40 protein-coding genes, 5 tRNA genes and 1 pseudogene (1 of these 46 running past the window's edge) are annotated in these 57671 nt (G+C 46.2%); 9 read left to right on the top strand and 37 right to left on the bottom strand.

Annotated elements, in window-relative coordinates; genetic code table 11:
• The 6 genes from guaA to GC093_RS30500 form a co-directional block, all read right to left on the bottom strand.
• On the bottom strand, positions 1–980 hold the 5' portion of the coding sequence (gene guaA / locus GC093_RS30525) for a glutamine-hydrolyzing GMP synthase (RefSeq protein ID WP_171655720.1). 559 nt of this gene lie to the left of the window's left edge; only the first 980 of its 1539 coding nucleotides appear in the window; it begins with the start codon at positions 978–980; its stop codon lies off the left edge, out of view.
• A gap of 571 nt (positions 981–1551) precedes the next feature.
• On the bottom strand, positions 1552–1956 hold the full coding sequence (locus GC093_RS30520) for a VOC family protein (protein ID WP_171655719.1): 405 nt from the start codon (positions 1954–1956) through the stop codon (positions 1552–1554).
• Between the two features lie 102 nt (positions 1957–2058).
• Entirely contained in the window at positions 2059–4743 is a 2685-nt protein-coding gene (locus GC093_RS30515) for a transglutaminase-like domain-containing protein (protein ID WP_171655718.1), read from the bottom strand.
• Complete coding sequence (locus GC093_RS30510; RefSeq protein ID WP_216624934.1) at positions 4706–5548, bottom strand: DUF58 domain-containing protein; 843 nt, start codon at positions 5546–5548, stop codon at positions 4706–4708. Before GC093_RS30510 ends, GC093_RS30515 begins: the two co-directional genes overlap by 38 nt.
• Before the next feature lie 151 nt (positions 5549–5699).
• Positions 5700–5852 carry a hypothetical protein gene (locus GC093_RS30505; protein ID WP_171655716.1) on the bottom strand — a complete coding sequence of 51 codons (153 nt, stop codon included), beginning with the start codon at positions 5850–5852 and terminating at the stop codon, positions 5700–5702.
• A gap of 100 nt (positions 5853–5952) precedes the next feature.
• The gene (locus tag GC093_RS30500; protein WP_171655715.1) at positions 5953–6930 is read right to left on the bottom strand and encodes an AAA family ATPase; all 978 of its coding nucleotides are present in this window, start codon (positions 6928–6930) and stop codon (positions 5953–5955) included.
• Between the two features lie 235 nt (positions 6931–7165).
• Between GC093_RS30500 and GC093_RS30495 the strand changes: the two genes are divergently transcribed.
• Both GC093_RS30495 and GC093_RS30490 read left to right on the top strand, forming a co-directional pair.
• Positions 7166–11323 (top strand): S-layer homology domain-containing protein, encoded by a 4158-nt coding sequence (locus tag GC093_RS30495; protein ID WP_171655714.1) that lies wholly within the window; start codon positions 7166–7168, stop codon positions 11321–11323.
• 179 nt (positions 11324–11502) lie between these two features.
• Positions 11503–12486, top strand: a complete 984-nt coding sequence (locus GC093_RS30490) for a helix-turn-helix transcriptional regulator (protein WP_171655713.1) — start codon at positions 11503–11505, stop codon at positions 12484–12486.
• Positions 12487–12513: 27 nt separating this feature from the next.
• Here GC093_RS30490 and GC093_RS30485 read toward each other — a convergent pair whose 3' ends face one another.
• The 5 genes from GC093_RS30485 to GC093_RS30465 form a co-directional block, all read right to left on the bottom strand.
• Positions 12514–13965 (bottom strand): polysaccharide deacetylase family protein, encoded by a 1452-nt coding sequence (locus GC093_RS30485; RefSeq protein WP_171655712.1) that lies wholly within the window; start codon positions 13963–13965, stop codon positions 12514–12516.
• A 184-nt stretch (positions 13966–14149) separates the two neighbouring features.
• A complete protein-coding gene (locus tag GC093_RS30480; protein ID WP_216624932.1) occupies positions 14150–14467 on the bottom strand; it encodes a hypothetical protein in 318 nt (105 codons plus the stop codon).
• Between the two features lie 164 nt (positions 14468–14631).
• Entirely contained in the window at positions 14632–15474 is an 843-nt protein-coding gene (locus GC093_RS30475) for a sugar phosphate isomerase/epimerase family protein (RefSeq protein ID WP_171655710.1), read from the bottom strand.
• A 24-nt stretch (positions 15475–15498) separates the two neighbouring features.
• Complete coding sequence (locus GC093_RS30470; protein WP_171655709.1) at positions 15499–16374, bottom strand: sugar phosphate isomerase/epimerase family protein; 876 nt, start codon at positions 16372–16374, stop codon at positions 15499–15501.
• Positions 16375–16475: 101 nt separating this feature from the next.
• On the bottom strand, positions 16476–17534 hold the full coding sequence (locus GC093_RS30465; protein WP_171655708.1) for a Gfo/Idh/MocA family protein: 1059 nt from the start codon (positions 17532–17534) through the stop codon (positions 16476–16478).
• Between the two features lie 177 nt (positions 17535–17711).
• Between GC093_RS30465 and GC093_RS30460 the strand changes: the two genes are divergently transcribed.
• Positions 17712–18575: an AraC family transcriptional regulator gene (locus GC093_RS30460; protein WP_246315708.1), complete on the top strand. Its 864-nt coding sequence runs from the start codon at positions 17712–17714 to the stop codon at positions 18573–18575.
• A gap of 68 nt (positions 18576–18643) precedes the next feature.
• Here the strand turns inward: GC093_RS30460 and bcp are convergent, their stop codons facing one another.
• The 5 genes from bcp to GC093_RS30435 form a co-directional block, all read right to left on the bottom strand.
• The gene (gene bcp / locus GC093_RS30455; RefSeq protein WP_171655707.1) at positions 18644–19111 is read right to left on the bottom strand and encodes a thioredoxin-dependent thiol peroxidase; all 468 of its coding nucleotides are present in this window, start codon (positions 19109–19111) and stop codon (positions 18644–18646) included.
• A 22-nt stretch (positions 19112–19133) separates the two neighbouring features.
• Positions 19134–20438 carry a serine hydrolase domain-containing protein gene (locus GC093_RS30450; RefSeq protein WP_171655706.1) on the bottom strand — a complete coding sequence of 435 codons (1305 nt, stop codon included), beginning with the start codon at positions 20436–20438 and terminating at the stop codon, positions 19134–19136.
• A gap of 196 nt (positions 20439–20634) precedes the next feature.
• Positions 20635–21420, bottom strand: a complete 786-nt coding sequence (locus GC093_RS30445) for an ABC transporter permease (RefSeq protein ID WP_171655705.1) — start codon at positions 21418–21420, stop codon at positions 20635–20637.
• Between the two features lie 4 nt (positions 21421–21424).
• Positions 21425–22219: an ABC transporter permease gene (locus GC093_RS30440; protein ID WP_171655704.1), complete on the bottom strand. Its 795-nt coding sequence runs from the start codon at positions 22217–22219 to the stop codon at positions 21425–21427.
• Complete coding sequence (locus tag GC093_RS30435) at positions 22212–23279, bottom strand: ABC transporter ATP-binding protein (protein WP_171655703.1); 1068 nt, start codon at positions 23277–23279, stop codon at positions 22212–22214. Before GC093_RS30435 ends, GC093_RS30440 begins: the two co-directional genes overlap by 8 nt.
• Positions 23280–23595: 316 nt before the next feature.
• On the opposite strand from GC093_RS30435, the pseudogene GC093_RS36200 reads away from it, so the two are divergent.
• From GC093_RS36200 to GC093_RS30415, 4 genes and pseudogenes are all read left to right on the top strand, one after another.
• A pseudogene (locus tag GC093_RS36200) lies at positions 23596–24702 on the top strand (LCP family protein); the annotation flags it as partial.
• Between the two features lie 610 nt (positions 24703–25312).
• Positions 25313–26110, top strand: a complete 798-nt coding sequence (locus tag GC093_RS30425) for a PhzF family protein (protein WP_171655701.1) — start codon at positions 25313–25315, stop codon at positions 26108–26110.
• Positions 26111–26142: 32 nt separating this feature from the next.
• Entirely contained in the window at positions 26143–27513 is a 1371-nt protein-coding gene (locus GC093_RS30420) for a glutamate-1-semialdehyde 2,1-aminomutase (RefSeq protein ID WP_171655700.1), read from the top strand.
• A 714-nt stretch (positions 27514–28227) separates the two neighbouring features.
• Complete coding sequence (locus GC093_RS30415) at positions 28228–32778, top strand: glutamate synthase-related protein (protein ID WP_246315706.1); 4551 nt, start codon at positions 28228–28230, stop codon at positions 32776–32778.
• 91 nt (positions 32779–32869) lie between these two features.
• On the opposite strand, the gene GC093_RS30410 is transcribed toward GC093_RS30415, so the two are convergent.
• The 10 genes from GC093_RS30410 to GC093_RS30365 all read right to left on the bottom strand — a co-directional run bounded on the left by GC093_RS30410 (position 32870) and on the right by GC093_RS30365 (position 47742).
• Complete coding sequence (locus GC093_RS30410; protein ID WP_171655699.1) at positions 32870–33937, bottom strand: DUF4850 domain-containing protein; 1068 nt, start codon at positions 33935–33937, stop codon at positions 32870–32872.
• Positions 33938–34115: 178 nt separating this feature from the next.
• Complete coding sequence (locus GC093_RS30405; RefSeq protein ID WP_171655698.1) at positions 34116–34628, bottom strand: S-layer homology domain-containing protein; 513 nt, start codon at positions 34626–34628, stop codon at positions 34116–34118.
• A gap of 198 nt (positions 34629–34826) precedes the next feature.
• Complete coding sequence (locus tag GC093_RS30400; protein WP_171655697.1) at positions 34827–35384, bottom strand: DUF4972 domain-containing protein; 558 nt, start codon at positions 35382–35384, stop codon at positions 34827–34829.
• On the bottom strand, positions 35342–37255 hold the full coding sequence (locus tag GC093_RS30395) for an Ig-like domain-containing protein (protein ID WP_171655696.1): 1914 nt from the start codon (positions 37253–37255) through the stop codon (positions 35342–35344). The genes GC093_RS30400 and GC093_RS30395 overlap by 43 nt, the downstream gene beginning before the upstream one ends.
• A gap of 89 nt (positions 37256–37344) precedes the next feature.
• Positions 37345–39150 carry an S-layer homology domain-containing protein gene (locus GC093_RS30390; RefSeq protein ID WP_171655695.1) on the bottom strand — a complete coding sequence of 602 codons (1806 nt, stop codon included), beginning with the start codon at positions 39148–39150 and terminating at the stop codon, positions 37345–37347.
• 95 nt (positions 39151–39245) lie between these two features.
• On the bottom strand, positions 39246–39443 hold the full coding sequence (locus GC093_RS30385; protein ID WP_216624931.1) for a hypothetical protein: 198 nt from the start codon (positions 39441–39443) through the stop codon (positions 39246–39248).
• Positions 39444–39470: 27 nt separating this feature from the next.
• Positions 39471–44207 (bottom strand): fibronectin type III domain-containing protein, encoded by a 4737-nt coding sequence (locus GC093_RS30380; RefSeq protein ID WP_171655693.1) that lies wholly within the window; start codon positions 44205–44207, stop codon positions 39471–39473.
• Positions 44208–44233: 26 nt separating this feature from the next.
• Complete coding sequence (locus GC093_RS30375; protein WP_171655692.1) at positions 44234–45115, bottom strand: carbohydrate ABC transporter permease; 882 nt, start codon at positions 45113–45115, stop codon at positions 44234–44236.
• 27 nt (positions 45116–45142) lie between these two features.
• Positions 45143–46096, bottom strand: coding sequence for an ABC transporter permease (locus tag GC093_RS30370; protein ID WP_171655691.1), 954 nt, complete (start codon positions 46094–46096; stop codon positions 45143–45145).
• A 104-nt stretch (positions 46097–46200) separates the two neighbouring features.
• On the bottom strand, positions 46201–47742 hold the full coding sequence (locus GC093_RS30365) for an extracellular solute-binding protein (RefSeq protein WP_171655690.1): 1542 nt from the start codon (positions 47740–47742) through the stop codon (positions 46201–46203).
• Between the two features lie 203 nt (positions 47743–47945).
• Here GC093_RS30365 and GC093_RS30360 point away from each other — a divergent pair, with 203 nt between their 5' ends.
• Positions 47946–48182 (top strand): winged helix-turn-helix domain-containing protein, encoded by a 237-nt coding sequence (locus GC093_RS30360; protein WP_171655689.1) that lies wholly within the window; start codon positions 47946–47948, stop codon positions 48180–48182.
• A 736-nt stretch (positions 48183–48918) separates the two neighbouring features.
• On the opposite strand, the gene GC093_RS30355 is transcribed toward GC093_RS30360, so the two are convergent.
• Complete coding sequence (locus GC093_RS30355) at positions 48919–50451, bottom strand: extracellular solute-binding protein (protein WP_246315704.1); 1533 nt, start codon at positions 50449–50451, stop codon at positions 48919–48921.
• A gap of 179 nt (positions 50452–50630) precedes the next feature.
• On the opposite strand from GC093_RS30355, the gene GC093_RS30350 reads away from it, so the two are divergent.
• Complete coding sequence (locus GC093_RS30350; RefSeq protein ID WP_171655688.1) at positions 50631–52937, top strand: AraC family transcriptional regulator; 2307 nt, start codon at positions 50631–50633, stop codon at positions 52935–52937.
• A gap of 275 nt (positions 52938–53212) precedes the next feature.
• Here GC093_RS30350 and GC093_RS30345 read toward each other — a convergent pair whose 3' ends face one another.
• From GC093_RS30345 to GC093_RS30300, 10 genes are all read right to left on the bottom strand, one after another.
• Positions 53213–53875 (bottom strand): bifunctional 2-keto-4-hydroxyglutarate aldolase/2-keto-3-deoxy-6-phosphogluconate aldolase, encoded by a 663-nt coding sequence (locus GC093_RS30345; protein WP_171655687.1) that lies wholly within the window; start codon positions 53873–53875, stop codon positions 53213–53215.
• A 56-nt stretch (positions 53876–53931) separates the two neighbouring features.
• Positions 53932–54909 (bottom strand): sugar kinase, encoded by a 978-nt coding sequence (locus GC093_RS30340; RefSeq protein WP_246315702.1) that lies wholly within the window; start codon positions 54907–54909, stop codon positions 53932–53934.
• Positions 54909–55664 carry a 2-dehydro-3-deoxy-D-gluconate 5-dehydrogenase KduD gene (gene kduD, locus GC093_RS30335; protein WP_171655686.1) on the bottom strand — a complete coding sequence of 252 codons (756 nt, stop codon included), beginning with the start codon at positions 55662–55664 and terminating at the stop codon, positions 54909–54911. The genes GC093_RS30340 and kduD overlap by 1 nt, the downstream gene beginning before the upstream one ends.
• 338 nt (positions 55665–56002) lie before the next feature.
• Positions 56003–56188, bottom strand: coding sequence for a hypothetical protein (locus tag GC093_RS30330; RefSeq protein ID WP_171655685.1), 186 nt, complete (start codon positions 56186–56188; stop codon positions 56003–56005).
• 257 nt (positions 56189–56445) lie between these two features.
• Entirely contained in the window at positions 56446–56715 is a 270-nt protein-coding gene (locus tag GC093_RS30325; RefSeq protein WP_171655684.1) for a hypothetical protein, read from the bottom strand.
• A 448-nt stretch (positions 56716–57163) separates the two neighbouring features.
• Positions 57164–57237, bottom strand: a tRNA-Arg gene (locus tag GC093_RS30320).
• Between the two features lie 8 nt (positions 57238–57245).
• Positions 57246–57319: transfer RNA gene (locus GC093_RS30315), tRNA-Gly, on the bottom strand.
• 23 nt (positions 57320–57342) lie between these two features.
• Positions 57343–57419, bottom strand: a tRNA-Pro gene (locus GC093_RS30310).
• An 8-nt stretch (positions 57420–57427) separates the two neighbouring features.
• Positions 57428–57510, bottom strand: a tRNA-Leu gene (locus tag GC093_RS30305).
• 9 nt (positions 57511–57519) lie between these two features.
• Positions 57520–57594, bottom strand: a tRNA-Gly gene (locus GC093_RS30300).
• Between the last annotated feature and the right edge of the window lie 77 nt (positions 57595–57671).

Here is a 57671-nt window from a genome sequence, read left to right as displayed (position 1 = left end):
AACGTTCCTTGCGCCAAAAAGGCGAAATCATCAAATTGCCCCGACTCTTCCTCAAACACGCGAATGAATTCCGTACCGATCAGCTTCCGCTTTTGCTCAGGATCGTCTACGCCAGCAAGCTTACCCATAAACCGATCGCGGGCATCAATTTTGACAACCTTCATATCAAATTTGCCAACAAAGGTTTCCATGACACCGTCCGCTTCCCCTTTGCGCAGCAAACCGTGATCAATAAACATACAAGTCAGTTGATCACCAATAGCTTTGTGAAGCAAAATTGCCACAACCGAAGAATCCACCCCGCCGCTAAGAGCGCAGAGAACCTTTTTGTCGCCAACTTGATTACGGATATCACGAATGGTGTCTTCAATGAAGCTCTCCATGCTCCATTGACCAACACAACCACATACTCTATACAGGAAATTATGAATCATGTCATTACCAAAGACGGAATGACGAACTTCCGGATGAAACTGGACACCGAATATCTGTTTATCTGGGTGGCTCATTGATGCAACCGGAGCATGCTCCGTACTAGCATCAACAACAAAGCCAGTTGGAAGCTCAACTACGTGGTCGCCATGGCTCATCCATACGGTTTGCTGTTTATCCAAGCCATGTACTAACTGGCAATGGTCTGCAAAATCCACTTCCGCTTTACCATATTCCCGTTTGGAGGCTCTTTCTACCTTACCTTGAAGCTGATGCGCTATTAGCTGCATCCCGTAGCAAATACCGAAAATAGGAATACCCAAATCATAAATAGCTGGGTCAACGATCGGGGAGTTATCCCCATACACACTTGAAGGTCCGCCTGAAAAGACGATTCCTTTGGGCTGAAGCTGCTTTAATTTGTCAGCAGTAATATTGTAAGGAAGCAGCTCACTATATACCCCTAAATCACGAATTCGACGAGCAATCAGCTGGTTGTACTGTCCGCCGAAATCTAACACGACAATAAGTTCATTCGGTTTATCCATAATTTCCTCCTAATAGTTTTCTTTAGAAAACTTTATTCATAAGCATTGACTGAGTTTTCGTTAGAAAACTGACTTCGTAAGCGTTGGCTGAGCTTTCTTTAGAAAACTGCTTCATAAGCAAATTCTAGTTTTACTCGCTAAACGCTCTGCTAAATCAATAGGTAATATTATAAGCTTCCGTACTAGAAAGGGCAATGCCTGTATGCGAAAACCTTTATACCGGCTATTTTTCTATGCCTCATCTACAAGTCATTAAAAGTGTATCATCACTCCATTTATCATTTACCATATAGATAGGTCCTACTACTACGAATAAGGTTCGGCAGCAAGTATTCATACTAATCAGAATTTTCCACAATATTATTCATTTATCCACATACTTATCAACAATTTACCCAAAGTTATGCACAGAGTTAACAAAGTTATCAACAGAAATTTAATAAACTAGCCTACGCTGTTCAGTGAACATAACGATTTAGACTGATTAAAATAAAAAAGGCAGCCACAGCTTAAGACTTAAAAATAAGTCCTTAACTGCCAGCTGCCATTTCTTCAACTAGGGTCATGCTTTTCAAGCGGAACCTAGAATCTCCAAATAGTGCGGATTGTTCATAATGCCTAGAATATTCCCATAGGGATCAACCACGGAAGCAGTGACGAACCCAGAGCCGCGGTTTATTCGTTCCTGGTACTCTTTCGCTCCCATAGACAGCAGCTTATCGAGTGTTGCTGCCACATCCTCGACATGCCAGTACATTACAGCACCGCCCGGGCCTTCCATCGAACCCTTGGGAGCATAACGGCTATCGATCAGACCCAGCTCATGCTGGTAGTCGCCAAGGCGAAACTCGGCATATCCTGGACGTTCAAAGTAGGGAGCGATGCCCAACAGCTCAGTGTACCAATTCTTTGCCGTCTCTAGATCAGCCGCCCAAAAACTAATGGTGGCGAATCCTCTTAATAAGGTGTTGTTCATTATCGATTCCCTCCTCAGGATCATTTCCCATTTACGCTTCATATTGCTATTATCAATGTCTGCCACTGACAACAGTATGTCAGTGTTCAGTCAACAAATTTCTCAAAGTGGACCTTTTGATGCTTTTTTAAGCTCGCGCCAGGCCATTTGCAGCTGACTGTATGTCATTCGTCCAGGCCCGTTATGATATCGGATAGCTTCCAACAGCCGTACAAACCCAAGCAGCGCACTGCGTTGGGCATCCGTAGCAGTCGGCCTGGTTAGAAGATACTCTCGCATCGTCTGTGCCGAGTCCGCGGCTCCCCACCGCCTCTGCAGCTTGCTCCATAAGCGCTCTGATAAATGCACAGCAGTCCAAATCCTCACGCTTCCAGATAAGCTCAAAGATTCGCGGTTATCTGATTCTTGACGGAAGACAAAATTCGGCAAGCTGCGATTCCGGTTTATCCACATGTGGATAAACCAAATTAAAATAATTACAATTAATATACACAGGATTAAAGGTGACCACAGCTTCGTCCACAAAACTACACTGTGGAGAAGTGGGACCATTTCTCTGGCATATGTGAGTAATTCAGCAGCAAACCTGCGAACCATGGGGATAATCTGCCCCAGCGACGGTATCAATTGCATGAGGGCAGCGCTTCTTGATAGAGACTGCTCGCTATTTACTGCGTCTCCAACAACGCTGTCATGAGCAGAAGCCTTGTCAGCCGCGGTATTTATTTGTGGCACACCACTTACGTTAAAGCCAGGTGTAGGATCGAATTGTATCCACCCCGCTGTCGGAAAATAAACTTCTACCCACGAATGAGCATCCTTATTACGCACCTCTACTGTGTAAATAGAACCTTGAAGTGGAGTCGATAAGCTGCTCTGTTCCTCTGTTTTAAGGTCGATATCAGCCGATGTAGACTGATGCTTAGCGCCTTCGGCTTCCTCCTCTTTTTCAGAAGCAACCGATAGAGAAGCAGACTCTTCAACGGGATTTATCTGTTCCACTGCAATAACTTCACCCGGCGCAAAGCCCTTTACCCAGCGTGACGGAATTCCTACGGACCGAAGCATGACGACCATAGCTGAAGAAAAATGATCGCAATAGCCTACTCCCTGCTCAAACAGGAACTGATCCACCAAATCTTGTCCAGCCGAAGGCGGTCTGCTCCGTTCCATGCTGTAGGAGTAATTTTCCTTCAAAAATTGCTCCATAGCTTTTACCTTTTCGAAAGGTGCGTCTTTACTCTTTGTTATTTTTTCTGCCAACTCCGCAACTCGCGACGGAAGCCTGTCTGGAAGCTGTAGATAGGTGTTTTTGAAGGCATCCGTTAACACATAATCGACATATCTATCCGTCAAAGCCGGTATTGGATTCCAAGCTAGCACTTGAACTTTATACGATGCTAGCGGATCCGCCAAAGCTGGGAGGAGAACACGGTCTGTCAGCTTGTTTTTCCATATCCACTCTGGGGAAACCTGCTCTCCCTCTCTAGACTTAAGCTGGTCGATTTTAACTAAATCGCCACCTAGAAACAGCTGGCTGTCGAGTCCTTTTTGCCAGAGGGTCACCTCCTGATGCACGAGGGTTTTAGCAGTGCCGTTAGACGCCTGACCGTAAGAATCGGCGGCTGTGAGCGCGGAGTCCAGTAGGTTCTGAACAGGTTGGGAGTACGCTTGTACCCAGCCTTGTCCTGTATATATATTTTTGGCCTCGCCCCGCCAGTAGGTTAGCTGTGTTGTACGCGCTGTAAAAGCAAAGTGGTCATCAGGCTCCAATGGAAAGCCCAGCTTGGAATCATCTGCGCCGTAGCCTGTTTTATGTCCGTCATTCGAACTGCTTGATGCACTCCAGGCTGATAAGGGAAAAACCTGCTGCCATTTGTGTACATAATCGGACCACTCCACTGCCTTACCTTGCTGCGGATGCAGTCCGGCTCCTATCCATGCTCCCAGCAAGCATAAGCCTGCAACGACAAAGCTAGCTATCACAGAAGCCGCAGTTCCTCCTACAGTGCGATGATTGGCAAGCGGCTGGAATCGATTGGATTGCATAGGCAGCTTGCTTGACTGCAATCTTGAAGGGCTTGATTTAATAGTTGTATAGGGAAACCTGCTTGATCTAAAAAGCAAGCCTCGGGCGCCAGCCTCAATACGTGCCTCATCTTCGACTGGCTCCTGTTTCCAATGAAGCCACCGTTCGGCCTGAAGCGAGCCCTGCAGCAATAGCCCCGCTCCTGAAGCACTCAGCAAGGCATGTGACATGTCAATATCGAAGATCAGCTGCAGCAGCACCAGATAGAATAAGGTCATCATTACAAACCAACCGATCTGTTGGCGCTCAGAAGCGAACGATTGTATAACCCAAATGAAGAATGACCAGCCTCCTAGGAACAGCATGGTTCGAGTCACAGGCTCCAGCTCTGAGAGTCTTCCTTGCGAGATGTTGATAATATCTCCTGAGAGATCTCTCATCCAGCCCGCCCACCAGCTTCCATCAGGTACCCAGTGACCGCTATGCAGCACCGCTGCAGCTCCAACGATTATTACCACTTTTAACGGCCATGCTGCCCCTCCTGGTACGCGCAGCACATCAAGGGTCAGAAACAATCCAAACGCGATCAGAAAAGGAGTAATGCGGTACACTTCCGTGATATCAGATAATCGTTCTAATGGAATGATCCATTCACGAAGCAGCCAGAACAGCAACAGGGCAGATACAAGACGCGCTGCTGCTGGCCTACTGGAAGCCGCGTTAAATAACGGCGGCGGCTCGATTGGCATCTGCGACATCGCCTGCACCTCCTTCGGCGGTTCGGCGGCTCAGCACGCCGACCGCCGTAAACCGGCAGCGGGCGGCCTCAGCCTGCCGCCGCCACTGCTCCACGGCATCCGGCCCATCGGCCTCGCCGTGGATGTACACCAGCTGCACGGCGCGTGAGCGCAGCCGGCACAGCAAGTGCAGCAGCTGCTCATTCGGCTGCGCCGTGATGATGGCGACCCCGGCCCCCGGGCTGAGGTGCAGCGTTTCCCGCTGCACTAGCGCCGCCAGGGGGTGGTCGCCGTTGCACGGCAGCAGCGCGAGCAGCCGTAGCAGCTCAGGGAGGCGCTCTCGCCCCTGCGCCTCCAGGGCACGGCCTTGCCGATCCGACGCGGCAAGGCGCACGCTCAAGCCAAGCTCCAGCGCGCGCTTGGCCAGCCCTGCCGCGGCCTCGATGGCCGCTTCGAACGCCGCTGCGTTCGAGGGGCCTCCGGCCGCGTCGATACATATGAGCAGCCGGTCCGTACCGGGCTGCTCCGTCTCTTTCGCACGCAGGGCGCCTGCGCGCGCGGTCGCACGCCAGTGGATCCGGTTAAGCGGATCCCCCGGTGCGTAGGGGCGCGTCCCGTAGATCAACGGGGACGCGGCCTGGCGCTGCAGCTGCTGCTGCCGACTGTGGCGCTGGAGCGCCCCTCCCGCGCCTTTCAGGCCCTGCTGCAGCAGCCTTGGCCTGGGCAGCACCAGCAGCTCGTGCTGCCCAACTGGAACTCGACGGCTGATATGCAGCAGCCCGAATGCATCGCTTATGCTAACCTTCATCGCTTCCAGTCGGTACAATCCTCGCGGCAGACCCGGTAATACTATCGTTAGCTTGGAAGTACTTGATAAGGAGGATCGGTATGTATCCTTAAGCACGATCCTCTCCTCGCTTCCTATATGCCTCCAGATCTCCTCTATGGACAGCCAAGCAGAAGGAATCGATAATCTGCTAAATTGCAGCCGCAGCTCCATTATTATAGGCTCCCCGCTCCAGCAGCGGGAATGTTCTATGGACCGTTGAACTCGAAGCCTGGATGGTAAGCTCATATAGACCATTCCAAGATAAACCAGCAGCATGGCTATTCCATACATACAAAGCCATGCAGACCGCCCTCCTTCATGAATCCCCCAATAGGCTGCGGCCGATCCACAGAGAATAAGCATCAATAGATTCAACGCGTTAGTAATCATAACGTTGTCACCTACTGTGCCGGCGCATAACGCCGGGATGGTATCGGAGCACTAGCAAGAATTCCATTTAATACAGCTTCACAGCTTGTGTACGATAGTGCAGCGTCCGCCGAGAGCAGCAGCCGATGCGCCAGAACGGGCACAGTCAGCTGTTTTACATCATCAGGTATCACATAGCTGCGTCCGGACATGAACGCGCGGGCCTGTGCCGCTCGCATTAATGCAATCGAAGCACGGGGACTCGCCCCTAGCGCCAAATGGGGGTGCTGCCGTGAAGCCGTCGTTATCTGAACAATGTAGCTTTTAATAGCATCATCCACATGTACCCGCTGAGCATCTTTCTGCATGGTCATGAATTCTTCAGGCAGCAGCAGCGGCCGAAGCTGTGTAAGCGGGTGCCAATCCGCGACTCGGTTCAGCAGCTCAATCTCCTCGCCTGGCTCGGGATACCCCAGTCGAAGCTTCATAAAAAACCTATCCAACTGAGCTTCCGGCAGCAGAAAGGTTCCTTCAAACTCAAATGGATTTTGCGTAGCGAGGATAAAGAATGGCTCCGGCAGCGCATACGCCTCCCCGTCCACCGTTATACATTTCTCCTCCATGGCCTCCAGAAGGGCAGCCTGAGTTCTGGGGGTTGTCCTATTGAGCTCATCCGCCAATATCAGATTAGCCATTAAGGGACCTGGCCTAAATTCAAATCGCCCTGTCTGCTGATTATACATACTGCTTCCTGTCAAATCCGACGGCAGCAAATCCGGCGTACACTGAATTCTTTTAAAGCTGCAATCGATTGTTCTGGCTAGGGTGCGAACGAGCATGGTTTTGCCAACTCCCGGCACGTCCTCCAACAGCACATGTCCCCCGCATAAAAGAGCGATCAACAGCTTTTCTATGACTTCTCGCTTGCCTATGATGACTTTTTCCATTTGATAGATTATTCGTTCCAATACTTCTTGCGGCTTGTCAAAATAAGATGAATGCACCTGCATAAGCGAAATACCTCCTCATAAATCACACTCTATGATTCTAGTATTTCCAGTCTTTCGTTCCTTTAGACAATAAGGTTTATGAGCGCTTTAATAGGGTATTTAAAAGATTCTATGAACCTTGTCGAAATTTCCAAATTAATTTCGACTTCTTTTTCAGCGCAGTGTAATACACTGCAGTACCCCATTAATATATGGAAAGAAATACCTATATGACCTAGGGAAAAGAGGATCCAACATGTTTTCTTACAAAAAGCTTAAAGCCATCCACACTATGCTTTCGTTTACACTGCTTTTTAGCCTTCTAATGCCTTCATTCGCGCTAGGAGCGGAATCACAACCGCAGTTATTTTCAGATGTGAATGATTCATATGCAAAAACAGAAGTACAAGCCCTTGTAAACAGCGGGATTTTATCAGGCTACGAGGATGGCAGATTTAAGCCGCGTCAGGCCATGACACGTGCCGAAATGGCGAAAATTATCGTATTATCGCTTGGGTTAAAGGAGAATCCGAAGAAAGCGGTGATATTTATGGACGTAGCTCCTGATAGCTGGTTTCGCGGATATGTGGGTGCACTTGCCGAATCTGGCATAACCCAAGGAACCTCGGATAATCATTTTTCTCCTGAAGAAACCGTAACCCGTGAGGAGCTGGTAGTCTTTTTCATACGTGCCATGGGGTTGGAGGAGAATGCCAAGAAGCTGACAGAGACTGCCAAGCTGGCCGATATAAACGAAGTTTCGAGCTGGGCCAAGGCCCACGTTTCTCTTGCCTTCCAAATCGGTTTCATAAATGGCATTGAAAATAAAGACGGCACCTTGAAATTCTCTGCCAAAGAAAAGGCTGAACGTCAAGCTCTTGCGCGTTTGTGCTATGAACTCAAATCGAATAAGGCTGCCTATATAGAGAAAGCACAAGCCATGGTTCCTCTGCTTCCTCCAACCGAAGCTAAGGATACAAACTCAACACCACCCGTTCCAGAAACTCCGGCAGTAAGCGGTGGAGGAGGCGGTTCAAGCTCAAGAAACCCGAATACTGTCGCTACGGACCCGACCCAAGCCCTGCTGAACAGCGGTACCATCCATAATGGAAATGTTATTGTAGAAAAAAGCGGGAGCTATGGTCCAGCCAATGGAACAACGACTGTTAACGGGACACTGACTTTGAATCCTGGATTGGATGGCGAGGTCACTCTGCAAAATATTACGGCTAATGACCTAGTTGTTAAGTCCGGCTCGCAGCATACCGTAAAGCTTAAAGGTATACATGTACAAGGTACGCTTCAAGTAGACACAGGTCAGCAGACTTCCAAGGTGCGGATAGAGTCACTTGAAGGTACTGCAGTAGCATCTACGAGTTTGAAGTCTCAGGCTATCCTAGAACCTACAGCTGGATCTCTGGGAGATATTAAGGTTGATCCGGCAGCAGCAGGACAAGAGATTGAGCTTCGCGGAACCATTAACAGTGGAGTTACATTATCTGCTCCAGGAGCCAAGATTAAGCTTGCGGCACGCCAAAACGGCGAAGCTACAACGATTGCTGAGATGAAGGTGTTGGCCACAGCAGAAATCAACTCCGAAGAAAAGGCTTCCCTAACTAACATACATATTGGGGATAGTGCTAGTGTTTCCTTATCGGGAGCAGGCAGTGTCGAGAACGTCAAAGTCGCTGTTGGAACTACCAATGCTTCGGTAGAAATTAATAACCCTAATATTAAACATATTAAATTAGATGATAGTGCACAATTGAAAGGCGATCCCGCGAAGATGGGTCAAGTATCTATTGAGGCCGGAGAGGGTATTGAGGTTCTGGCTACCGATAACATTAAAACGATTCTAAGGATTGCAGCAATACGTAATGCCGTTTCCGCCATAACAGCGCTGCCCGATATCCGTAATGTAACCGTATATTCGGCACAGCTAGAGAGCACTATACTTTCTGCTTTCGGAAAAGCAACTGCGGCACTAGCATTAGGAGCAAGTGAAAATGAATTGCCGAGTTGGGCTCTACTCCAAACCGCAGCTGCCCAAATCATGAGTATACACACTGAATTAGAGTTGGCCCGAGATGATTTAAGCATTAGTTTCGCAGCTGGTGACAGCGAATCATCCGTCAGACAAGCGATGACTTTACCAAGCCGCATAAATGCTGATGCCACTGTAACTTGGGAATCAGACCAAGCCAAGGTTATCGATTCCAAAGGAAACGTGAACCGTCCGGAACCGGGACAAGCATCGCAAAAGGTACAGCTGACAGCAACCCTTTCAAATAGAGGCATTTCTGTAACTAAGAAATTCGCTCTAACCGTGCAACCCAAATCCAATAATTTGGAGATATCCAACCTATCTATTGGCCAGTATCTTAACGAAACCGAGCAATCCGTGCAGTCCTCCATTGCAGATATTAAACTGCGATTGGTTGGAGTGAGGCCTAACAGTACGAGTGACAGGGACGTTTTCAGCATCGATGGAGCTGCTTATCGAGTCGCTGTAACTAACGCAGTAACCAATGAGCCGATCATCCTTGACCATATGGAGCCTTTGCTGTCCAACGGAGTTCCGGTGATGAATGGAATTAAGATAGTAGCTGGATCTAGAGGTTCTAATCCTATGGTTGAAGCGGGAGAAACATACATCTTGCAGCTGCTCCATGCCCAAACTAATGAGATTGCAGTCAAAACTACATTCCAAGTTGGCATTTTCCCTACTAAAATAACCTTGTCCGATAACGATACAACTTATGGGGGAGTTGACGGCCGTGACTTTACGATAGGCTGGAAGCCAGCTCAATGGTCAGAAGCGGTCATGCAGAAGATATTTATTTTACCGGATGATATCCCATTAGTTACCAGCAAACAAACACCGGTTGCTATATTTAACAATAACACGGTCAATAGCTGGACAGGCAGTGCCCTGACAGCCGCAGACAGTATGGGGAATCCGCTCTCCAATAGAAATTATAAAATTTATGTACAAGCTGTAGATAGTGCAGGCAATACACAAAATTCGAACAAAGATTTTCGGCCGGTATCGGAATATTCCTTAATTAAAAATACTGGCTTCAGTACATCTGAGTTTTCCGACAATACAGTCCGAATGAATTTCGCAACAGTTGATTTTAATGAAAGTATTAGTTCAGCCCAGGTATCCGAAGGGTTCGGCCAAGTCACTTTTAATAGCAGCACTTACAAGCTCGGGATCTGGACCGGCGGTACAGATAATAAATGGATTCCGATCACGCAAATAGATACATGGAGAGATACCGGGGATTCGTTGAAGCTAACCGTAAATGCGGGTAAGGTAACTAAAGGCTCTACCTATGTAGTCCGTTTATTTACCGGTGAATCGGCTCATCCCGAATTTGTTGCAAGCAGCAGCTTTATTATGGGCTATCTAGCGTCCAGCCTTACAGTAGCAGACAATGATACGTTTAATCCCGGTGTAGACGGGAGCGATTTCTCAATAACCTGGAAGCCCTCCTCTTGGGTTGAAGCAGTGAAACAAGAAATTTACATTCTACCCCGACTGGCAGGATATGTGAACCGCACCAAACATACTCCTCTAGCTGTATTTAATGATCGTACAACGAAGGAATGGAGCGATCCCACTATTACCAAGGATAGCACGGGTAATTCTTTGTTAGCTACTGACTACACCGTGTACGTAGTTTCCGTTGCCAGTGACGGCAGGTATTATGCAGCGTCCAAATTTTTTACACCGACCTCAGAGTCCGGACCTTTGCAAATCATAAGCTCTGATTCATCCCTGCCCAATCGGGTGACAGTTCAGCTGAGCAAACAAGCAGCCTCAGTCTCCGCCGTGACTTACGAGGTAATTACGGATGGGAGTTCTTATAAAGTGGGAATCAAGCAGGATACTACGGATAATTGGCTTACATTGACTGCCCTTACAGGAGCCATTGCCCCTAACCCTGAATATATTACAATAGGCTACACTCTGAAGCATCCAGGATCTTATAAAGTGATCCTATACACAGGCACTCCGGGACAAGCTGATTTCAAAGTGGCTGCTGAAGGTGCATCATTATCCCTCTTATCATCCGGCGGCGGTTCTGGGAGTGCAGGAGGTGGGGGTGGTGCAAGCAATGGACTACCCGCTACCGTGACCAGCCTTGTATACTCCACACTCGGGTCCAATAGTGTTCAAATCTATTATCAGGTTGCTAATGGTAGAGTCGATTCCATTCAAACCTCAACCGATAGCGTTCATTGGAATACGGCAGTGGTGCAAGGAATTCTGCAAAATTCTGAAGCAACTCTTACTGTCCTACAGCTGTCGCCTGCAACGCCATACCACATCCGGTTGCAGATCACCGGCAATGACTCAGTAGTCGTCTACTCCAAGCCTATCGATTTTACTACAAGGTCTCAATAGATCAGACTCGGACTTCTATCTCTAAATCAATAGCATAAACTCAAGCCTCCTTTTATCCAGGAGGTTTTTTGTCATTTATTTTATCCTTGGAATATTTTGCAGTATCAGGTAATCTATAAGCAATGTAAGAGCTAGAACAACTACATCACGTAAATTATGACTGAGCGGAGTAAATGATTATGCCTAAATCAGCGGATTCAACAGATTCAGTTAACTCATTATCCCGAATCGTTCAAATCAAGCAGCGGCTGCTCGATGGAGAAGAACTTACTCTCCAAGAGCTATGCGATGCCTACGGGAAGCATGCAGAAACGATCAAGAAGGATATCTCCATTATCCGCAATGAATTAGCCCATAAGCCCATAGAGATTGAGTATAACCGTTTAAGGAAAAGCTACCGTCTGCTCGGGTCGGAGAGTGAGAACCATTTTATTAGTGCGCTTACCGTCTTGATGGTCTTGTATGGGTGCCGGGCTCTAAGCACAGAGGAAATGCAGCGCTTGGAAAGCTACGTGACGGACTCATTCTCCCCTCAGGTGCAGCAGCGGCTCAAAAAATATACCGGCAGCTTTCGTTTTCACTACAAGCCGATTTTGAATAAGAACATACTCGGAACCATAGAGGATTTGTTCCGCTGCATCGTAGAGCAGCATCCCCTTAGCATCACTTACCTAACGATTTTAAAAGAAATTGAACATCACGAGCTGCTCCCTTATACGTTAATGTTTAACGAAGGATATTTTTACTTGGCCGCCCTTCCCGTGGGGGAACCCTTGCAAGCTTGCAAAATTTATCGTATCGATCAAATCATGAATTATAAAATACATAAAGAGCAGTTTGAGACGCCTCAGCATGGGGACCGTTTTTTTAAACCTGGAGAATACGTCAATTTTTCTTTCATGATGCATTACGGTGAAATGAACAAAGTCATCCGTTTGAAAATGCTTCCTTTTATCGAATCGTATTTTTTAGCCAAATTTCCGGTTAACCGGCTTATCGAAAGTAATGAGGAATGGATTATTTATGAATGTACGGTTGCTCATGAGGAAAGCGCGCTATTCTGGATTTTTTCAGAGCGTCAGTGGGTGGAGGTCCTGTCTCCCATTTCCTTGCGTGAAAAGATGAAGTCTACTCTAACAGAAATGATGAAAATATATGAATGACTCATGCCCCACCCGACCTACTGCCCACTAGAATCCATACGTGAATGCATATCCACCGGTAAGCGCAACCTCGACCTGCATTCGCCCGTTGTCTTTGTCCACTCCATACGAGACGATGTGGCTGCCCAGCAGCTCTACCGTCTTGCGAAGCGGCACGTATACCGTCCCATCCCTTAGCTCCATCTGAGGTAAATGGTAGACGGTCTGCTTCCCACCCTGATTCACGCGCATTTCATGATGTGAAAAATCATATTCAATCACTCGTGATCCATAATGAACGGCAGCTGTATGCTGACCCTCACGCCATTCTGCATGACCTCCCATAGCTTCTATCAGATTACGTACCGGTACCAGGTTATGCCCATCGATCATCCGATATTTGCCTGGTTCAAAGAGCAGCTTACCGCTGCCCAGAATAATCTCCAATGGCGCGAACGGCATCGATTGGTTTCCCACATTTCTATTATTCCCTTCGAATGCCGTCCCCTTCAACACCTGTTGCTCCTGTACACTCCATACTTCCTCAGCTGGCCCTTGCACTTGCAATCCTCCCGCTTCTTGTTGTGTCGATCCCTGTTCTTGTTCGGCGTTCCATTCTTCAAATACAAGCCGCTGCTCTCCCGCTTCAGCTGACAGTTTATTGTGCAAGGCTTGCCCAACTGACCGGTTCCATTTGATTTTACCTGCTGAGAAATGCACTGGCTTCACCTGTGGGCTGAGCGGAGCGAAGGCGTACCCTTTGGCCTTAAACAATCGGATAATATCAGGCAGCGCCTTCACCGTTTGCTCATGCCCAGTCCCATCATGCATTAGCAAAATCACCTCATCTCCAAATGGACCGTTTTTTACAGTCTGGATGATTTCGCTTGCTGGAACCCCCACTCTTTTGGAATCCCCACTGTCGACATTCCAATCATGCACCTCGAATCCCGCTTGATCTAAATAATAATAGTAAAATGCATCAAAATTACCGAACGTCCCCCCAGGTGCTCGCACCAACTTTGTTCTCACATCTGCCGCTTCATCCAATGCTTGCTCAGTTTGCTCAATCTGCTTCCAGAACGTCGCAACACTGCTATACAGCTCGTTATATTTATGATTGTAAGTATGATTACCTATCGCATGCCCATCCTTAACAGCCTGCCGCACCTTCTCTGGATAGGTCTCGACCTGTTCACCCAGCATAAAGAAGGTTGCCAGCACACCCTCTTCCCGCAAAATATCCAACACCCTGTCTGTCAGCTTACTTGGCCCGTCATCAAACGTTAAATATACCGTGGGTTGCTCCGGCTTCACATAAGCTTTATCCGTCCATATCCGCTTTCCGGATTTTAATTGCTCGTAAGTCTCCTGTCTCTCTTCATCATTGGCTGCGGCATTCGCCTTAGAAACCGGTTCCATAAAATAAATCATGACAAGCATCAAGCTGAGAAACAGGCTGATACGCCGGAATAGATGAACATGAGACAAGCTAGGCATGATGAATCCCTCCGCATAATCTATTAATTTCAACTATCAGACTATATGGGAGGTTTACTGATCGTATGCATGAATTATTTTTTACAATTTCGAGCTCTTTGTCTAAACCCTTCAAATGAAAATACAAAAAAGCCGAAGTGGAATCTGCAGCAGCAAATTCTTCTTCGGCATTATTTTTCATAGATCATTCCTTAGCGGCTAATTTCCGGATATCGTCCATCGGCAATTCGAGCGTTTCAGCTACTTCTTCAGGTGTGAACCCTTTATTGAGCATTTTAAGAACCGCTTTTTCTATGCCTTTTTCTATTCCTTCCTCATAAGCCCATTTCTTCCAAGCCAGCATTAGTTCCATAAGCGTTTCACCTTCTTCCGGGTATTGTTCTCTAAATTCACGGAGAATCGATTCTTCCTGCTCTTTATTGGGATCAAAATACATATCGGCTACAGAAATGATAAGCGCAATCCGCGCTTCATCCAGCTTCTTTTGCAATCGTAATATCATGCGCAAGTAGGCAAATCTCACCTCGCGCTTTTCTTTCTTAGCATAACCCATGAATGTCATGCCCAGGAATAGCCATGGAGAGCGTGTTCGGTTCATCCCTAATATTCAAAAAGACCTGATCGCATCACTGCGCCAAGTCCCTTATCTTCATTTGCCTATGAATTTCAATTTGCCTTTTGCATCAACTCATGCAAATTATTAATAGAGCGAGTTGAAGCTTGCTGCTGATCTTCATTCCCCTCGTACTCCACAGCCAGCCAACCGTCATAATCAACAGCCTTCAGCTGTGACAGTATGAGTGGCAAATTTACATCCCCTTCTCCTGGCGCTTGACCTGCATAAATGGCTCCGCTTAGTGATGTATATGTTTTTCCCTGCTGCTCATCAGGCGTTACCTTCTTGAAATCTTTCAAATGAACATGAGATATAACAGGCAGTAATTGCTCAATTGCGGCACTTGGATTTTCGTCCACCAACAGGAAGTTTCCCGTATCAAATGTGCTTCTTAATGCATGCGAGCCAACCTCTCGGATAATGTCGTTAACCTGGCTGGCTTTTCCTGCAAAATGTCCGTGGTTTTCCAAGCACAGTGTTATATCTCTCTCCTCGGCATAAGCCGCCGCTTCCTTCAGCCCCTCGATAATCCACACCTTAGCTTCCTCGAAGGTCAACCCCTCAGAGGGGTCTCCTGAAAATATTCGAACCACCTCCGCACCCAGCAGGGCCGCCATATCCACACTTGTCAAAATATCTTGAACCTGCGTTTTGCGCTTTGCTTCATCCCGTTCAGCCAGATTATTACATGCACCGAAGCAGGCCAGCTTCAGGTTATTCCTCTGCAGCGCCTCATGCACCTGCGGGATATCCGTCTCGGCATTCCAAAACATACTTAACAGCTCCACACCAGCAGCTTGGGTAGTTCCAACGAAATCAATAAAATCTGCATTTGACCATGTTTTGTTATAAAAGTTTTGATGGCAGCTCCACACACTTAATGCTATTTTCATCTCAAGACTCCCTCTCCTCTGCCATTATTTAAAAGCATTAATAAAGGAAACCGCTTTGCGAATATCCGTCTCCGGTTGATTGCCAACTTCGCGTTCAATAGTCAAATAACCCGAATAACCAATCTCCTGAAGCGCAGCAAAATACTCTTTAAACGGAACTTTCCCCTCACCTAGAGGCACTTCTCTGAAGGCTTGACCGTCGGAGCCCATCTCAGCAATTTTTTGATGATCCATCTTTTCATAGCCGAGAAAGCCGTATATTTCCCTAGGATCGACTTCGCGGAGGCGCACTCCATCTTTAACATGGGTGTGGACGATATAATCTTTTAGAATATGAACTCCCTGCACCGGATCATCTCCTGTCACCATCACCATGTTGGCGGGGTCAAAATTAACGGATACTCCATTAACGGTGAGCGAGTCCAGAAAAGCTTTCAAATGCGCCGCCTTCTCCGGACCGGTTTCGATCGCGAAATAAGCGTCCATGCTACGTGCATAATTGCTCAGTTCCTCACAAGCAGCTTGCATCGAATCATACACCTCATGCTGCGTATCGTCAGGCACAATTCCGATATGGGTCGTCACGATGTTTGTTCCAAGCTCCATGGCCAGATCGAGAATTCGTTTCGATTTCTCCACTTTCTCGTGATTGGCTTTGCGATCCTGGAAGCCATGCCCACCCAAATCACCGCAAAGCGCTGAAATCTCCAAACCTAGCGAATCGATGTAGCTTTTGAGCTCCTTGCGTGCCTGAGCCGGCAGATTGGCAGGATCCATCTCCCCGCTCACCGCATAAATTTGAACACCCTGCGCACCTACATCCTTAGCTTTTAAGAGTCCTGAACGCACTCCAATTCCGAAGCTGTCTACAATAACGCCGATTTTATTAGTTAACTTCACAGTAACTCATCCTTTCTTCCCCGAACCTAAAGTTAAATGGGACAAACCATGTAGCTATGCCTCTCTTTAGGAGACTCCTTGCACGGGCTGTGTGCCCAAAATTACCATTGTATTTCTTTGCCTTCGGCCGCTGACTGATAGATTCCACACAAAATTTTCAGCATCTCCACGCCATCCTCTACCGGGCTAAGCAATTCGGCTTTACCTTGGCAGCATTCGATGAAATGGTTAATTTCAGCTTTAAAGGCTTGCTGAAACTCGAAGCTAGGCTGGTCAATTTGCGGTGTAACGTTCAAAATGGTTTCATGCTTTTCCGTAATAATCTGCAGCTCAGGCTCAATCTCAGCCCCACCGTTTTCACCGTAAATCTTGACGGTCAGCTCATCTTTTTTGGCATGCAGCGTGAAGCTGACATCCACGAACAAAGATGCCCCATTTTCAAACCGAATTAGCGCATTCGCTAAATCTTCCACATCGTTTTTGTCAGCATCGTAATCCGCCGCTTTATAAAAAGCTAAATTCTCAATATGCTTACGATTGCCGAGCTTTCGGTATGTATTTCCGCTAACGGATTTAACCTTAGGCTTGCCCATCAAATACCAGCATAGATCAATGATATGAACTCCAAGATCGATCAAGGGCCCACCGCCAGAACGCTCGCTATCCGCGAACCATCCGCCAGGATTGCCTAACCGGCGCAAGCAGGAGGCTTTTGCATAATAAATATCCCCAAGCTCACCCGCGTCGATAAATTTACGCAGTGTCTGTACATTTTGTCCGAATCGCCTTACATAACCAACCTGCAGCAGCTTACCTGTTCGCCGTACCGCTTCCTCGACCCTCAGCGCCTCTTCCACCGTTTTACAGAGAGGCTTTTCGCATAGCACATGCTTGCCTGCTTCCAGCGCAGCGATACTGATCTCTGCATGGGTGTTGTTCCAGGTGCAGATGCTAACCGCGTCGATTTCTGGGTCGGCCAACATCTCCTTGTAGTCGGTGAAGGTTTTGGAAGCTTTAAATTGTGCAGCCTTTTCCTTCGCCCTCTCCCCATTGAGGTCACAAATCGCAACCAGCTCAACATCCGGATTGGCCGCATAAGCCGTTAAATGAACATTCGAAATAGATCCCGCGCCAATGACGGCGACTCTTACTTTAGACATGTGTTATCGTTCCTCTCCATGGTGGGCGTTACCGCTTGGAAATCTCTTTTCCAAACAGCGCTTTCAAGATACAATTAAATGAATGAGCATGTTGCATATGTTCATACCAAACTACTGATATGAAGCATACAAGGATCATAGTAAACCAACCATACCATGCATCGGAGGCAGACGTGAATGTACAAAGTAACAAGTTTCATGGACTATATGATCAGTCCTGTTCCGATTCGTATCATCGATCGCAAGGTAGATAAAAGCAAGCTAAACCTGAAGACATTAACCGTCACCAACGTCGGGCATTTGCCTGGCAGAACTCTTAGAAGGACCGCAGCTACTTTTCAAACATGGGCACTTGTATATATAACGGGCGGGCGGGGCTACTACCAAGTAAATGACGGAGTAAATCAACCCGTAGAAGCAGGGAGCTTGTTCTGGTTTTATCCGGATGCTGTCTTTGAGTATGGCCCTGAGGTTAACGGCTATTGGGATGAATATTATTTCAATATGGAGGGTGAGCGGGTAAAGGAATGGTTGGAGTATTGGCCCATTCATCCTGGGAGGGTCACTCAGGTCGGGACGGATGATTCTTTACAAAATAAAATTGATCGCATCTTCATGCTCATGGAGAACGGGTCGCCTGTAAATGTGGACCGTGCCTCGCTGCTGCTTGAATCCCTGCTATACGAGTTTATTTGGAGTGCAAACCAAATTCCCGAAAGCGGCAAGTCCCAGCAAATGATCCATATTCTCGAGGATATATCCAATTCGCTGCTCCAACCAATCGATGCCGCCGAATTAGCCAAACGCCATCACATCTCACTTTCCACGCTACGGCGCAGCATCGGCGAGTATACCGGATATCCTCTCAATGAATACATCCACCGGCTGAAGGCCGCGGAAGCCAAAAACATATTATTAAACACGGACCTGACCATCAAAGAAATTTCCGATACATTAGGCTATAAGGATGTTTTCTACTTCTCACGGCTTTTCAAGAAATATGTGGGGCTGGCTCCGAACGTTTATCGCAAGAATATGTGAGATTTATTTTCACCAAAAAAAAGACAGGTCTCCTGTAAGCATTTCTGCTTAAGAAAACCTGTCCTTTTCTACATTTCCTTCAAAGCCTGCAATACTTCCGCTGCGTGATTCTTCACCCTCACCTTGCGCCATTCCTTAACGAGCTTGCCGCTCTCATCCAATAAGAAGGTTGAGCGCACAACTCCCATATACTCTTTACCATACAGCTTTTTAAGCTGCCATATACCGAATAGCTCGCAAACCTGGTGATCCGGATCGGACAGCAGTAGAAACGGCAGCTCGTATTTCGCTATAAATTTGTCGTGCTTCTTCAGGTCATCGGGGCTTATTCCGATCACCTCAGCATTCAATTGTGCAAACTGACCGTTAAAATCACGAAAATCACAAGCTTCCTGTGTACAGCTCGGAGTCATATCGGCTGGATAAAAATAGATCACAAGCCTCTTCCCTCTGTACTGCTCCAAGGAAACCTCCTGTCCATTGCTGGCCGAAAGCGTAAAATCTGGTACCACTTGACCTATCTCTATGTGAGCCAAAATTCTCAAATCCTTCCTAACCTTACTCCGGCTTATCTGCCGTCGCTTTAAAGCCCTTGAGCGAGGCCTGCAGCTTAGCCTCTGCCTCTGCGTTTGCCTGCAGCGGCTTATCCGATCTTACAGCCATCGCTGCCTTTACCAGCATCTGCTCCGGCATGTAGCCTTCCTTCTGGTTATCCGCCGTCACTGCTAAAATCAAATTATAGTCAGGAATGACGAAAATCCGTTGGCCTCCCGACCCTGATGCATAGAATACATCGTGATCCAGAACTTCATTCTGTTCATTGGATATCGGCTTAAGCCACCAAAAATATCCGTAACCGCCGTGTGTGCCATCTATGATAGGCTGTTCTACTTTCTGCTGTACAGAAGCCTCCACCCATTTGCTCGGCACAATTTCTTTGTTTTCCCATTGCCCCTTATGCAAATACATGAGTCCGAACTTAGCCATATCTCTTGTCGTTAGCTGCAAGGACCATCCACCGACAGCGACTCCTTGTGGATCGACGCCCCATGCCGCATTACTTATCCCCAAGGGGTCGAAAAGCTTGGATTTAGCATAATAATTAATCGGAATTCCGAGTGCTTCTTGCAGGATCCCAGACATTAAGTGAGAGCTGCCGTTACTGTAATTAAACACCGTACCCGGTTGAGCCACAACAGGCTTATCAATCACATACTTAATCCAATTAGGAGAATCGGCCATCTCATTGGATGAGCGATCCCCCTTATTATCCCACTCTAACCCTGAGGTCATTGTAAGTATGTTGCCTATTGTGATGTTGGCTTTCTTCTCATCCTTCTGAACCTCGGGGAAAAAATCCTTAAGCTTCTGGTCGACTCCCTTTAGGATGCCTTCTTGGATAGCCATACCGGTAATCGCTGAAGTAACACTTTTCGTTACCGAGTACATCGGCTGGCGCTTATCCGCATCTGTCTCTTGATTATATCCCTCAGCTAGTAAATAGCCATCTCGGATGAGAGCAAAGCTGTGCAGATTATGCCCTTTAAATTGCTCTACCATCTCGGCAAGTGCCGCTGAATCGACACCATGCTCCTCAGGCTTTGCGGTTTTCCAGCCTTTGGTAGGCCAATAGTCAAGAGGTTTCACTTGTTCGATGGATTGAATCACTTGCTCGCTGGAATAGGCGTTTTGCGACGACGAAGCATTTACAGGTGAGGCCTTTTTTGCTTGCCCGCATGCTGTCGTTGTCGCCATCATACAGCATAATAGAAGCAATCCGCTCTTTTGCGGTAGACGACTGCTTCGTTTTTGTGCAGCTTCTGTATCCGAATTTTTCGCTTCTTTTTTATCTAAAGGTTTCATCTCCGTGCTCCCTCCTGAGTCTCTATATATCAAATTATAGAGTACCGCCTAGGAAAAAAGGTGAAGAAACTATGATATTTAGCTAAAAGTTTGCTTAAAATTAGCTGAATTTTTACTGAAAAAACTTCTCTTAGAATTGCCACGTACCACGTTACTGACGTAGATTTCCTTTTTCTATCGCAGCTTTCCCTGACCCTTAAGAACCAGCGCCGCGGTAACGCTTGATTCCAAAATTCCATACAGCAAGCGCAAACGCCAGGAACACCAAACCAACAAGCGGCGTCAGCAGCGCGAAGGTCCCCCAATGCTCACGATCGAGAAAGTAAGCGGCAGGATAGAAGCCGACGAAGCCGAATGGCAGCACCCAAGTCAACAAAAAGCCAAGCAGCTTGTTATAAATCGTCATCGGGTACCGGCCATAGTTTTGCAAATTCCATAGCAGCGGTAAAATTCCCGTCGGCGAATCTGAGAAAAACGACAATGAAGTGAAGAAAATGTACACTCCTCCGTAGATCATAATGGAGCCCAATACAAGCAGCACGAGCACGAACGGATCATACCAGGTCAGACTAAGACCCAAGTGCGTCCAGGAATATATCATGATCGCAAATCCGGTCAAGGCGCTGAACAGCGAGGATGGGTCCATATTTTCCAGCATAAGCTGTACCAGATTATAGGCTGGTCTTGTTAGGATACGGTCCAGCTCGCCTTTCACAATATATCGTTCCGTAAATCCCCACAGGTTAAAAAAGGTAATAAAAATACCGTAGGGCACCATAAAATAGCCATAAACAAATAAAATTTGATGCTCATTCCATTCGCCAATCTGCTGAGTATGCTGGAACACGACCAGAATGAAAAACAAATTCAAACCATTAAACAACAGATCCGATAACACTTCGATCCAGAAATCGGAACGGTAGGACAAGCGCGTTTTCATATAATTTTTTAAATAATCGATTAGTAAGCCTGCATAAAACATCCCATTAACCTCCCTGCACGAACAGCCGTGTCCGTGCGCCGCGCCATAGCAGGTAGAGCGGAACGATCAGCAGGACAAACCATAGAAGCTGTACGCCGAACACCTGGTAAACCGCGCTGCCGCTTACTTTTCCTGTAAACACAGCGCCCGGCAAATACGTTATCGCTTGAAAAGGAAGCAGCTTCAAGATACCTTCCGCCCAGCCTGGGAAGAATGACATCGGCACCACTAACCCTGAAAACAGATCGACCACGACTCTCTTCATGCGCATCATGCCTTCGTTATTTTCAAGAAAGAACGCGAATAAGCCTGTAATAATATTGATCTGCGAATTAATAAGAAAGCTCAAAAACAGCATCAACAGGAAAACTCCCCAAACCTCAGGATCGGTAGGAAGCTTGACCGGAATCAAGAACGAAATGACGAACATTCCAGGCACAGAGAACAGGAAGAAACGGAATATACCTTCTCCCAGGCCCTGCATCATTTTTACAATGATATAATTGTAGGGACGAATAAACTGAATGGCAACACTGCCATCCTTGATTTCATTCGCGATCTCCCTGTCCAAATTATTGAAATAGAAGGCACGCGCCATCCAGGATACGGCAACGTATGTAGTAATCTGGGCTACAGTCATCCCGCCCAGCATTTCGTTCGTACCATAAATAGCTTTCCATAGGAAATAATACGCTCCAATGTTGAGCGCGTAGATAATGATGCCGCTGTAATAATTGACCCGGTAAGCCAGCATCATTAAGAAGCGGATGCGAATCATGTCGATATAAGCGCTATACATGTACGGCCTCTTCCTGTTCCTCCTGGGACACTTGTCCGAGGCTGCGGCGGTTTTCGGCATCAGCCGAACCTGATTTATAGATTTCACGAACTATGTCATCTGTATTCGTCTCAACGATTTTGATATCTTCGATATTCATCACACCAACTACGCGGCTGAGCACCTCGGATACATTGGCTTTCTGCTGCGGGATCCATACACGGGCAATAAGATCGTTTTCGAGCGACCAAGCAACCTCAAGCCCTTGGGTCAGCCCTTGCAGCCGCTCAAGCGTTACGGGTTCGGTAAACTGAAGGATCACCTCTTTACCCTTGCCCCACTTCGCCTTCAGCTCTTCCAAGCCGCCGTCATAAATAATTCGCCCATCGTCAAGCATAATAACACGGGAACAAAGCGCTTCAATATCCTGAAGATCATGCGTAGTTAGCAGAATGGTCGTCTCATAGCGTTGATTCATCGATTTCAAAAACTCGCGAATCTCGGTCTTAACTACAATATCCAGCCCGATGGTCGGCTCATCCAGAAACACGATTTGCGGATTATGCAGCAATGATGCCGCTAGCTCGCAGCGCATACGTTGTCCTAAGCTCAGCTTCCGTACAGGGCGGGTTAACAGCTCAGCCAGTTCTAATCGCTGAACCAGCTCATCCAGCCGCTCCTTGAAGTCAGCTTCTGAGACACGGTACACCTTTTTCAACAGCTGAAAGGATTCAATAACACCGATATCCCACCAAAGCTGGCTCCTTTGACCGAATACTACGCCAATATGCTGAACGAAAGCTTCCCTATCTTTATAAGGTACGTAGCCATTTACCCGGATGTCACCGGAGGTCGGAACCAGAATGCCGGTTAACATTTTGATCGTAGTGGACTTGCCTGCTCCATTCTCACCAATGTAACCGCAAATTTCCCCTTTTGGAATTTGAAAACTAATGTCTTTTACAGCTGTGACTTGGTTATACTCTCGATTAAACAGGTCGCGCAAAGCTCCTTTTAGGCCTTCACGGCTCTTTTGAACTTTGAACTCCTTTCGCAGATCCTTCACATCAATAGCTAGCATATGTTCCTCCTGATGGTTTTTTTAAATTACGACAGACCTCCACAAGCACAAAGGGGGATTGCAATGTTCCTTCTCAGCTTATTTTGTCCGATTATGTTGAAACTTGATATAAATTAAGCAAACAAACTATAATAATTATAAGAGGCCATGCATTGAATGCCGCAGCGTCCCAGCCTACCATCTGATTCAATTCTAAGCGGCTCCTTTACCTGAAAAAGTTTCCACTAGCCATTCATGTATGATCCCGCAGCATTGTCAAACGCTATATGCATTATGATACACGAACCCATCGCAAAGGAAAAGAAACAGACACTTGATGAAAGGGGTGGATCAATTGGCTAGAAAACTAAAATGGTCATTGCTGTCGATAGGTATACTGCTCTTTGGGATAGTCGGATATTATACATATGCATTTGTAAACTTCAGCAATAATATACAAAGCAAGCCGGAAGGCAGTAAATTTTTTAATACCCTATCAACCCACAACATTTCAAAAACAGGCGAAACCTTCACTCCTCCCAAATGGGAAGGCAAACAGCGAGTGAATGTGCTGCTGCTTGGTGGAGATTCCCGTGGCATGAAAAAGAATGAGGTACCGCGCTCAGACACGTTAATCGTAGCCTCTATTGACCCAACTACCAAGAAAGCGTACTTGTTCTCTATCTTACGTGATACGTATGTGAAAATTCCAGGCTCTGGCGAAGACCGTATCAATGCAGCCTTGGCACTCGGCGGTCCAAATTTGGCTATGAAAACCGTGGGAGACCTTCTTGGCATTCCTGTGCAATACTATGTTTATACCGACTTTAAAGGCTTTATGGCTCTCGTTGATGCCATAGACGGTATAGATATCGATGTAGAAAAAAACATGAAGTACTCGGACTCCGAGGATGGTCATGAATACGATATTAATCTTAAAAAAGGGATGCAGCATTTGGATGGCAAATTGGCGCTTCAGTATGTTCGGTTCCGGCATGATGCATTAAGCGATTTTGCACGAACAGAGCGGCAAAGGAATTTTATGCAGGCCGTTGCCCAAAAGATGCAAAGCACCTCATCCATCATTAAGCTTCCGAAAATTTTGAGCAGTATAGATCCTTATATTGAAACTAATCTTACCACAACCGATATGCTAAAGCTCGGAAGCTTGGGCTACGAGGCTAAAACTGAAGGAATGGTAAGTCAACAAATCCCTCCTTCCGAGCTGCTGATTGAGAAGCGGGTAGGCAGTGCAGAAGTCATCTCTGTAAACCGCGATAAGCTGCAAGCCTATATTCAGGCATTATTCAACGGAACTGATCCTTCCACAGCAGCAGCGGGAGTAAAAGAAAGTCAGAAGAGCAGTTCGTCCAAGGTTACGCCAAGCTCAAACATAGGCATTAAAAGCACTGCAACAAGCCCTCCGCCCGCAGACGGCACAAAAAGCAGTGGGGCCGGCTCTTTGCCTAACAACAGCCTAAAAACCGGTACAGCAGGAGCGCCCCCCTTAACTGGGGCCAAACTAGACGGCTCTGGTACAACGCCTGTAGCCGTACCTAATAAGCCTAGCAGCAATACTTCGACTGCCTCTGACTCTAAACCAACTGCAAATGACAAGCCTAATAGCGGAGCAAGCAGCTCACCAACTGCAGGTGAAAAAACAATCAGTACGGGATCGCCCCCGATTATAGGTGGCAAAAGCAGTGGGCAAAGCCAATCACCCCCTGCAGGCGAAAAAAACATCAACTCAGGCCCTCCCACTACAGATAGCAAAAACGGTGGGCCGAGCAATGCTCATACTGGAGCCAAGCCGGGAGAGGCAACTACTATACCTGCCGCTGACGGAAAACAAGGCAATGCTATTACGACTCCTGCCAGTGGATCGAAAAACAACGGAACGAACGGAACCGGAACCCCCGCCCCCTGATCAAGCTTTAGGCGAATGGGGGGAATTTGATAATAGACAGTAATAAGAACAACATCAATACCAAAATGACAAATAATATCTGACAAGCACTTATGCAATTCCTTTTAATAGGAAGGGGCTGATCGAAATGATCCCTATTTATACGGTTGATGCATTCACCGCTACTCCTTTTACTGGAAATCCCGCAGCGATCTGTATTCTCGATGAATTTCCTGAAGATGATCGTTGGCTGCAGCAGGTCGCTGCTGAAACTAATTTATCGGAGACTGCCTTTCTAGTTGACATGGGCAGCGGAAGCTACAAGCTCCGGTGGTTTACACCGAAATATGAAGTGGATTTATGCGGCCACGCCACATTAGCAAGCGCTCAAGTGCTCTGGGAAACCGGTGAAGCTTACCGCTTTAAACATTTGCGCTTCCATACCAAGAGCGGAGTGTTGACTGCAAAGCGGTTAGATGATGGAATTGAACTGAACTTTCCGTCAGAGCCTCCATCCCCTGCTGAAATGCCGCAAGTTTTAGTCGAAGCATTGAATGGAATTATTCCTTCTGCGGTTTATCGTAACAGGCTGGATTATATTATTGAGCTCGAATCGGAAGCTTCTATAAGAGCACTAAAACCAGATTTCAAAAAGCTGAAGGAGCTTCCAGCTCGGGGACTTATCGTAACAAGCCTTTCGGACCATGAAGATTTCGATTTTGTTGCCCGCTGCTTCTACTCTCCAATCGGCATCGATGAAGATCCAGTTACCGGTTCAGCCTATTGTGGGCTAGTCCCTTATTGGCAGGACAAGCTGAGAAAAAGCACCTTCACAGCTGCACAGCTGTCAGAAAGAGGCGGCCTTCTCAGGCTGCAAATGGCGGGTGACCGCGTTCTTATCAGGGGACAAGCCGTTATTATCGTCAAAGGACTGATCATGCGTTAGCATTTATAGTATAAAAGAGGAGTTTTTTTCGTATGACTAAACAATCCATTGAATCTATTACAAAACCCCGCTCTGAGGTGCTTTATAAGGAAGCGCTGCAGCATATTGTAGGGGGCGTTAACAGCCCATCCCGCTCCTTTAAAGCAGTTGGCGGCGGTGCCCCTGTCTTTATGAAACGAGGTAAAGGAGCCTACTTCTGGGACGAGGATGGCAACCGCTACATCGATTACTTAGCCGCATATGGCCCTATTATCCTGGGTCATGCCCACCCGAAGGTAACAGCTGCTATATGCCATGCTGCGGAGAACGGTACCCTGTTCGGCACACCTACTGAGCTAGAAATCGAATTCGCTCAGTTGATCAAGGCAGCCATTCCTTCGCTCGATAAGGTACGTTTCGTCAACTCCGGTACGGAAGCTGTGATGACGACCATTCGAGTCGCCCGCGCTTATACAGGGCGTAATAAGATTATTAAGTTCGCCGGCTGTTATCACGGCCATTCTGACCTCGTGCTGGTTGCAGCGGGCTCAGGCCCATCGACGCTTGGGATTCCTGATAGCGCGGGTGTACCGTCAAGCATCGCAAGCGAAGTCATCACTGTGCCGTATAACAGCGTAGAGGCACTGGAAGCTGCACTAGATCGGTGGGGCAACGAAATCGCCGCTGTCATGGTTGAACCCATCGTGGGCAACTTCGGCATGGTCATGCCAAAGCCGGGCTTCCTCGAAGGGCTATGCGCCGCAGCGCGGCGGAACGGCTCCCTCGTCATCTATGACGAGGTGATCACAGCGTTCCGCTTTCATTACGGCGCAGCGCAAACCTTCGATGGCCTGGAGGCGCCTAGCCTCGCGGCCATCGAGCCAGACCTCACGGCCCTGGGCAAAATCATCGGCGGTGGACTGCCGATTGGCGCCTACGGGGGCCGCAAGGACATCATGGAGCAGGTAGCGCCCCTTGGCCCCGCTTATCAAGCGGGGACGATGGCAGGCAACCCTGCGTCGATTTCTGCAGGCATTGCATGCCTGCAGGCACTGCAAGAGCCGGGTCTGTACGACCGGCTCAACAAGCTCGCGGCCGGACTCGAAGCCGGCCTGGCGGCAGCCGCGCGCGAGCACGGTATCGCGCTGACGATCAACCGCATCCGAGGGTCGCTGTCTACCCACTTCTGCAGCCATCCCGTAAGCGACTACGAAGAAGCGCAGGATACGGACGGTGAGCAGTTCGCCCGCTTCTTCCGACTGATGCTCGATCAAGGCATCTGTCTCGCTCCTTCCAAGTATGAGGCATGGTTTATGACATCTGCCCATACCGATGACGACATTGCCGCTACAATAGCAGCGGCAGAGCGTGCTTTTGCCGTAATGGCCCAGGATCCTATCAGCTCGTCAATTCTTAAAAAATAGCAAGATACTGAGTACATGTGTCAAACTTCTTTTGTTCTACTTAAATAGAAAGGCGGCTTGCATGTGGAGCCTCCTTTTTTTGTAAAATTAGGTAAGTCTTTATTCTCTACTTTGCTCAGAGTTGTTCGACACACTCCCTCAAGATTCGTCACAGCCGTTTATCCATGCGAATTTGACGATTTACCCAATGCCTTTACCCCTAGATTGTTAATCACTTCAAACAACCAATCCAGCCAAAGACGAACCATTTCCTAATGATTCCATTTGTTCGTTCGTCTTTACAAAAAAGCACCACACTGCTTTATTTTCCCTTTATTCACCATTTATGCACATTAGGGAACGCTTTCATTTATTCTTTCTCCATAATGCTCTATTGTGCAGCTAATCAATTCGTGATATTCTATACATACTCTATTTTTCAAAAAAATCGGCTAAACGTAAGGTTTTTGACCTAAAAACCATACCGATAAGAGCTCATTTTGTCGAGGTGAGCACATTATTTTTTGTTGTTACAGCACACACAATCTTCATTCACAACCGTTGACAGACTGCCACAGAATTCATTTATACAGTATAAGTGAATTTTTATTCATCCGTTCTGTGTTACTAGGTTCGTCCGCTTATACGAATCTGCATCAACAACTCTGCTTGAGGACGATTTAATAGTCCCATACACTTTATTGGGAGGTGACGGTCAGCCTGCTGACCACAACAATGAACGAAATAATGCGTAATGAAGGCCGTTTTCAAAATTTATTAGGTACCGAGCACGACAGCTGCGGTATCATCTGTATCGTTGAGAAAGATGGGTTCCCGTCCCGAGATAACATCCGCAAAACGATTGATGCCCTTGTAAAAATGGAACATCGTTCGGGTTTTATTAACGGCGAGGGTGATGGATGCGGTATTTTGACCGATATTCCAAGAGCTCTATGGGAAAAGAAACTAACAGACTCAGGCTTAGATGGTAAACTTGCGTACGATGGACGTTTTTCCGTTGCCCATATATTCGTACCTCGTAAGCTGGATATTTCTGCAGCAGACATGCAGGATGGCATTCGCGAGTTGTTCGCCCAACACCAGATCACAATCATTCTGGAGCAAGAAAATCAAGTAGACAGCAGTGTGCTTGGTGCCAACGGGTTGAACGATGAACCCACCTTCTGGCAAATTGCAGCTATATGCGAACAACAAGAGGTTGTTGTAGCCGATCATTTATTCGAGTTGCACACCGCGATTGAGCGCCGCTATAACGTTCATGTAGCTACATTGAGCAATGTAACAGCAGCCTACAAAGTTATGGGTGCTGCAAGCATCCTTCCTAAATATTTCAACGATACCCGCGATCCACTTTTTGCTGCGCAAGTAACTATCGGACATAACCGTTATTCTACTAATACACAATCGAGCTTTTTCCGCGTACAGCCCTTTTCCCTTCTAGGTCATAATGGAGAAATTAATACTGTTAAAAAGCTGCGTCTTGAAGCCGACATGGTTGGCGTTCAGCTCGTAGACGGCGGCAGTGATTCCCAGGACATGAACCGTACTATCGAAACTTTCATCCACCGTTTTGGCATTAGCTTATTTGAAGCGATGGAAATCGTATTCCCTCCAATCATTAATGAAATGAAACAATACCGTCCAGAACTGCAAGACTTATATGTTTACTATCGTCAGGTTTGGGGATATTATGCCCAAGGTCCGGCAGGTATTGTATCCCGTTATGGAAATGAATGTATTTTTAGCGTGGATGCTTTGGGCTTACGTCCAGTTTGGATGGTTGAAAGCGACACATCACTCTACTTCTCCTCCGAGCAAGGCGTAATTACAGTTGACGAAATGGTATCCGATCCGAAGCCTATCGCGCCAGGTGAGAAAATTGGCGTTATCTTGACGCCAGGTGAGCATGTTCAGGTAATTCCTTATACAGAAGTTCAATCGTTAGTTTATACACGTGCCAGCAGCAAGGTTCAGTTTGAAGGTATGCGTAAGCATTTGAAGGATGAACGGCCATCTGTGGAGGCGGCTTCCCTAGAAGATGCTGCCATTACCGATGCGCTTTATAGTGCATTTGGTTGGGACCGTGAAGGCATTCAAATGATCGAAACAATGTCCGAAACCGGCGCCGAGCCGATTCGTTCGCTTGGTCATGACGGGCCACATGCGGCTATTAATTGGGAGCGTCAAAACATCCCTGACTTTATAAAAGAAAGCGTAGCTGTCGTAACGAATCCGGCGATTGACCGCGACCGTGAGATGGAGCATTTCTCCACACGTATCATCGTTGGACCTCGTCCATCCGTTTATGGTCAGCTGGATCAACGCTTACGTATTGAACTGCTGACGCCTCTGCTATTGGAAGGCAGTAACGCTGTTGACTCCGTGTCTGAGCTTGGACAGCTTAGCTTTGAACAGGTTCGAGACTTGTTTGCCGCTCAAGGCGACCATGCTGTTGCCGTATTATCTACAACCTTCGCCCGCGGTTCTTCCATTAAAGATGCGTTGGCTCAGCTTGCTGCCGATGCTATAGCTTCAGTGAAGAATGGCGCGATGCTGTTGATCCTAGACGATACGGATGCACATCAGAACGAGCGCTTGTTCTTGGAGCCACATCTTGCTGTTTCGCAAATAGACATTGCACTAAGAGCGGAGAAATTAGCTTTTGGCGACAACCTGCGCCGTCAAGCTACTATTGTTTTGCGCACAGCAGCGATTCGCAACCTGCATGATATTGCTGTAGCCTGTGGTTTGGGCGCTGACCTAATCTCGCCTTACCTTCTATTCGGAACTGCAGCAAATAAGAACGGAGCTTCTGCTGCACGCAAAGTGTACAGTGCCCTCAGCAAAGGCTTGGAGAAAGTTATTTCAACTATTGGGACACATGAGCTGCGCGGCTATACCCGTTTCTTCTCGTCTATCGGTTTAAAACCGGAAGTATCTGATGTATTAGATATTGTAAACTATTTGGGAAGCGTGAACGCAGGAACCGGCTTTGCCGAATTGGAGAAGGATGCTGAAGCCCGTTATCAGGACTTTTCTAATCCAAAAGCCAAAGCTGCGCGTAACTTCCACTTCTTCCAACGTATGTGGAAGTCACTGGGGGAAACGGCATCAGGCACAGCTCCTTATAGCGATTACAGCGATAAGCTGCGCGAGGAAGAGAAACGCAATCCTATTTCCATTCGCCACGTTGCGGATTTCAATTATGACCTGGCTCATCAAGAAGGCCGTAAGCCTTTGGAGCCTTCGAAAGTCGATATTGGGATCGGTGGTCACGATTTGCCAATACTGATCTCCTCCATGTCGTTTGGTTCCCAGAACGAAACCGCGTTCCGCGCCTATGCGGAAGCCGGCGAGCGTCTGAACATGGTAACCATGAACGGCGAGGGTGGAGAAATTAAAGATATGCTGGGCCGTTACAAAAGAACTCGCGGCGCGCAGGTAGCATCTGGACGTTTCGGAATTAACGTTGAGTTGGCCAATGCCGTAGCCTTCTTGGAAATCAAGATTGGTCAAGGTGCGAAGCCTGGAGAAGGCGGTCATCTGCCTGGCTCCAAGGTTACAGCTAAAATCGCTGAAGCACGGAACGCAACCATCGGTTCTGACCTGATCTCACCTTCTAACAACCATGATATCTACTCGATCGAAGACTTGGCGCAGATCATTTCTGAGCTGAAGGAAGCAAGCGGCCGGAAAGCCAAAATCAATGTTAAAATTCCTGTCGTTCCTGGTATCGGCACGATTGCAGTCGGTGTTGCCAAGGCAGGAGCGGATGTTATCACATTGTCTGGTTTCGATGGCGGAACTGGCGCGGCGCGTATTCACTCCTTGACACATGTAGGCTTGCCTACTGAGATCGGCACCAAGCTGGCTCACGTGGCTCTGATCGAAGCTGGTCTTCGTCACAGAGTTGAGCTGTGGTCTGACGGTGGTTTGAAATCTGGTGCAGATGTTGTCAAAATGATGATGTTAGGCGCTAATCGCTGTGGATTCGGCAGTATCTCCATGCAAGCTATTGGCTGTACCACTTGCCGTGGCTGTCATCTGGATACTTGCCACGTAGGGATTGCAACACAAATTGACTCCATGGAAGAAGCAGAAGAAAAAGGCCTACGCCGTTTCGTACCTCGTGTATTCGAGACCGCTGTAGATTCACTCGTCCGTCTATACGGCGGCATGGGTCAAGAAATTCGTGAAATTGTAGCTCAATTGGGCTTTACTAGTGCACAGGAGCTTGTTGGTCGTTCTGATCTTTTGCAGCAAATCAGCTGCTTGGATAAAATCGATCTATCCGACATCCTGCGTCCGGCCCCTATTTCATTCGCAGCTGCTCAAGAAGCTCAATTGGAGGCTGCGGCTGCCGTATCATCCGATATCCGTATAGCAGCAGGCGCCGAAGGCCAGGAATTCTTCCCGGATTCACTTTCCTTCGATGCTCCAATCGTGCGTAATTGGTCTAAAGTGGACGCGGAATCCCGTATCTTGGGAACACGCTATGCCAGCCATCGTGTAAGAGACCGGTATGACGGCAGCTATGATAGTTTGCCTGAAGTATCCTTGAACTTGGTAGACGGTTCCGTTCCAGGTAACGGCTTGGGTGCATTCAATTCACGCGGCCTGAATATTACGGTACACGGCGGTGCTGAGGACGGCGTTGCCAAAATGTCGTTCGGCGGTAAAGTGGCCATCCTGAAATCACTAGGCAAAAACAAGCAGTTCATCAACGGCTCCGTTGGTAAATCATTCGGCTACGGTGCACAAAAAGGCTTGTTCCTGGTTCAAGGTAATGCGGACACTCGTGCCTGCATTCGTTTCTCTGGAGCCGATGTTGTATTCGGCGGTGAAATTACTTCTCCGCTTCAAGATGAGCTAGGCAGTCTTGCGAGCCGTGCGAACATGAAAGGCTTTGCCTTCGAATACATGACTAACGGGCGCGCTGTAGTACTTGGCGACCCAGGTCCATGGATTTGCGCTGGTATGACTGGCGGTGTTATCTACCAACGTCTAGTTCCTGAAATGGGCTTAGATGAAGCAGCTATCACACGCCGTATTGCCAAAGGCGCCAAAGTGAAGATCGAAAAAATCGGAGCGCAAAGCATCAAGGATTTGAATGAACTACTGGGCGCTTATCACCAAGAGCTTCTGGCTTCTGGGCAAGCTGACGCAGCAGCAACCGTTGATCATTTGTTGGCCAATCTTGAAGCTAACTTCGTACGTGTTGCACCTGTTAACCTGCAAGCCGACCAGTCGGTTGCAACTGAATAATACTATATATACTAAAATCCCCTTGGAGCAGCTGCTCCAAGGGGATTTTTTCAAGATGTGCTTGTTTGACCAGTCAGAATACCCGCCCATCTCATTGAGCGGCTCCCGGATTTAGCGCAACGAATAAATTAAGCATAGCCCGAGCCAAACCATGGTTGGCTGCTGGAAGCTGCACCTCTTGCATACGGAATGTACCTCCACCCTCACCATGCTCTTGATAAGCAATTCCATTCAATTCGTATCCATCAATCGGAGATTTTTTACTGTATGTCATCAGATTTGGATTAAGCAGCGTCTGCTTCTTCATGTCAGCTACAGGATCCGGTGTAAACCCTTGTTTCTCAGCCCAATCGTGCATCTCTGGAAAATAAGCTCCAATATTTGCGATGATACAGCCTTGACAGCCGCCGCTATCCATATAGGTAATAAACTGTTGAGGATCCTTTGGATTTTCTAACCGGACTGCAGATGAACCGTTAGCGCCAACTGCCCCCGATATTACCTTCCAGCCCTTAGGCGCAAGCAAAAGCACACCATGCACATTGTCTCCAAAATTCATCCAATAAGCAGCCAACTGGTCATGCAGCTCAGCGAGTATCGAGTAAGACACGGCTTTTAAGGGCTCTCTCGGGGCAATCGTAATAGGATGACCCAAATCATCTACTCCGTAGCTTGCACGGATACAGATCAATGGCAGCTGCACATTAGCTGTTCCTCCCTCTTTTTCAAAAGCAAGCTTTCCACAATCAACGGCTAGCTGCTGCTTATCAACTTTTCCCGCTGCACCCTGAGAAGGCTTAAAATCAGATTGTACTTCTAGCTTCTGATCAGCCTTTAATTCTGTGTTGTCAGAAAGAGGCACCTCTGTTCGTATTGATGTTACTTTTGGTGATGATGTTACTGCTGGTGCTGGTGCTGATGTTGGTGATGATGTTACTGCCGGTGCTGCTATTGATGTTGGTGTTGATGTTACAGCTGGTTCCGCTGTTGGTATCGAAGATGAAGGCATTAATGTTTCCGGAGATGAACCTGCCGTTTGCTGAGCCTCAATTAGAGCAGAAGTATCTGAAGCACGGTTCCCTTCACAACCCGAACTTGCTATTGCAACAAGCGCAATACTAATGATAAGCAGACAACGTTTCCAGATGATTGTTTGCATAGTTACCGCCCTTTCGTTAAGTAAATCTTAGACGCTTTCGAATCACCTTTAGTTGCATCTGCTTTTATGAAACGAAACCGGCTTCATTCTCCCTATTGTTCTCCCCAAACTACCTTCATAGTCAGCCCAATAAATAAACAACTCGCTTCGGAACGAGTCCGCAGCGAGTTGTTTATTATTAATTCATAAATTTTACGTACTGTAAGAATCTCTTAATCATTACAACAGCTTCTGCACGAGTGGCATCTGCCTCCGGAACAAACAGTGAATCGGATACTCCCTTCACAATCCCAGCCTTTACCGCATGAGCGAGGGAGTCCCGAGCCCATTCATGGATGGATTTGGCATCTGTAAAAGAACTAAGCTGCCCCTCATCTACTGTCATTACAACTCCTGCTGTCTTCATTGCGAGTGAGATCATAACTGCCATTTGTTCTCTGGTAATGGATGCATTAGGCTCGAATACTCGCTTTTCGAATCCAGTCACTATTCCCGCTTTCGCCGCTGCTCCCACGGCTCCTACAAACCAACTTACTTGAAACATCAGAGCGTTGTTCGACCGACTCTGATAAATCCGGTAATAAGTCGCCCCTGTAACGGTGTTCCATGCCAAGCTAACCTGTGCATCCCCAGGTGCTGCAATTAATCCGCTAGGAGCAGATGGAATAGGTGGTGTCACTACTGGTGCCACGAGATGCATAATTATACACACCACCGCGCATAAAGATTGTTTTGCCGGATTCTACCTTCTTAATCGCCGAAGTCAGCGTTGTTTAGGTTGGCAGCTTCTGTTTTCATCCACTTCCAATAAGGATCGTTTTAGCCAAACCGTCATTAAAAAGGGAGAAAGCACAAGCTGCTTCCCCCCCGATGATTTCACATTATCTCGTTATTTGAGTATTAAATTAGCAATAAAGGCTAGATCCAGATCATTAATAACTCCGTCATTATTGACATCAGCTTGGCTGTACGTGCTCCATTCAGGACTACTGGAAGTAAGGCCATAAGCTGACGATACTATGCCAACATCTCCAACGTTTATTATGCCATTCCCGCTGACATCACCCGGAGTTGCCTGAAGCTTAGTTCCTTGAAAAGCTGTAAATGCTTGATTTAGTTCAAGCACCGCAGCATCTATTTGCTGCTGGGATGCAGCTGTATCGGATACCACTGTACTTGCCGCTGCTATAGCAGTATTTAGAATCGCTTTGCTGCCAACCGGATATTGTCCATTCTGAACACCCTCAACGGCTGTACTATAAGCAGCTTGAACCGTTGTAATCAGTGTTTGAAGCGAGCTTTTGTTTACTGTTGCTGCTGCCACTTGTACAGATAATGAAGCTGCAGCTGCTGTTCCCTCAATTTGTCCATTTTGATTATTAGAAAGCTTCGCTGAAAGTACGCTTATAGGCCAGTTCCTGCTTGGCTCAGGTTCTTGGCTTGCCAATTCAGTTTGATGAGCTCACCGTCCGCTGTGATAGCATCTGCCGCCAATTGAACTCCTGCAATAATTCTAATTCGTCCAGGAACATCTGTAATAATTTGTGATAATGTGAGTCCTGACTTTAATGATTCAGCCGATACAAAGGTCAGAACATTCGCATCATATTGGAACGTAACATCCTGAGCATAAATAGCTTTGTATACACTGGCTGAAACATTACTTAACCCATAGCTGGAGCTGAAGAGCTGGCCAGAGGCAGCTTGTTGAGGCCCAGTTAAGGTAACGGTAGGAACTATAATGGGCGCAGGCGTTTGTCCCGATATGGTAATCGTACTGCTGCCGCCTGACACACCCGAGCCATCCTTTGCTTTAGCTATCACCTTTACATTTCCATCCTTGAATGCTTGAAGCAAGCCGCTATTATTTATCGTTGCTCTGTCGGTAACTGTTACCCCATCTGCTTCATATACGGACCAAGTTACAGTTGCGTTCGTGGCATTATTCGGAAGTACCGTCGCCAACATCTGCAGCGTACCGTTCTTCGTAGTGATAGCACTTCCCTCTGTGGAAGTAACTGCAATGCTATTTACCAGAACCGTTGTAGGTGCTGCTGAAGGTGTAGCGCTGACAGATGTGGAGTTGGCACTTGAGCCATTGGCATTAACTGCATTCACCACATAATGGTATGTATTCCCATTAGTTACATTGAAGTCTTCATATGCTGCAGCGGTAACGCTGGTGGCGATAAGTGAAAAGGGGCCACCCGACGCTGTGCCACGTTTAACCATATAGTAAGTCGCTTCCGTTACCGTATTCCATGTTAAGCCTACATGCGCATTACTTACAGTTGCCGCTAGCCCAGTAGGTATAGCCGGTGCAGGCAGAGCAGGTGTAGCCTCTACTATAGCTGAGCTGGTAGAACCATTCACTCCATTTGCGGTAACGGCGTAATAATATTTCGTGCCATTAGCTAAACCTGTAATGCTGGCGCTTAATGCTGAAATGTTCGTTGCTGAGGATACCGCTGTAAAAGGTCCGGTCGCACTTGTGCTTTGACTTAGTGTGTAGGAATTCGCACCGGATGCTGCATCCCAGCTCACGGTTGCGCTACCGTTACCGCCGACGGCCGATACGTTCTTAGGAGCTGCTGTGCCGAAAACAGCCGTGCCATCCGATTTAATAATGCTTACATTATCAAATTGAACTGTGGCTGCTGTTACGGCTAAGCCTACATTTAATGTAGGGGATGCAAGCGTATCAGCAGTGTCTTTTTTCGAAGTTATCTGTGCAAAAGAAATGCCATCTAATGCATAAGATGCCGTGTAATCTTTACCTGATTTTACGAGTTTTAAGTAAACAGGTACATTTATCGAAGGAGAGTTGGTACCTCCGACATCCGCTCCGAATCGTCTATATCCAGTTGCTACCCCTGTAATAGGACCAGTAATGGACGTTGGCTTAAAAAAAGCGGAGAAGGAGTTGGAGTCATTCGACACCCCATCTTTTACCATCAGCATGGCTCGATTTTCTGTATTAATAGCTGTGTTGCCTGGTTCAATACCTACTGTAACAACCCTCGCGGTCATAGTAAAATCCCCGCTCACCGGAACATTCAAGAAATAAGTAGTATCCCCACCGCTTGCTGTACTTTGGATTTTCCCGCGGTTGGCTGCTACGGTAAACTTGCCGTTAACGAAGCTTGAACTTTGTTGGCTTACAAATGATGTCCCGCTTGTAACTGAACCGTTCGTGAGATTTTCTGTCCATCCTTGAGGCAAAGAGCTGTCGGCAAATGCCGAAAGGGGCCACATTGGTAACGACATGGCCAAGGTCATTATAATACCAAGCGCTTTATTCAATCTTGAGACTTTCATTTGAATGCGTCCCTCCTATTGTTCCCGTGGATTGACCTCAGATTAATGCATCGTTCCGACTGAGACCATTCTCAAATGGAGTTTAATGATTAATTAATGAAGCTAATATATTGGAGCAAGCGTTTCAGTACCACTGCTGATTCGGCACGCGTAGAATTCGCAGAAGGGTCAAACAAATCTGCGCTTTTGCCGTTCATGATTTTGGCATCAATTGTTTGCGCTACTGACTCTTTAGCCCAAGTACTAATAGCAGTCTGATCCTTGAACACATCCACTTTTTTCACGTCAGCCGCTTTTTCCTTACCCACTATATTCATTGCACGGCTGATCAGAGCAGCCATCTGTTCACGGGTAATATTGGCATTCGGTTCAAAGGTATCCGCACTGAGGCCATCCACCAAGCCTGCTTTGGACGCGGCTCCAACGAACCCTGCGTACCAATCTGAGGCCGAAACATCCTTGAACTTGCTGCTTTTATCCTCGGTTAAGCCAAGTCCTTTCACAAGCAAAGTCGCAAATTCTGCACGCGTAATATCACCTTCTGGAACAAAAGCTGTATCGCTCCTACCGTTGATCAGCAGCTTAGATACAAGAAGCTGTACATCCTCCTTAGCCCAATGCCCATTTAAATCGTTAAATGACTTATTAGCTTCCACTATTGCATAGATGCTGTTTCCTTGACGCTGTATCGTTGCAAATGTTTTGCCGTCCACGGTTTGGAATAAAGTCGGCACAAAGGTCATCTCTCTGGTTGTAGGATTGTAGAGTACTCCAGTTGCCTTTGTCAGATCTATTCCAGCTGGAACTTCAATATTTCTCGGCAAGTAGGCTCCTTTAAATTCGTTGATGCTGACGGTCTTCCCATTGCCTTGCGCAATAACGCTGAAGTCAACAGCACCTGTCAATAGCCTCAAACCAGATTGGCTCGCAGCGTCTATTACTTTTTGTGCATCCGAGCCACTGATTTTATCAATGATAACGCTGATCGTCACATCTTTAACATCTGCTCCTAATGCCTGAACTACTTTTGAAATGTCAACCATTTTCACCGGTAGATAGTAAGTTACCGAGCCATACTTCACAGTAATTACCGTGTCCTTCGTTAGCTTAGCAATTTCCAATAATGAAGCAGCAGGCAGTTCAACCTTGACCGCCCCTCCTTGATTGCTCACATCAACGGTAATATTATTAGTACTGCTGGTGTTCGATTGAAGCTGCTTTATTGCCTCAGTGAGGCTGTCATTATTAATGGAAGCTACAGTGAGTTCCTTCCCCGTGTCCGTCTTCGACTTAGTTGTATCAGTTACAGTAAAGAGCACTCCGTTTTTATTCGCTCCGATAGCCGGTTGAGACGGCGATGTGGTACCACTGGATCCTCCACCGCTGCTTGGCCTGTTGTTATTGCGCTGAGGTGTGAATATATTGACAGACGCAGCAGTTGACTCGCTCCAAAGGGTTTCTTTAGGTTCGGAGGAAACCGCAATCACTTTGCTTAATTTGATTTCTGCTGCCCCCACTGCAATGGTATTAAACGTTACGCTGGCTAGATTGACATTTCCATTATCTCCAGCCACTTGGCCTACTTTGGAATGGGCAAGCCTTATGGAATTTCCCGACAGTTCAGGATCAACCGAGAACCCTGTTGTTCCCGTACTCGCCCCTTTATAGCTCAGCTTCTGATTATCAAATTGAAGTACAACTTCATAACCGTACAAATCCGCTGCATTTTGCCCCTGAACAGTGACAGTCAATTCTCTATTCACTTCCATATTCGAAGCGCTTAAACTTAACGAATAAGAGGGGCCCCCACTCGCTGCTAAAATGATTGCGGGCAGGACAGGCATCGTCATTATTAATAAAGCCAAGCTTGTTATCCACACTTTGAGTCTCATCATCTTTGTCCGTCCTTTCTTTTGAAAAAAACCGGGAGACAGCCCTATTGGCTATCCTCCGGATCTCTCACCTCTCACCACTTGCTTAAGGTATCTTGCTAGCTACATTCAACATTCACAAGGTCAACAATAGAAATTTCACCATCATTATTGGAATCGTAAACCTTGATTTCATTCCAACTCGAGCTGTTGGATTTCAACCCATAGGCAGCTGCTGCCGCAGGAGTAGGTACCAGCGGCATTAAACTCAGAATTAACAGAGAGCTTAATAAAAAGTTCGTAATTCTTCTGTTCAATAGTTTCATCTCTTAAGAAGATAATGACTACAAGGAAATTAGTCTTGCTACATAAACAATGTCAATAATGTTAATAACTCCATCATGATTAAAATCCATATGCTTGAACGCATCCCAATTAGCGCTTTCAGACTTCAAGCCATACACCTTAGCCATGTCTTCCAGATCTTTTCTATTCAGCAAATGATCACCGTTCACATCACCGTAAATCGGGCCAACCACAATCACCTTAGCCTTAAACGATTGGAGTGCTTGATTCAAATTAACGATAGCTTGATCCAGCTCCGTGGATGAATGATCCGCTAAAATTGCTCGAGCCGCATCAATTGCTGTCAGCAAAATTGCTTTAGATCCTTGCGGATATTGACCGTCTGCCGTTCCTTCCACAGCTACGTTATATGCACTCTGAGCATTTTCAATTGCTGCCTCGAGCAGCTTAGCGTTGGAACCAGCCAACTCCAGTTTAATGCTGACGATTGCCGGCTGAAGCCGAGTAATAACACCCTGACTATTAGCAAGCTGTATATCTGCTGAAATTATTGCCGTCGTGGATTGAATAAGTACTTTGGATTTCCAATTTAGCGTTATTAACGGGCCATCCGTTGCAACAGCTCCTTCAGCACCCTTGCTTATTGCAAATATACGAACCTGACCAGGAATATCTTTCCTTTGGTCAACGACTTGGAATACGGATTCCACCGATTTCACCGATTCAGCCGATACAAACTCCAACAGGTTGGGGTCGTATTCAAACTTGATTTCTTGTGCATAAATAGCGCCGTTTGTAAGTGCTGATACATTATTCAAACCATAAGTCATACTGAACGGTTGCCCAGGGACCACACTTGGGACACTAGTGAGAGCAGCGTTAGCTTCGTTGGAAACCCCAGTTGTAAGACTTACTGCCGGTCCGGTTCCCGTCCATTTCGTATCTCCATCTCCCGCTTCTACTTTAAACGTATATGGCGTGTTAGGTGTAAGACCCGTCACTGTATAAGACGTTACCGAATTGGGAACCGTACTCGCTGTATTAACAGGTGTAAACGCAGTTTCCCCCGCAATAGCTTTGCCATTCTGATAAACTCTGTACCCTTTGACTCCAAGATCATCAGTAGCTTCAGACCAGCTTAATTTTACACTCGTTGCCGTAATTTCACTTGCCGCAACCGTGCTTCCGTTAGGCCACTTAGGTGCTCCGGTATCGTAAGCATCTGCTGTAGTCACCTTTAATTGAGCCGGATATTTGGTGCTATTGCCAGCGGCATCGACCGCTTCCACTTCAAAAGTGTATGCCGTCGCAAAGTTTAACCCTGTCGCATTGAAGGAGGTGCTTGTTCCTGCCACCGTACCCTTCTTCACTCCATTTGCATATAGATGGTACTGCTTTACGCCTACGTTATCCGTTGCGGCAGTCCATTTAATATTCAACCAAGTGGTATTCGCCTTGTCTACAAGTTGAATGGTAGCGCTGCCTGGAGGAGCTGTAGGAGCAATTGAATCCTTGACTCCTGTTGTCGTTACTGTTACAGCTGGGCCCATACTCCAGTTCCCTGACGCATCGATAGCCTCCACTTTGAAGCTATAGGACAACGCCGGTGAAAGTCCGTTTACCGTGTAAGTGGCTGCTGCCTGTCCAGAGCCCGATGCTGAAGTGCTGCCTATTAGGGTGGAGCCCTCATAAATTCGGTAGCCTTCTACCTTCACGTTATCCGTTGCCACCGCTGCCGACCAATCCAACTTAACCGACGTATCGCTGACATTCGATGCTGTTATTGCACTTCCATTAGGCCAAACAGGAGCTTGGGCTGCATTATTAGAAGCGCTGTCCATCGTCGTGGTACCCGTGAAGGTAAGACCTGTCGAATTGACAATTTTCCACGGAGCTGCAAGCCCTACAAATACAACATCCTTGAATGAGCTGTTTCGCATATACCCAATGTTCGTTTGCACAGCATTATAAAATTTTACATTTTCAAAATGAATGCCTTCATGGAAGCCGCCGTCAACACCGGCAACATTGATAGCTTCCTTCTTGTAGCCATCTACAGAAACATTTTTAACCGTAATGTCTTTAAACTGCGATGGAACTGCCGCCGGCTCATATTCAATAGCTGAATTGACGTCAGAATAGGCCGATGTGAAAATAAAGGCTTGGTTTTTACCATTTTTCATCGCCGTATCTCTGAAAACCACGTTCCTTCCTCCACCGCCGGTTGGCGTATTCGTTTTGGCTCGGAGACCGATCTCAGTCTGCTTCATAACATTATCTTCTGCCAGAATGTTCTCAATCCAAGCAGCTGTATGGCTTCCCATTACAACGCCGCCATGTCCTTCTCTCATGTAATTGTTAAAAATCCAAGCGTTGCGAGTAGGTGCATCCTTCTGTCCTTGAGCTCCCTGCCCCGCTGCAAAGTTCATAGCGTCATCGCCGGTATCAAATATATTATTGAACACCGTAAGTCCATCGCCACCACCGAATTCAATCCCGTCTGCGTTGTTGTCGTCAAAAGTTAACAGCTTAACGCCGGTAACGGTAATATGATTGGAATTCAGATTAACCAAGGTGTGGTTGGACGGATTTAATGCGGTAAACCCGCCATAAAACGCATTCTCAACACCACGCAGCGTAATCAGATTGGATCTTGTTGAGTAAGCGCTTGTTTGATCCATACCCAATGTATCTCTAGCATAATTGGTTTGATTTTTAGCAAGAATTCCGTAGGTGTTGTAATTAGAGTTACTGCTTCCCGCTTGTACCGGAAAGAAATTCTCATCCGTTCTGGTCGGTGCTACCCAACCATTCCCATCTATAGTACCTTCTCCTACGATCCGAATATTGCGTAGGCTTCCGTAATCATAGGTGTGAGCATTAATTAGCGAGTAAAATCTTGGAACTGTCGTGTAATCGTACAGCATGTAATCAAATGCATAATCTTCCGGTTTTTCGGAGCCAAGCAAGGTTGCGTTCTTAGCTACCTCCAAGGTCATATCACTTTTCAGCCATATTGCTCCGGTTTTAAATTTACCTGCAGGCACCAATACCTTTCCTCCTGGTGTCACTGCATCAATGGCGTCCTGAATGGCCTTCGTATTTAAAGTGACTCCGTCGCCTACCGCACCATAATCAACGATATTAAATAATTGCGGAACAGGAGTTGTAGATTGGACTACTTGATTACTTGCCGGCGATTCAGCCCCGTTGCTGTCCACAGCCTTTATAGTAAAAGTATAAGGCGTGTTCGGCGCAAGACCTGTAACCGTGTAATTGTGCATGCTTACTTTTACATGCCGGTTATCCGTATCTTCTTCATAAAACTTGTCAATAAACGGTTTGGCTGGAGAAAACGCCGCCGCGTTGGTATTAGCCGTTCCAATAGCCGTTGGTTGGCCGTTCATATAAACCTTGTAATCGACAATATTGGAATACTCATCAGGCTTCTCCCACGCTAGAATGATGCTTTTCTCATCGTACGCCATAGCCGGAACTCTTAAGTTCTTTGGAGCTTGCAACTGCGCGCTTGACACTGGAGTAACCGACATCTCATTGGAATTGCCTCCCTCAATGCCGTTACTGCTAGCACTTACAACGATATAGTAGGTGACCCCATTAGTCAGACCCGTGTAGAGATACTCGGTTCCCGTTTGGTTGGTTGCAACCGTTGCGTAGGGTCCGCCTGCAGTTGTGCTGCTCTTTACAGTGTAAGAGCCTGCACCTGTAACTGCAGACCATTTCACTTTGGCCTGGGCAGATCCGGCCTCCGTACTCGTAATTACCGGCTTTCCGGGAGCGGCCAATGGAGTTGCACTAGCTTCAGCCGCATTAGCGCCTTCTCCTACAGCGTTCGAAGCACTTACTGTGAAGTAATAAGGAGTCCCATTGGTCAATCCTCCATATGTATAAGAAGTCTGGGTTGCATCCGATGTTTTGTAAGTATTCGTATAATTGCCACTGGCTGTTCCAACCTTCACTGTGTAAAAGGTCGCACCGGAAACTGCCCCCCAGCTCAGATCGACACTTTGGTCTTTGGGTGCAGCCAGTAAAGATGCCGGTTTATCCGGAACTGAAGCTGCTGCTTCATTTTTGTATACCTTGATGTTGTCCAGGTAATGGCTTCTGCTGGAGGAACCTGGACTAGTGGAGTCAAACTTGGAAATATCGGTTACCGAATTATCGAAGGGCACTCCGGTCAGCTTCTTGTCCCCGTCAATGTAGACATCCGCTTTTTGAGTATCAATATCAGCAACGACTTTAAACTTGTACCAGGTATCCTTCACATAAGCAGGCAGATCATAATAAACAGCCGGTTGTCTTCTATAAGTGAAGATGCTGCCGGACTTCGTTTCAATATTAGTGGCTACCACGCCATCCGAAGACAATAAGCGGATAATTTTGGCGCCTGAATTGACTCCGAGATTAGATAAGAAATCAAATTCAATCGTAACTTGTCCGCTCGTCTGAGCTGCAAATGACTTTTCAATCGATGTGATATCCGTTGGACCTGTACTGAGAGCATCATTCAGAAAAAGCGACTTGTTAGCCGCATTTTTCGGGTCAACCCTGACATCTGCATAATTGTTAGCTGTTGCCGGGTTCGGAGTAACCAAGTAATCGGCTGGAACCGTGCCCGCTTCAAAATCCTCATTAACAAGATAGACGGGCGCAGCTGATACTGCGGGCACCGAAACAAGCATCAAACCTGAAAATCCATACGCGAATGTTGCCAAACTCATTAACAGAGAAATTCCTTTTCGACGTATTGCCAAAAATAACACCTCCAAAATATAGAACGTCAACCTTTGACGGAGCCCACTAAAGCCCCTTTTGCAAAATATTTCTGTAGAAATGGATAAACAACGAGTATTGGGAGAGTAGAAACAACAATGACTGCCATCTTAATCGTTTGATCCGGTGGCTTAACAAAGTCACTGCCGAAGTCTGAGGTATCCGCGCTAAATGCGCTAGCTACAAGAACAATTTGTCTCAACAGCACCTGGATAGGCCATTTATTCGCATCATTCAGGAAGATAATGGCGTTAAAATAAGTGTTCCAGTAGTTAACGGCATAAAATAAAGATATCGTGGCAATAGCCGGCATAGACAGCGGAATAACAATTCTAAACAGGATTCCCAGATCATTGCAGCCATCGATTTTGGCCGATTCCTCAAGACCCTCAGGCAGATTCATAAAAAAGCTCCGCATAATAATCAGGTTGAAGGCATTAATCATGGTCGGGATGATCAGAGAAAAGTACGAATCCACAAGTCCCATTGCCTTAACTACCAGAAAGGTCGGAATCAAGCCTCCGTTAAAGAGCAGCGTGAACACAACCAGGAACATGAAAAACCGGCGTCCATCCAAATCTCTTCTCGTCAACCCATAAGCCATCAAGCAAGTCACAAACATACTCATTAAGGTTCCGATGAATGTCACACCCACTGATACGCTTAGGGAGCGGAATATTGCACTGGTCGATAGAATGTAACGGTAAGCATCCAAGGTAAATTCAGTTGGAATCAATATAAACGGTTTGCGCGCTATTTCCTCTACAGTTGCAAAAGAAGCCATAATAACGTGCATGAGTGGAAGAAAAGTAACCAACGCTATAAGGATGAGAAAAAAGATATTGAAGAAATCGAACAATCTGTTAAGTAACGTCTTATCTTGAACCATTGCGGTACCTCCTTATGACTCCTTCGATTAATAAATGCCTTCCTCGCCGATTTTTTTGGCTAATTTGTTAGACAGCACTACCAGAAATAAGCCAACAAATGATTTAAAGAAACCTACTGCCGTGCTGAAGCTGAATTGACCTTGTTTCAGACCGACCGTATATACATAGGTATCCAGAATTTCGGCGACGGAACGGTTCATCGAATTGAGCAGCAGATACACATGCTCGAAGCTGAGATCGAGAACGTTGCCTATTCGGAGAATTAACAGCACAACAATAACGCTTCTTATTGAAGGCAAAGTGATATGCCAGATTTGTCTGAACCGTCCGGCTCCATCCATTCTTGCTGCCTCGTACAGCTGTGGATCAATCGCCGCAATAGCAGCCAGATAGACAATCGTTCCCCAGCCCGCTTCCCTCCAAATAACCTGAACAATGTACATCGGGTGAAACCAATTTTCATTCAACAGGAAGTTTACCTTTGGAAATCCAAAATACAGCATTAATTGATTAATGATTCCGCCATCCATAGTGAGCATTACATAGGCGATAGACACGATAATGACCCAAGATAAGAAGTGCGGGACATATACGATCGACTGCACCAAGCGTTTAAAAAACACATTAGCGACTTCATTAAGCATCACAGCCAGCACAATGGGAACTGGAAAATAAAAAACAATATTATAGAGAAACAAGACAAACGTGTTTTTAAAAATATTCCAGAATTCCGGCTCGCCAAACAATTTATTGAAATGCTTCAGCCCGACCCATTCACTGCCCGCCATCCCCTTGTAAGGCAGATAATCCTGAAAGGCAATAAGCAGCCCGTACATAGGGAAATATTTGAAAATAATAAAATAAATCAGTCCGGGAAGTATCATCAAATACATATACCGGTTCCTGACTAATCTTTTGGCTAGAGAGCTGCTTGATTTGGGCACCGGCAACGGCTTGGACTGAACGACACTACTATTCATAACACATGACTTCCTTTCTTACAGTGGACCCACAAGCCCAGTTTTACGTGATTTCATAGGGAAAGGCTGCTGATTGGATTCAACAGCCCTCAACAAAATAGTAATTATTTAACGTTTTTGTAGGCTGCATTGTATTCTTCGATGATTTTTGCTCCGCCTTCATCCTGCCACTTTTTAATAGCTGCTTGAAAACCGTTTTCATCAATCGTACCTAACATGAATTTATAAGTAGCATCCTTGATAATATCCTGAAGTCTTGCTCCCTTTTCATTGAACGTTTTGGAATCTAGAGATACCGTTGGGTCTGGGACTCCAAAGCTGATAGCATCCTTGGCAAGCTTTTCGGCCTTTTCGCGAACCGGAAGACTGTAGAAAGAAGGCGTCACATTAGTGGTATCAGCAAGTGCAATACTTTGATAAGGCTTCACTTCTTTTTCCAGCAGCTTTTGGTCAGTTCCGGGAACTACCTTGCCATCTTTAATGGTGTAGTGGGTGTTCTCGACTCCATACTTAAGTAAGTTGGCAATTTCCGGGCTTAGGAAATAATTATAGAAGGCTAGAATTTGCTTTAATTCCTTTTCTGTTTTCACTACAGCTTTGGGGAACATAACCATGGTTCCATACCCTGGAAGCGCCCATGTCGACGGCTTACCGTTCGAGCTGCTTGTAATCTGGTTAACCAAATCATATTGTGCTTCCTTAACGTTCTTGGACGTTTTATCCTGCATCGTTTCAACATCCGGCATCGAGCCTATATACATCCCCGCTCTACCGGTGTACATCATATTCTGCTGATCCGTTTTGCTCGTAACCGGGAAGTCTTGATTAATCAAGCCCTCATCACGTAGCTTTTTAATAAATTTCATCGTTTCCAGGTACCCTTTAGTAGCGAATTCAGGAGTAAGTTTTCCATCGACAACCCCCCAGCCATTAGGTGTGCCGAAGAATGAGCTTAAAGTTTTAAAGGAGCCGTAAATCAGATCGTTGCGATCCGCTAAACCGAGGGTTTTACCGCCACCAGCCAGATCAGCTTCTTTGAATTTTTTCAGCATATTGTAGATATCATCGGTTGTTTTAGGTTCTGCGAGTCCCAGCTTATCGGCCCAATCCTTGCGGAAAATAATACCTTGGCGCGTCAGCGGTCTTTCTTGATATAGCGAGTAAATTTTACCGTCTACACTTGTATTCTTCAGAACATCCGGGTTCATTTTACTTAAGAAGGAATACTCCTTTAAATAAGGGCCCAATTCCCAGAATTGTCCGTTCTTAATAGCATCGCGAAGCAAGACGAACGACGACTGGTTTTTGATATAAGCTGCTTGCGGTAATGATCCCGTTGCAAAGGCCGCTTGAAACTTCTCGTCATAAGAACCGTCTGGTACCCATTGAAATTCAATCTGTGTTTTCGTTTTTTCTTCAAGAATTTTCTTGATCGTCTCCGATGGAACCTCAGGTGTTTGCAGGTTCGCCATAATGGTTATTTTGGAAATAGGCTCTACTTTTGTATTATCTGTGTTCGTTGATGTATCCTTCCCCGTTGTCACCGGCTTGGCACTATCACCGCATCCTGCGAGAATCGATGTGACCGCTAGCACCGCTGCGCATAAAACAGCAGCTTTCTTGGCATAACCCCTTGTGCTTCTCAAATTATTTCAACCTCCATATTTCATTGCAGAATAAATTAATGTTCCATCCTGCTTTCCTTATTATCATAAAGGTGGTTTTCTATTCCAGATACAATCATTGCCTCACAAACACTGTAACCATGGGGCTTTTATGCATATAAAAGCCAGGTATCTGAGCTAATGATCATAGCTGTAACTGACAAATCAGAGAATGAAAGTCCCTAATGGAACCCCCTACGAGTGAGTACTTAACTAAATCGCAATTTCAATCAAAAATTATTGAGGCGCTTGAAAATAACCCAGATTCCTCTCTTCAAGATATTAGTGAGGTTGTAAATCTCAAACAAGAAGTTGTAAAAAAAGTACTGACAAGATTGGTGAATCGAGGGATTGTTATTCGAATAGATAACGAAAACGAAGTAATTTACCGTGTTAACAAAAAATTATATTATTCAGCATAAAGTAGAGAAACTTAGGTCATTAGGTCAGTTAAGTAGAAGGCAAAAAATCCGCAGTAACACCGCAATTTTATTATGTTATTCTATAGATGGATAAGAATAAGCGCCGACACGAAACATGTCCCCTCCTCATAGTTTATAAGTATGAGAGGAGGGGATAATATGCGCAGATTCACTTTTTCACGTAACCGCACAATTACTTTGCGTCGTGGTCAGTCAATAGCGCTTTTTTGCGGGATCGCCTTAGTTACTCGTCGAATAAGGCTCAGACCTGGAGAATTTGTCACCGTAACATGTGACGCAAGTCCAAGAACAATAATTGTTGCTTGTCATTCGTTTGTTACACGCCGACGCATTCATTTAAGACTAGGGGAAAGATTAATTATCACGTGTAGTTAATATGGATTTAGAATGAGCGCTGACAAATGAGTCGGCGCTTTTTGTGTTTAAAAAACGAATGTAAGGGGATGTTTAATTTGCGTGAATTTGTAGAGCAAGCGTTGGCAAACTGGCGTACCAAGAGAAATCTAACATCTAACATTCGCAGAGCACGATTTGAATCGGGATGATGTATATGCAAGTGGAGACTTTAAAAGTCTTCCGACAGACTGCTTAATGGCGGTGTGTTATGCGGACGCTTATGCTTCTGTTAAAACAGGGCCACTGTTGAAGTTGTGTTTCAACACAAAAAAACCGCTAAGCATCGCTTAACGGTTTCACTGTTTACGGAATGGAAAGATTATTTATTCATCATCTTTTTCTGGTAAGCCTCTGAATACTCTTTAATAATTTGATTCCCTCCCTTTCGTTCCCATTTTTCAATTTCTTTCTGGAAACCGTTCAAATCGATTTGACCAAGAATGTAGCTATACGTAGCATTAATTACAATTGGCCACAGCTCTCCTCCCATCGTATCGTAAGTCGGAGAGAATAAGGATTGCGCCGGATCCCGAATTAAGAAGCTTTCATTATCCGAGGTTAGTTTGCTAATCTTAGCTTGAAGAGGGTCTTGTACCTCCTCCTTAAGCTTCATTATCGAATTGTTCAAGCTGGCTATCATTAAAGAGTACAACGGCAGCACCTCAATGTTGTGCAGTTGATTCATCGTTGGGGTTTTTACGACTCGTCCCTCTTCTACTGTGTAATGCTTGCCCTCTAGGCCATATTGCATAATATTGCTTACATCTGCCTCCATCGTTCTATCGAAATAAGCAAGAATCTTTCTCAGCTCCGCCTCTGTCTTGATCTCCTTCTTGGAAAAGAGAAACAATCCGTTGAAGCTAGGGATGGACCATACTCCATATCCCTGAGGGCCGCGAATACGATTAAGTATGGTCAATTCAGCAGTAGGGTTCAATTTTTTCAGCTCGTCCAATAGCCTTGGAGCATCTTCCAAGCTGCCGATATATCCGCCTGCTTTACCACTGATAATCATATACCGCTCAACCTGCTTACTCGTAATTGAAAAGTCACGGTTCAGTATACTTTCGTCATACAGCTTTTTCATAAAGTCCATCGTATTAATATATTCCGGCGTCATAAACTCCGGTACAAGTCGATCCTTAACGACACCCCAATTGTTTGGCGTTCCGAAATACGACCCTAATGTTTTAAATGCTCCGAATACAAGATCGCTGCGGTCGGCCAAACCGATAGTATCCTGCTTTCCGTTGCCGTCTGGATCGTTGTAAGTAAACTTCTTCATTACATCATAGAGCTCATCAATCGTGGTTGGCTCCTTCAGGTACAGACGGTCTAACCAATCCTTCCTGAGGATAACGCCTTGTCTGGATGCAGGACGCTCCGTATACAAACCATAGAGCCTTTCGTCAACCGCCGTTTCATTTAACGTAGTCTTATTCAATCGTTTCAAATTGGGATAAAAATCGAGATAGGGGCCAATTTCCCAAAACATGCCCGACCGAATTTCGTTTCTCACATACACATAATCAGGCTGGTTTACAAAAATTACCTTTTTAGGGGAATTGGTTTCCAAAGCATTCATCATTTTATCTTTATAGATATCATAAGGAACCCATTCGATGTCGAGATTCGTCTGGGTTGCTCGTTCAATACTGCTAATTAGCTCCTCCGGTGGAGCTTTGACTTGATGAAGCGGTACCATCATACTTATATCAAGAGGCTCTGCTACAGGGGTGCTACTTTCCTTCGTATTTACTCCATTACAAGCGCTTAATAGTAAAGCTGCTGCAATTATTATAGAGACAGGTCTGAATATGACCATTTTAACATACAGACTCCTTCTACTCATGGAAACCTCTCCCCCATGCAAACGATTGCATTTATTATACATGAAAGACATCTCTATTGTAATGCATCCGATATACGAAAACTTTTATGAAAATTAGTCATTGCTCATTGCTCTAACTGATTGCTAAAATAGAACAACAGAATTACTATATTTTTCAAGTCAGGAATGAGGGTACATAGATGCAACATTTCAGTTATCATACGAAGCTAATCATGTTTGGATGTCTTCTATGCACACTTCCTGCCATTTGTTTCGGTGTTTTTTCCTATATTCAATCATCTAATGAAATTCAAAAACAAGTCAATTCCAAACAAATACAAGTATTAACCTTGATGAATTCCAATGTCGAACAAGTGCTGCGAACGGTAAACCATGCCTTTGATCAATTGGTAAATTCTACTGTAGTGGCCAAAACCCTGAATGAGTCCTTTTCCCCTGATGACTTTCTACTTTACAAAAATTTACGGAGAGAAATAAGTAATACCCAATCATTTTTCACAAAGGTTGAAGATATTGTTATTGTTAACATAGAGCAAAATTGGATGATTAAAAATTCAGGTTATTATAAATTCAACACTTACCTACACCACACCCAAATAGCTAATCAGATGCTCCTTCCCAACACAATCTCTTGGTCGCTAAACCCCAGCATATGGTTTTACAGTGAAGAAAAAGCGAATGCTTACGAATGTCCTTATGTCATCAGCCTTGTGAAGAAATTACCGGATCAAAAGCTCGATAAGTTTGGATTAGCATTCGCAAATTTACCCACCTGCAGCATAGGAAGCATACTGAATTATACCCCTGTGGAATCAGAGACTGTTATAATTATGGATGATCAAGAACGGATATTGTTTCACACAGACCCATCCATGATCGGAAAGTATGCCATCAACACAGGCTTCATTAAAGATGCCTATACGTTCTCCCAGCCTGTTGGCCAATTCGAAACGGAAAAGGACGGTCAGAAGTATACGGCAACCTATCTACGCTCATCTCTCAATAATTGGATTTACTTCTCTATCATTTCCATAGACAGCTTAACTCAGGAATCCAAAAGAAATGGCCGCTATCTCATCTTGTTCTGTTTGATTGTAATCGCCGTGTTCTTAGTTATTGCTTGGTTGGGTTCCCGTCAAATGTACAATCCGATCCAAAGCTTAATGAAGCAAATCGGTGGAAGACCCCCTTCAAGTGTCAAACCTGGGAGTAACGAGTTCGAAATCATTAGTAGTCAGGTACAAAACCTGTTTCAATCCAAATCACAGCTGGAGCAGGAAGCTAGCCGACATTTGCAGCAATCTAGCACTTTTTTTCTGATGAACATGTTTCAGAAGGACATTCGACGAAATGAACTAACGGAGAAGATGGAGCTGTATGGATTCAGTGAAAAGCTAGTCCAGTGGCAAGTTATGTCGGTTATAGTGCTGCAAATTGATACTTTGGAAGGCACCCGTTACGCGAAAGATGACCTCGAGCTGCTGTTGTTTGCTATTAATAATATAGTAGAGGAAATCATACCTGTAGAAGTTAGCTTGCCGCCCGTATCCATTGAACAAACCCAGATTACCCTTATCGGCGGCAAGCTTGACGCTCAGCCCGATTTTAACAACTATATATACTCGACAACAGAGTCCATTCAAAGCACCGTAAAGCGAGTATTGGATTTACAAGTCAGCATTGGCATCAGCCTTCCCTTTCATGATATCAAAAAAGCATCCGCCGCTTATCACGAGGGGCTTGAAGCGTTGAAACACCGCATTTATTTAGGTAAGCATGTTATCATTCCCTATGCCAATATTAATGCCGGCAAACAAAAGCTGTTGGCTGAATATCCAAGCCTGGCAGAATCAGAGCTGTTTGATGCCATATTAATCGCCGATGAAGAGAAGTCGCGGGAGTTATTAAAAACGTTCATGCAGCTTATTTTCAAGCAGGAAATGAATCCTCAGGAATACCAGGTGTCTATTTTCAGGTTTCTTAACAGCTTGATCGTTTCCATGCAGCAGTCCGGGATTTCGTTGAACCAGCTGCACTCCGGCGGGGGCTCTTTGTATGAGGAGTTGAATGCACTGCAGATCACCCACGAAATTGAAGAGTGGTTCTGGTCTCGCGTCATTTCACCTTTGATCCGCATTTTCCAGGACAGGCAAAACTCTCAATATCACAATATTTCTGAAAAAATCATAGATATGATTCATAACTATTACGACACCGAACTCACCATTGAAAAGTGCGCTACCGAGATGCATTATAATGCTAACTATTTAAGCGGAGTTTTTCGAAAGGAAACCAGTGTAACCTTCAGCGAATATCTAGCTTCTTACCGTCTCAATATGGCTAAGAAATGGCTGATGGAAACCGATATAACCATTAAAGAGATTTCCGAAAAGCTGCAATATCTCAACTCACAGAACTTCATACGCTCCTTCCGCAAGCAAGAAGGTATTACTCCCGGGCAGTATCGGGAATCACATCGCAAATAAGTGATCCTCGTTCCGCTCCACTTAAATGATAACGTGTGCACTTCAAAATAGCTCATCCCATTTCCTCCACCTGTCGACCAAAGAGGTAAATAGGGATACTACATTATTCACGGTTAACTCATTTATCGATCAATTAACATGCTGCATACAAAAAAATCCCGCCAACGGCGGGAACGAACGTAACGCCTTATTTTTAAGAGACAATGGTTATGGGCATCCATAACCATTGTCTCTTTACTGTACTTACATGGAAACTTAACCAACTTACCAAACAATTACTGCTTGGCAGCTTGGTAAGCTTCGATGTATTGAGCAGCCTTCTTGGCTACCAGGCTGTAATCACCTGTTTTTACCGCATCGGTGGTCAAATCGGAACCGATACCTACAGCTACAGCTCCAGCCTTGATCCAATCGGCCAGATTGCTAAGCGACACGCCGCCGGTCGGCATAATGTTCGCCTGCGGCAAAGGCCCTTTGATCGCCTTGATCGTAGCTGGCGAGTACAGGTTGCCCGGGAACAGCTTGACGATGTCAACGCCCAGCTCCAAAGCCTGCTGGATCTCTTGAATCGTCATGACGCCGGGCATAACAGGCACACGGTACCGGTTGCACAGCGTTACCGTTGCCGGGTTCAACGCTGGGCCTACGACAAACTCGGCCCCGCTAAGAATCGCAGCTCGTGCCGTCTCTGGATCCAGCGCCGTTCCTACGCCAATGATGGCGTACTTGGACGCATCCAGCGTCTCGCTGGAGTACTTCTTCGCAAGCTTCTCGATCGCTTGCAGTGCGAAAGGCACAGTCATCGTTACCTCGATGACTTTAATGCCGCCCTCGATGGCTTGCTCCGCCATCTCAACTACTTCATCGGCCGTCTCTCCGCGTAATACGGCCACGACGCCTGCGTTGCTCATTTGCTGCAGCAGCTTAATTTTCTTCATATCGATTCAACCGTTCCTTTGCATCTAGTTTGTTTAAGCTGGTTTGTGCTGATCTATTAACGCTCAACATGCTTCACGTTATTAAGTACCGCCTCAACCTGCTCCCAAGTCGGGATACCTTCCCAATCACCTTCGGTTTGCACAACCATCGAACCAATCAGGTTACCCAACCTAACAGCTTCGGTATGGCTGTAATTTTTCAACAAGCCTACGATAAAGCCCGCGCAGAAGCCGTCACCAGCTCCTACTGTATCTACAACCTGCTCCGCTTTGAAATAAGGGACGGCGCTAACCTTACCTTGCTCCACGACATACGTTTCATCGTCTCCGCCCTTAACAATCGAAACCGCGCGCAGCTCATTCAAATGCTTGACGATTTCATCGAAGCTTTCTGTTTGGTACAGCAGCTTAAGCTCGTCCAAGCCTGGTAGGAAATAATCCGCTTCCTTAGCCATTTCCAGCAGTACCTCGCGCGCTTCATCCATAGACCACAGCTTAAGGCGGAGATTCGGATCGAAGCATACCTTTACCCCATGCTTGCGGGCAATACGAATGGCTTCGATCGCCGCCTCACGGCATGACGCACTTAAAGCTGGTGTGATACCTGTAACATGAAGATATTTAGCCTGCTTAATATATTCCTCGTCCAGATGCTCCGGCTTTAACGTGCTCGCCGCGGAGCCTTTACGGTAGTAATATACCGATGTTTTACCGGATACCACTTCGCGCATCATTAAGCCCGTCGGCGCTTCTACCGTTAGTTCAACACGGGATACATCTACGCCTTCGCCGCGGATTTTTTTCAAAATCATACGACCAAAAGGATCCTTGCCCATCCGGCTGAACCAACCAACACGGTGACCAAGACGAGCGACGCCTATAGCAACATTACTTTCGGCACCACCGAACAAACCATTAAATTGAGAGGAATATTCGATTCCTTTAGAGCTTGCCGGCATCATAAGCGCCATCGTTTCACCAAACGTAATAATCTCTGGCTGAAACATTTGAGAGCTAGCTTGTTGAGTTGCCATTATCGATTCATCCACCCGCCGTCTACGCACATCACATGCCCATTCATATAATCAGAGGCTGCCGATGCCAAGAACACTGCTGGACCTTGCAGGTCTTCCGTTGTACCCCAACGTCCTGCCGGTATGCGTCCTAATATTTGTGCATTACGCTCTTCATCCGCACGCAGCGCCGTTGTGTTATCCGTTGCCATGTAACCAGGTGCGATTGCATTCACTTGAACGCCTTTGCTAGCCCACTCGTTGGCTAATGCTTTTGTAATACCCGCAACCGCATGCTTGGCAGCCGTATACCCAGGTACATTAATACCACCTTGAAAGCTTAGCATCGACGCAATGTTAATGATTTTACCCGATCCCTGCTTGATCATTTCGCGACCTACCAGCTGACAAAGGAAAAACACGGAATTCATATTTAAATTGATAACATCATGCCAGTCTTGAGCGGGATGATCCGCAGCCGGTGTACGGCGAATAATTCCAGCATTGTTAACTAAGATATCGATTTTGCCAAAAGCGGACAAAGCTTCACTTACAACACGCGGCAGTTCATTCTCATCAGACAGGTTGGCAACAACCGTATGAACCTTACGACCCAACGCTTCGATCTCATTTTGAGTATCGCGGTTACGGTCATTACTGGTCACAATTACGATATCGGCTCCTGCCTTCGCCAAACCAACGGAAATGCCTCCGCCTAAACCTACTGCACCACCAGTTACAATCGCTACTTTACCTGACAAATCAAAAAAATTCATTCCTACACCCCATTAAACGAATTATATACTGCTTGTACTTATGCTTTTGCGATACCGTCAGCTAGTCTACATCCCTTTTATTATAAGTGAAGTACCTTCAATGTGCCAGACCGACCTCGAAAAATTACAACAACACCTAAAGAACGCCACAGGTAAAAACCACATTTACAAAACTGCGGTCTTATTCCTGCGTCCAGCTACACTCTTTTCCAAGGCGATAAATAGCGCACTAACGATCTTCCCCTTCTCTTGAGAAAGAACGTCAGTACGCATTTGTATGGTTAACCTTATTAACCGAAAGTGTTATTAATTATTAGTAGTGGAAGTATCTGCTGAAATTAACTATCCAGCCATTCAATCGTTATAGTGAATCTATTTGCACCAAGTTCATTCTTATGACTGATTTTATGCTCCATATCTACTTCAGGTAGCGTCACCTTTTTCCCCCGAACAGTTAAAGTGTCTGTATCCAGCTGATCGGCTAATTTTCTTAGCAGCGCTGCGAATTGAGGAGCTCCACCCACGAATTCTTCGTGAAAACCATTTGCTGCCTACTACGACCAACACCGCATCCTTATGCTCTTCGATCACCTTCATCTTAGCTTTGATCAAAATATCCGGTCCTTTACTCCACTTAAACGCCCTACGTACAGGACCACCTCTTTATTTTTTACCCCATGCTTTTTCCGAAGCTCTTTCCTGATCATTTGCGTTTCTTCATTCCAAACCGGTTTGTACTTTTTCAAAATTGATTCCTGAATACACAGTCTTAACCTTGGGGCTAGCAGAAGGAAAATCTAGTAATTACGGTTTGTCCGATATAATTGCTGATTGACATGATTTTATCGACCGCTTTGACCGTTAATAGCCCCATTTCACTCGAGATTTTACCTTCCCTGAACATTTCATTATGAAGACTGACCATAAAGCGGCTGTTTGGCATAGCTGCCTTATACACAAGAAGATCACGCGGACGGTTAAAAACATGGATCACGTCATACATCTTTTTCTCTGCTTGTTTCTTGGCTAATTCCTTTGCAACATTAAACACATAATCCTCGCTTGGTACCCGAATATACTCAATACCTTCTATCAGGAAGCTCTGGGTCCGTGATACAGTAGATCGTCAAATCTCTTTATGATGGAATAGGACGTGGGGGACAAATTCAGCCTGAAACGCAAAAAAAGCCACTAGTGGCTTGTGACTAACGTCCCAGGAGGGATGCTCGCCCAAAGGGCGAGACTACGCATAGCCATCCGATTGGGATGGCTATGTGCTTCGACGTCCCCCCTCCTCGGGGGATTCTCATCAGCCCCCGAAACGCAAAAAAAAGCCACTAATGGCTTTTGACTAACGTCCCAGGAGGGATGCTCGCCCAAAGGGCGAGACTACGCGTAGCCATCCGAATGGATGGCTATGTGCTTCGACGTCCCCCCTCGTCGGGGATTCTCATCAGCCCCCTGAAACGCAAAAAAAGCCACTAGTGGCTTTTGACTAACGTCCCAGGAGGGATTCGAACCCCCGACCGACGCCTTAGAAGGGCGTTGCTCTATCCAGCTGAGCTACTGAAACATAAAAAATGGAGCGGGTAAGGGGAATCGAACCCCTGCTACCAGCTTGGAAGGCTGGAGTTCTACCATTGAACTACACCCGCTTGCATATTAACAAACATAAAGATGGTCGGGACGACACGATTTGAACATGCGACCCCCTGGTCCCAAACCAGGTGCTCTACCAAGCTGAGCTACGTCCCGAAGTAATATGGTGCCGATAGAGGGACTTGAACCCCCACGGTTTCCCTCACGATTTTGAGTCGCGCGCGTCTGCCAATTCCGCCATACCGGCTTATACTATTGGAGCGGAAGACGGGAATCGAACCCGCGACCCTCGCCTTGGCAAGGCGATGCTCTACCGCTGAGCCACTTCCGCAAAACAATAAGTCTCTTAAAGACACATGTTTTACTTTAACACATTTCATCATATTAGGCAATATATAATTTCAAATA

Source organism: Paenibacillus foliorum, assembly GCF_013141765.1.
GTDB lineage: Bacteria > Bacillota > Bacilli > Paenibacillales > NBRC-103111 > Paenibacillus_S > Paenibacillus_S foliorum.
This window is presented reverse-complemented; position numbering and strand designations above follow the sequence as displayed.

Coding starts and splice junctions, on each gene's coding strand:
- GC093_RS30520 (WP_171655719.1), bottom strand. CDS start 1,956: ATGAACAACACCTTATTAAGAGGATTCGCCACCATTAGTTTTTGGGCG.
- GC093_RS30340 (WP_246315702.1), bottom strand. CDS start 54,909: ATGGCAACTCAACAAGCTAGCTCTCAAATGTTTCAGCCAGAGATTATT.
- GC093_RS30480 (WP_216624932.1), bottom strand. CDS start 14,467: ATGATATTACGATTGCAAAAGAAGCTGGATGAAGCGCGGATTGCGCTT.
- GC093_RS30410 (WP_171655699.1), bottom strand. CDS start 33,937: ATGCAAACAATCATCTGGAAACGTTGTCTGCTTATCATTAGTATTGCG.
- GC093_RS30500 (WP_171655715.1), bottom strand. CDS start 6,930: ATGCAGGTGCATTCATCTTATTTTGACAAGCCGCAAGAAGTATTGGAA.
- GC093_RS30395 (WP_171655696.1), bottom strand. CDS start 37,255: ATGAAAGTCTCAAGATTGAATAAAGCGCTTGGTATTATAATGACCTTG.
- GC093_RS30375 (WP_171655692.1), bottom strand. CDS start 45,115: ATGGTTCAAGATAAGACGTTACTTAACAGATTGTTCGATTTCTTCAAT.
- GC093_RS30490 (WP_171655713.1), top strand. CDS start 11,503: ATGCCTAAATCAGCGGATTCAACAGATTCAGTTAACTCATTATCCCGA.
- GC093_RS30440 (WP_171655704.1), bottom strand. CDS start 22,219: ATGTATAGCGCTTATATCGACATGATTCGCATCCGCTTCTTAATGATG.
- GC093_RS30350 (WP_171655688.1), top strand. CDS start 50,631: ATGCAACATTTCAGTTATCATACGAAGCTAATCATGTTTGGATGTCTT.
- GC093_RS30355 (WP_246315704.1), bottom strand. CDS start 50,451: ATGAGTAGAAGGAGTCTGTATGTTAAAATGGTCATATTCAGACCTGTC.
- GC093_RS30415 (WP_246315706.1), top strand. CDS start 28,228: ATGAACGAAATAATGCGTAATGAAGGCCGTTTTCAAAATTTATTAGGT.
- GC093_RS30465 (WP_171655708.1), bottom strand. CDS start 17,534: ATGTCTAAAGTAAGAGTCGCCGTCATTGGCGCGGGATCTATTTCGAAT.
- GC093_RS30360 (WP_171655689.1), top strand. CDS start 47,946: ATGGAACCCCCTACGAGTGAGTACTTAACTAAATCGCAATTTCAATCA.
- GC093_RS30495 (WP_171655714.1), top strand. CDS start 7,166: ATGTTTTCTTACAAAAAGCTTAAAGCCATCCACACTATGCTTTCGTTT.
- GC093_RS30390 (WP_171655695.1), bottom strand. CDS start 39,150: ATGATGAGACTCAAAGTGTGGATAACAAGCTTGGCTTTATTAATAATG.
- GC093_RS30445 (WP_171655705.1), bottom strand. CDS start 21,420: ATGTTTTATGCAGGCTTACTAATCGATTATTTAAAAAATTATATGAAA.
- kduD (WP_171655686.1), bottom strand. CDS start 55,664: ATGAATTTTTTTGATTTGTCAGGTAAAGTAGCGATTGTAACTGGTGGT.
- GC093_RS30435 (WP_171655703.1), bottom strand. CDS start 23,279: ATGCTAGCTATTGATGTGAAGGATCTGCGAAAGGAGTTCAAAGTTCAA.
- GC093_RS30515 (WP_171655718.1), bottom strand. CDS start 4,743: ATGTCGCAGATGCCAATCGAGCCGCCGCCGTTATTTAACGCGGCTTCC.
- GC093_RS30420 (WP_171655700.1), top strand. CDS start 26,143: ATGACTAAACAATCCATTGAATCTATTACAAAACCCCGCTCTGAGGTG.
- GC093_RS30485 (WP_171655712.1), bottom strand. CDS start 13,965: ATGCCTAGCTTGTCTCATGTTCATCTATTCCGGCGTATCAGCCTGTTT.
- GC093_RS30460 (WP_246315708.1), top strand. CDS start 17,712: ATGTACAAAGTAACAAGTTTCATGGACTATATGATCAGTCCTGTTCCG.
- GC093_RS30505 (WP_171655716.1), bottom strand. CDS start 5,852: ATGGCTTTGTATGTATGGAATAGCCATGCTGCTGGTTTATCTTGGAAT.
- GC093_RS30425 (WP_171655701.1), top strand. CDS start 25,313: ATGATCCCTATTTATACGGTTGATGCATTCACCGCTACTCCTTTTACT.
- GC093_RS30345 (WP_171655687.1), bottom strand. CDS start 53,875: ATGAAGAAAATTAAGCTGCTGCAGCAAATGAGCAACGCAGGCGTCGTG.
- GC093_RS30450 (WP_171655706.1), bottom strand. CDS start 20,438: ATGAAACCTTTAGATAAAAAAGAAGCGAAAAATTCGGATACAGAAGCT.
- GC093_RS30370 (WP_171655691.1), bottom strand. CDS start 46,096: ATGAATAGTAGTGTCGTTCAGTCCAAGCCGTTGCCGGTGCCCAAATCA.
- GC093_RS30475 (WP_171655710.1), bottom strand. CDS start 15,474: ATGAAAATAGCATTAAGTGTGTGGAGCTGCCATCAAAACTTTTATAAC.